The organism is Pseudomonas sp. AAC, assembly GCF_000725445.1.
In the GTDB taxonomy this organism is placed as follows: Bacteria; Pseudomonadota; Gammaproteobacteria; order Pseudomonadales; family Pseudomonadaceae; genus Pseudomonas; species Pseudomonas citronellolis.
The window spans coordinates 520999-576659 of record NZ_KL647098.1 but is presented as its reverse complement, the minus strand read 5'-3'; the positions used below and the strand labels follow the sequence as shown (position 1 = coordinate 576659).

The window sequence follows — 55661 nt, the reverse complement described above, 5'->3', positions numbered from 1 at the left end:
ATGGCCGCGCCGATGCGGCCGATGTTGTAGGCGCCGCCCACGGCGGTGCCGCGGTAGCGGGCGGCGAAGCTTTCGGTCATGTAGGTGGCGTTGACGCCGTAGGGGATGCCGTAGAGGAAGCCGAACACCACCAGCATCCAGAGAATGGCCTCGGGGCTGTGGTAGAGCACGATCACCGGCAGGAACACCGCGGTGCCCAGGGCGCCGAAGGCGAACACCTTGCGCCGGCCCAGCCAGTCCGAGGCGACGCCGGCCAGGACCTTGCCGAGGATCATCGCCGCGTAGGTGCCCACCAGGTAGGCGGTCATGGACTTGAAGTTCATGCCCATCTCGGTTTCCAGGTAGGACGGCAGCCAGTTGTTCACGCCGTAGTAGCCGAACTGCAGGAAGCCCGCGGTCAGCGACCAGAAGATGAACATGCTGCGGGCGCGGCGGTCGCCGAAGATCATGCGGAACGCGCCGGCGGATTTCTTCTCGACGACTTCCTCCTGGCCCAGGGCCTTGCGGCGCTTGCGCTCGGCCTGGGCTTCCACCCAGGCGGCCGGTTCCGGCACCAGGCGGCGCATGGCCACGGCCAGCACCACCGGGATGATCGCGACGTAGAACAGGTAGCGCCAGCCGTAGCTCGGCAGGATCCAGCCGGCCAGCAGGGTGGCGACGATGTAGCCCACCGACCAGCCCGCCTGCAGGGTGCCCAGCACCGTGGTGCGGTATTTGGTGGGCACGTATTCGGCCATCAGGGTGTTGCAGGCGACGTAGAGCGCGCCAAGGCCCAGGGAGGCGACGAAACGCGCCGCGGCGAACTGCCAGTAGCTGTGGGTCAGGCCCAGCGCGGCGGTGCCGACGGAGAACAGCACGATGGTCCAGACCACGGTGCGCACCCGGCCGAAGCGGTCGCACGCCCAGCCGCCGTAGATGCCGCCGATGGCCATGCCGGCCAGGGTGAAGCTGCCCAGGCTGCCGGCCTGGACGTTACTCAGGCCGAACTCGGCCTTCAGGCTGGTGAGGCTGTAGGACAGCAGCATGAGGTCGGCGCCATCGATCAGCAGGCCGATGAAGCAGAACAGGAACACGATCACCCAGGTCTTGCTCTGGGTGGTCGCTTGGGAAGTCGAAGCAGTGGTTTCCATGGGCGAACTACCTGTTGTATTTATTCGTGGGCCGGCGCTTGCGGCCCATCGGTAAGCCTGCGGGTCGCCGCCCGGCGGGGCAGGGCGGCGAGGGCGTCGTTCAGTGCGTGGCTTCGCGGATCATGTTGCGGGCGATGACCACCTGCTGGATCTGCGTGGTGCCTTCGTAGATGCGGAACAGCCGCACGTCGCGGTAGAAGCGCTCGATGGCGTACTCACTGACGTAGCCGGCGCCGCCGTGGATCTGCACGCAGCGGTCGGCGACGCGGCCGCACATCTCGGTGGCGAACATCTTGGCGCAGGAGGCCTCGGTGCTGACGTTGCGGCCCTCGTCGCGCTTGCGCGCGGCGTCCAGCACCATGCAGCGGGCGGCGTAGATTTCCGCCTTGCTGTCGGCGAGCATCGCCTGGATCAACTGGAACTCGGCAATCGGCTTGCCGAACTGCTTGCGCTCCAGGGCGTAGCGCAGGGCGTCGTCGAGCATGCGTTCGGCGGCGCCGACGCTCAGCGCGGCGATGTGCAGGCGGCCCTTGTCGAGCACCTTCATGGCGGTCTTGAAGCCCACGCCCTCGACGCCGCCGATCAGTTGGCTGGCCGGCACGCGCACGTTGTCGAAGATGACGTCGCTGGTGTGCGCGCCCTTCTGGCCCATCTTGTGGTCCGGCTTGCCCAGGGAGATGCCCGGGGTGCCGCGCTCGACGATGAAGGCGCTGATGCCGCCGGCGCCCTTGATCTCCGGGTTGGTGCGCGCCATCACGGTGTAGATGCCGGCATGCGGGGCATTGGTGATGAAGCGCTTGGTGCCGTTGAGCACGTAGTGGTCGCCGTCGCGCACCGCGCTGGTCTTCAGCGAGGCGGCGTCGGAGCCGGAGTCCGGCTCCGTCAGGCAGAACGAGCTGAGCAGTTCGCCGCTGGCGAGCCTGGGCAGGTAGTGGCTTTTCTGTTCGGGCGTGCCGTCGATCAGGATGCCGATGGAGCCGATGCCGTTGTTGGTGCCGATGTAGGAGCGGAAGGCGGGGGAGGTGCGGCCGAGTTCGAAGGTGATGTTCACCTCTTCTTCCATGGTCACGCCCAGGCCGCCGAATTCCTCGGGAATGGTCAGGCCGAACAGACCCATCTCGCGCATCTGCTCGACGATGTCCTGGGGAATGGCGTCGGTTTCCGCGACTTCGTTCTCGCGCGGTATCAGCACCTCGTCGACGAACTGGTGGATGGAATCCAGAAGTATCTGCAGCGTCTCTGCGTCTCGGATCATGTGCTCTCCTCAAGGGCCCGCCGGGCGGGCCTGTCTGGCAGGGCACCGTCACCCGGGCATCAGCGAGCGGCGGCACCTATGTTGTTGACCATGTTGATCAGGCGGGGCCCGATGTCGTCCGCGAGCTTCTCGCGGGTCAGCTGGAAGCTCGGTCCGCCGCAGTTGAAGGCCAGCAGCCCGTACTGCGGATGTACCAAGGGCACGGCGACGGAGTTGACGTCGCGGTGCCATTCACCGATCGACAGGCAGTAGCCGTAGTCGGTGAAGTCCCTGAAGGCGCGGTCCAGGCCCTTGCGGATGGCCGGCCAGTGTTGCGGTTCGCGCTCGCGGATGTGGTCGAGCAGGAACTCCCGTTCGTTCTCCGGCATCGCCGCCAGGCAGGCGCGGCCCACCGAACTCACCGCCAGCGGCAGGTAACTGCCGATCTGCCGGCGCATCGTCATGTTCCCCTGGCCCTGGACCACGTCCAGGTACACCATCTGCAGGCGGTCGCGGGCGGCCATGGCCACCGCCGCCTGGGCGTGGTTGGCCAGCTCCTCCATCAGCGGGTGGGCCACCGCGCGGATCGACAGGTTCGACAGCATCGCGTAGCCAAAGCCCAGCACGCCGACGTCCAGCTGGTACTTGCCCGAGTGCACCTCGCGCTTGAGGCAGCCCAGGCGCATCAGGGTGTTGGTCAGGCGCGTCACGGTCGGCTTGGGCAGGCCGGTCTTGCGCGCCAGGTCCTGGTTGCTCAGCACGTTTTCCCGTGGGTTGAAGCAGCGCAGGATTTCCAGGCCGCGAGCCAGGGCCGTGACGAACTGACCGCTGTTTTCCTCCTCGCTCAGCGCCGTGGCGGGGTCGAACATCCCCCGTTCCAACAGGCCGATCTCACCTTCGTTTTTCGTCGGCGCAGCCGAATCCAGCTCCGTCTTGTTGCGGCGCATGGTAGAACCCCTTTTCCGAGAAAATCAATAAAATAAAATTCAGTTTCGTCAGACGAAATTATAGAGGGTTTTCCAGTCTGCGTAAAATTGTCGCTGATATATTTACTAACTGATTGTTTTTAAAAGTAAAAATAACTGATCAGAACGGATGTCGTTTACAGCGTCGATCGAGGCTCACTATGATGAATCGTAAATACGGAATGTAGTTTCGTCAGACGAAACAATACTGAGGCAAGCACGATCATGAGCAACCAGCACCCCAGCGTGGTCCACCGAACGATCCAGGCCGATGGCGTGGCGGTGGTCCGCATCGACCGCCCCGAAGCCCGCAACGCCCTCAATGCCGCCGTGCGCCAGCAACTGGCCGAGCACTTCCGCGCGCTGGCCGACGACAGCCGGGTGCGGGCCATCGTCCTGACCGGGGGAGAGCAGTGCTTCGTGGCGGGCGCGGACATCCGCGAGTTCGCCCAGGCCAGCCCCATCGAGATGTACCGCCGGCACACCGAGCTGCTCTGGGATGCCATCGGCCGCTGCCCCAAGCCGGTGATCGCGGCGGTGAACGGCTTCGCCTTGGGCGGCGGCTGCGAGCTGGCGATGCACTGCGACATCATCGTCGCCGGCGAGTCGGCGCGCTTCGGCCAGCCGGAGGTGAAGCTCGGCCTGATGCCCGGCGCCGGCGGCACCCAGCGGCTGATCCGCGCGGTGGGCAAGTTCCAGGCGATGCGCATGGCCCTGACCGGCTGCCTGGTCAAGGCGCCGGAAGCCCTGGCGATGGGCATGGTCAGCGAGGTGGTCGGCGATGCGCAGACCTTGCCGCGCGCCCTGGAACTGGCCGCCGAGATCGCCGCGCTGCCGCCGCTGGCCGTGGCGCAGATCAAGGAGGTGATGCTCGCCGGCGCCGACCTGCCGCTGGACAGCGCGCTGACTCTGGAGCGCAAGGCCTTCCAGCTGCTGTTCGACTCCAGGGACCAGAAGGAGGGCGCCGCCGCCTTCCTCGAAAAACGCCAAGCCAGCTTCCAAGGGGAATGACCCATGACGCGTGATATCCAACGCATGGCCATCGTCGGCACCGGCGTGATGGGCAGCGGCATCGCCCAGATCGCCGCCCAGGCCGGCATCCAGGTGAAACTCTTCGACGCCCGCGAGGGCGCGGCGCAGGCCGCGCGCGACAACCTCGGGCGCACCCTCGGCAAGCTGGCGGAGAAGGGCAAGATCAGTGCCGGGGAAGCTGACGCCGCCCTGGCCCGCCTGCTGGTCGCCGGCTCCCTGGCCGAGCTGGCCGATTCCGAACTGGTGGTCGAGGCCATCGTCGAACGCCTGGACGCCAAGCAGGCGCTGCTGGCCGAGCTGGAAGCGGTGGTCGCCGCCGACTGCATCCTGGCGACCAACACCTCGTCGCTGTCGGTCACCAGCATCGCCCGCGGCTGCCGGCACCCCGAGCGGGTGGCGGGCTTCCACTTCTTCAACCCGGTGCCGCTGATGAAGGTGGTCGAGGTGATCGATGGCCTGGCCAGCGACTCGCAGGTGGGCGACCGCCTGCAGGCGCTGGCCGCGCGCATGGGCCACCGCGGCATCCGCGCCAAGGACACCCCCGGCTTCATCATCAACCACGCCGGGCGCGCCTACAGCACCGAGGCGCTGCAGATGCTCAAGGAAGGCATCGCCGAGCCGGCCGACATCGACCGCATCCTGCGCGAGGGCCTGGGCTTCCGCATGGGGCCGCTGGAGCTGTTCGACCTGACTGCGCTGGACGTCTCGCACCCGGTGATCGAATCCATCTACAACCAGTTCTACCAGGAGCCGCGCTACCGGCCGGCGGCGCTCACCCGGCAGATGCTCGAGGCCGGTTTCGTGGGGCGCAAGGTGGGACGTGGCTTCTACCGTTACGAAGACGGCAGGATGATCGATCCGCCGGCACCGCAACCGGTGCCGAGCGTGGCCGTGTTGCCGCCGGTATGGATCGGCGCCGAGTCCGACGAAGACCGCGAGTCGCTCGGCGCGTTGCTGGAGAAGCTGGGCGCTACCCTGGAGCAGGGCGAACAGCCGAGCAGCGAGGCCCTTTGCCTGCTGGCCCCCTACGGCATGGACGCGACCAGCGCCTGCCTGCGTTTCGGCAGCGACCCGGCGCGCACCCTGTGCATCGACCTGCTGCTCGACCTGCAGCGCCACCGCTGCCTGATGCAGAACCCGGCTACCGCCCCGGCCATGCGCGATGCCGCCCATGCGCTGCTGGCCGCCGATGGCGTCGGCGTCAGCCTGATCAACGACAGCGTCGGCTTCGTCGCCCAGCGCGTGCTGGCGCTGATCGTCAACCTGGCCGGCGACATCGTCCAGCAGCGCATCGCCAGCGTCGACGACCTGGACGAAGGCGTGCGCCGCGGCCTGGGCTACCCGCAGGGGCCGCTGGCCTGGGGCGACGCCGTCGGCCCCGCGCGGCTGCTGACGATACTGGAACGCATGACCGACCTGACCGGCGATGCCCGCTACCGCCCCGGCCCGTGGCTGCGCCGCCGCGCCGCGCTGGGCCTGTCGCTGCGCCATGCCGAGCCTGCGCTGGGCTGAGGCCCGGCGCTCACCCGATCCAAGGAGACTTCCATGCTCAATGCCTTTATCTATGCCGGCCTGCGCACCCCCTTCGGCCGCCATGCCGGGGCCCTGGCGCCGGTGCGCCCGGACGACCTGGCGGCCCACGTCATCCGTGAACTGCTCGCCCGCCACGGCGTGCCGGGCGATGCCATCGAGGACGTGATCCTCGGCAATACCAACCAGGCCGGCGAGGACAGCCGCAACGTCGCCCGCCATGCCGCGCTGCTGGCCGGGCTGCCGGTAACGGTGCCGGGCCAGACGGTGAACCGCCTGTGCGCCAGCGGCCTGGCCGCGGTCATCGACGCCGCCCGCGCCGTGACCTGCGGCGAGGGCGAGCTGTTCGTCGCCGGCGGCGTCGAGAGCATGTCCCGCGCGCCCTTCGTCATGGCCAAGGCCGAGGCCGCCTACAGCCGCGACCTGGCGGTGTTCGACAGCACCATAGGCGCGCGCTTCCCCAATCCGAAGATCGTCGCCGGGTTCGGCAACGACAGCATGCCGCAGACCGGCGATAACGTGGCCCGCGAATACGGCATCAGCCGCGAGCAGGCCGACCGCTTCGCCGCGGCGTCCCAGGCGCGCTACGAGGCGGCCCGCCAGGCCGGCTTCTTCGCCGGCGAGATCGCCCCGGTGAGCGTGCCCACCGGGCGCAAGACGCCGCCGAAGGTGATCGAGCAGGACGAGCACCCGCGCCCGGACTCCGACGAAGCCGCGCTGGCGCGCCTGAAGCCGCTGTTCGAGGGCGGCGTGGTCACCGCCGGCAACGCCTCGGGGGTGAACGATGGCGCGGCGGCGCTGTTGATCGGCTCCGCAGAGGCTGGCGAGCGCCATGGGCTCGCGCCGATGGCGCGAATCCTCTCCGCCGCGGCGGTGGGCGTGGAGCCACGGATCATGGGCGTCGGCCCGGTCGAGGCGATCAACAAGGCGCTGGCGCGCGCCGGCCTGGGCCTCGCCGACATGGACATCATCGAGATCAACGAGGCCTTCGCCGCCCAGGTGCTGGGCTGCCTGAGCGGCCTGGGCGTCGCCTTCGACGATCCGCGGGTCAACCCCAACGGCGGCGCCATCGCCGTCGGCCACCCGCTGGGGGCTTCCGGCGCGCGGCTGGCGCTGAGCGCGGCGCGACAACTGCAGCGCAGTGGTCAACGCTATGCGGTGGTCAGCCTGTGCATCGGCGTGGGCCAGGGGCTCGCCATGGTTATCGAGCGCGTGTGAGCGCGCCAGTGAGGAGATGAAGATGGGCGCTTTGAGCGGATACCGCGTACTCGACCTCAGCCGTGTCCTGGCCGGCCCCTGGTGCGGCCAGATCCTGGCCGACCTGGGCGCGGAGGTGATCAAGATCGAACGGCCCGGCGCGGGCGACGACACCCGCGGCTGGGGCCCGCCCTACATGCAGGCCGCGGACGGCTCGGACAGCCCCGAGGCGTCGTACTACCAGTCGACCAACCGCAACAAGCTGTCGGTGGCGCTGAACCTGGCCAGCCCCGAGGGCCAGGCGCTGGTGCGCGCGCTGGCCGGCGAATGCGACGTGCTGATCGAGAACTACAAGGCCGGCTCGCTGGCCAAGTACGGGCTGGACTACGAAAGCCTGTCCAAGCTCAACCCGCGCCTGGTCTATTGCTCCATCACCGGCTTCGGCCAGACCGGGCCGCGCGCGGAAGAGCCCGGCTACGACTTCATCATCCAGGGCATGGGCGGGCTGATGAGCATCACCGGCGAGAAGGACGGGGTGCCCGGCGCCGGCCCGCAGAAGGTCGGCGTGGCGGTGTCCGACGTGATGACCGGGCTGTACTCGGTGGTCGCCATCCAGGCCGCGCTGCTGGCGCGGGAGAAGACCGGCCGCGGCCAGCACTGCGACATGGCCCTGCTGGACGTGCAGGTGGCCATGCTCGGCAACCAGAGCCAGAACTACCTCGCCACCGGGCGCTCGCCGGGGCGGCAGGGCAACGCCCACGTCAACATCGTGCCGTACCAGGTGTTCTCCGGCAGCGACAGGGACTTCATCATCGCCTGCGGCAACGACAGCCAGTTCGTCGCCCTGTGCGAGGCCATCGGCCTGCCGGAACTGCCCAAGGACCCGCGCTTCGCCCGCAACGCCGACCGCGTGCGCAACCGCGAGGCCATCGTCGGCCAGCTGGCCGAGCACTTCCGCAAGGACAGCGCCGACAACTGGGTGGCCCGTATCCACGCGGTCAAGGTGCCGGTCGGCGTGATCAACGACATCGGCCGCGCCCTGGACGAGCCGCAGGTGCTGGCGCGCGACATGCTGGTGGAGATTCCCCACGCCCTCAACCCCGGCTTCAGGATGGTCGGCAGCCCGCTCAAGCTGTCCGAGACGCCGGTGCAGTACCAGCGCCCGGCGCCCATGCTCGGCGAGCACACCGACGAGGTGCTCAAGCGCCGCCTGGGGCTGGACGAGGCCCGCCTGGCGGAGCTCAAGGCCAAGGGCGTGATCGAGCAGCTCGGCGAGTGAAGCGTTCGCGAGCAAGCTCCGTAGGATGGGTATCGCTTCGCTCAACCCATCCTACGAAGAGCCCTTCGGCGCGGTCGGTACGACAGGTGGGCTCGGAGGCGGACGCATCGTAGGAGCGAGCTTGCTCGCGAACCCACCCCAATTGCGGGCGGTGCTGCCGAGGTCTAGCCCGGCGCGTCGCCAAACCAAGGTCAAGCGGCGGATAACCGCGAACGGTTATTCGCCCTACGCACCTGCAACAAGAGGAGAGTCGAATGAAGGTAGTGGTCGCGGTAAAGCGCGTGGTCGATTACAACGTGAAGGTCCGGGTGAAAGCGGACAACTCCGGCGTCGATCTCGCCAACGTGAAGATGTCCATGAACCCCTTCTGCGAAATCGCCGTGGAAGAGGCCGTGCGCCTGAAGGAAAAGGGCGTCGCCAGTGAGATCGTGGTGGTCTCGGTCGGCCCGAATGCCGCCCAGGAACAACTGCGCACCGCCCTGGCCCTGGGCGCCGACCGCGCCCTGTTGGTCGAGTCGAACGACGAGCTGAACTCCCTGGCCGTCGCCAAGCTGCTCAAGGCCGTGGTCGACAAGGAGCAGCCGCAGTTGGTCATCCTCGGCAAGCAGGCCATCGACAGCGACAACAACCAGACCGGCCAGATGCTGGCCGCGCTGACCGGCTACGCCCAGGGCACCTTCGCCTCCAAGGTCGAGGTCGACGGCGCTCAGGTCAAGGTCACCCGCGAAATCGACGGCGGCCTGCAGACCGTGGCGCTGAACCTGCCGGCGATCGTCACCACCGACCTGCGCCTGAACGAGCCGCGCTACGCGTCGCTGCCGAACATCATGAAGGCGAAGAAGAAGCCGCTGGAGGTGATCACCCCGGACGCTCTCGGCGTGTCCACCGGCTCCACCGTCAAGACCCTCAAGGTCGAGGCGCCGGCGGCCCGCAGCGCCGGCATCAAGGTCAAGTCCGTGGCCGAGCTGGTCGAGAAACTGAAGAACGAAGCGAAGGTGATCTGATGGCTGTCCTGGTTGTTGCAGAACATTCGAATGGCGCGCTGGCTGCGGCGACGCTGAACACCGTCACCGCTGCGCAGAAAGTGGGTGGCGATATTGTCGTGCTGGTCGCCGGCCAGAACGTCGGCGCCGTGGCCGAAGCCGCCGCCAAGATCGCGGGCGTTGCCAGGGTGCTGGTCGCCGACGACGCCGCCTACGCCCACCAACTGCCGGAGAACATCGCGCCGCTGGTGGTTTCCATCGCCCAGAACTTCACCCACCTGCTGGCCCCGGCCACCACCAACGGCAAGAACTACCTGCCGCGCGTCGCCGCGCTGCTGGATGTCGACCAGATTTCCGAGATCGTCGAGGTGCTCGGCGCCGACACCTTCAAGCGCCCGATCTACGCCGGCAACGCCATCGCCACCGTGCAGTCCTCGGCGCCGATCAAGGTCATCAGCGTACGCACCACCGGCTTCGATGCGGCGAGTGCCGAAGGCGGCAGTGCCAGCATCGAGGCGCTGGGCGAGGTCTTCGATGCCCGCAGCTCGACTTTCATTGGCGAAGAGCTGGCCAAGTCCGACCGCCCGGAGCTGACCGCCGCGAAGATCGTGGTCTCCGGTGGCCGCGGCATGGGCAACGGCGACAACTTCAAGCTGCTCTATGCTCTGGCCGATAAGCTCGGCGCCGCCGTCGGCGCTTCCCGCGCCGCGGTCGACGCCGGTTTCGTGCCGAACGACATGCAGGTCGGCCAGACCGGCAAGATAGTCGCGCCGCAGCTCTACATCGCGGTGGGTATCTCCGGCGCCATCCAGCACCTGGCGGGCATGAAGGACTCGAAAGTCATCGTGGCCATCAACAAGGACGAAGAGGCGCCGATCTTCCAGGTCGCCGACTACGGCCTGGTGGGCGATCTGTTCGAGATCGTCCCGGCGCTGGAAAAGGCCGTCTGAGCCCCAGTCCACCCCTTGCCGGGCCGGACTCCGCCGGCCCGGCGTTTCGCCAACACCCTGCAAAGAAACAACAACAATGACTATTCGTCGACTCCCTGTGCTGGTCTCCGGACTGGCGCTGCTGCCCCCGTTCGCCCATGCCGAGTTCCTGGCCGACAGCAAGGCCAGCCTGGAAATGCGCAACTTCTACTTCAACCGCGACTACCGCCAGAGCGGCGCCAAACAGTCCTACTCGGAGGAGTGGGCGCAGGGCTTCCTGCTGCGCTACGAGTCCGGCTACACCGACGGCACCGTTGGCGTGGGCATCGATGCCCTCGGCCTGCTGGGCCTCAAGCTCGATTCCAGCCCCGACCGCTCCGGCTCCGGGCTGCTGCCGTATTCCGCCAGCAGCGGGCGCGCCGCCGACGACTACAGCGACCTCGGCCTGACCGCCAAGCTGCGCGTCTCCCGCAGCACCCTGAAAGTCGGCACCCTGCTGCCCAAGTTGCCGGTGGTGCAGTACAACGACACCCGCCTGCTGCCCCAGACCTTCCAGGGCGCGCTGGTGGAGTCCAAGGAACTCGACGACCTCGACCTGCAGGCCGGCCAACTGCGCCAGGTCAAGCAGCGCGACTCGTCCAACGCCGAGGACCTCAGCGTCACCCGCGGCAACAAGCGCAACATCAATGCCGGCAGCCACCTCAGCAGCGACCGCTTCAACCTGGCCGGCGGCACCTACCGCTGGAGCGAGCGCCTGAGCACCAGCTACCACTACGCCAATCTCGAAGACCTCTACCGCCAGCACTACCTGGGCCTGGTGCACGTGCTGCCGATCGCCGCCGGCCAGTCGCTGAAGTCCGACATCCGCTGGGCGCGCTCCACCGACGACGGCGGCAGCAACGTCGACAACCGCGCGCTCAACGCGATGTTCACCTACAGGCTCGACAACCACGCCTTCGGCCTGGGCTACCAGCGCATGTCCGGCGACACCGGCTTCGCCTACCTGACCGGCACCGATCCGTACCTGGTCAACTACGTGCAGATCGGCGACTTCGCCAACAAGGACGAACGCTCCTGGCAACTGCGCTACGACTACAACTTCGCCGCCCTCGGCCTGCCCGGCCTGAGCCTGATGACGCGCTACCTGCGCGGCGACAACGTCGACCTGCTCAACGGTCAGGGCGACGGCAAGGAGTGGGAGCGCGACACCGACATCGGCTACGTGGTGCAGGACGGGGCGCTGAAGAACCTCGGCTTCAAGGTGCGCAACAGCACCTTCCGCAGCAGCTTCGGCAACGACCTGGACGAAACGCGGCTGATCGTCAGCTACACCTTGCCGCTCTGGTAGGGCAGGGCCGGGGAAAGGGGAGCGCCCCTGGCGCTCCCTCTTCTGCGCCGGGCTGGCCTATCGGCAATCTACGCCGTGAGCCTGGAAGTGGACAGCCCTGGTCTTCTCGTCCTTGCCGCGCAGGTTTGCGGATTTACTTCAGGAATTCTTGATACAAATCATTCTCAATGGCGTCGTTTGGTCCCTAAATGCGAGCTCGCGATTCCTCATCTGTCGAGCCAAGGAGAAGACCATGCGAATCAACCGCGCCGTTCCCGTGATACTGGCGCTCGCCGCCCCGTTCGCGGCGGCCAAGGAGTACCCCATCGGCGCGCCGCAGGCCTGCGGCGGGATGGAGATCGGCGCGGTGTACCTGCAGCCGATCGAGATGGACCCGCCCGGGATGATGCGCGCCGCCGCGCAGTCCGACGTGCACCTTGAGGCCGACATCGCCGCCACCGCCGACAACCCCAACGGCTTCCAGGAAGGCAGCTGGATTCCCTACCTGCGGGTGGCCTACGAGCTGCGCAAGGACGGCAGCGACCAGGTCCTCAAGGGTAATTTCCACGGCATGGTGGCCAGCGACGGCCCGCACTACGGCGATAACCTCAAGCTGCTCGGGCCGGGCAAGTACCACCTGACCTACACCATCCTGCCGCCGTCGGAGACCTCCATGTTCGGCCGCCACGTCGACAAGGAAACCGGCGTGGCGCCCTGGTTCGAGACCTGCAAGGTGGAATACGACTTCACCTACGCCGGCATCGGCAAGAAAGGCGGCTATTGATGCGCGGGCCGCACCCGTTGCGGGTGCGGCGTTACCTTCCCCGAGAGTCGCGAGGCCGTCATGTTGCGCTCGTTCTTCTGCCTGCTGGCACTGTCGTTCGCCGTTGCCGCGCAGGCGGCGCCGCTCCCCACCTATGAGCTGACCATCAGCGATGGCCACTTCACCCCCCAGACCCTGGAAGTGCCCGCCGGGCAGCGCTTCAAGGTCGTGGTGCGCAACGCCGGCAGCGGGCCGGCCGAGTTCGAGAGCACGCCGCTGCGGGTGGAGAAGGTGCTCTCGCCGGGCGTCACCTCGTTCGTGGTGATCCACCCCCTGCGTCCCGGCCGCTATCCCTTCTTCGACGAATTCCACATGGACCTGCCGCAAGGCGAGATCGTGGCGCACTGAGCGGGAGCCAAGCATGCTGCAATCCTTGTTCATCGTCTGGCGGGAGAGCGTCGAGGCGCTGCTGGTCGTCGGCATCCTGCATGCCTGGCTCTGCCATCGCCCGGAGCCCGCGCGCGGCCTGCGCATGCTCTGGAGCGGGGTAGGGCTGGGCGTCGTGCTGGCCTGCTCGCTGGCCGCGCTGTTCATGCTCGCCGGGGAGTGGCTGGCGGGGCCCTCCGGCGAATGGTTCCAGGCTGCCATGGTGCTCTGCGCCAGCCTGCTGATCCTGCAGATGGTGGTGTGGATGCACCGCCATGGGCGCGACATGAAGCGCCAGCTGGAGCGGGACGCCGAGCGCAGCATCGCCGAGGATGGCGGCTGGGGCGTGCTGCTGCTGGCGATGCTGGCGGTGGCCCGCGAAGGCAGCGAGACGGTGGTGTTCCTCTACGGCATCGGCGCGCAGCAGGGGGCGGACTGGAGCTGGTTCGCCCTGGGCGGCGTGCTCGGCTTCCTGCTGGCGCTGGCCACCTACGCCGCGCTGCAGTGGTCCTCGCGGATACTCACCTGGCGGCGCTTCTTCCGCGTCAGCGAAGTCCTCCTGCTGCTGCTCGGCGGCGCCCTGCTGATGGCGGCGCTGGACCGGGTGGCGGGGCAGGTCATGGCGCTGGACCTGCCCGAATGGTGCTACGGGCTGTTCGGCGATCCGCTCTGGGACACCTCCGCCTGGCTCAGTGACGGCCACGGCCTGGGGGCCGCCCTGGCCGGCTTCGCCGGATACCGCGCCGCGCCCTCGCTGCTGGCGGTGCTGCTGTTGCCGGCCTACTGGGCGCTGGCGAGCTACCTGTGCCGACGCGGCGAGCGCCGCGTCGAGGCCCGGCTGGCATGAAGGGCGCGCCTTCCCTCTTGTTGGCCCGGTCGTTGGCCCGGCTGGGGGACGGCATGCGCTGGCATGCCGGGCTGATCCGCGCCCTGCAATGGGCCGTGGTGCTGTTCTACGCGGTGCTGCTGATCGTCCCGGCCTGCCTGGACCTGCCGCCGGCCCAGGCGCGCATGCTGGACAACCTGGCGGTGTTCGCGCAGTTCGTGTTCTGGGGCATCTGGTGGCCCTTCGTGCTGCTGTCGATGCTGCTGTTCGGGCGGCTCTGGTGCGGGCTGTTCTGCCCCGAGGGCGCACTCAGCGAATGGGCGAGCCGGCACGGCCGCGGGCGTGGCGTGCCGCGCTGGATGCGCTGGGGCGGCTGGCCGTTCCTGGCCTTCTGCCTGACCACCCTGTACGGGCAACTGGTCAGCGTCTACGACTACGCGCTGCCGGCGCTGCTGATCCTCGGCGGCTCGACCCTTGCGGCGATGCTGGTGGGCTTCCTCTACGGGCGCGGCAAGCGCGTCTGGTGCCGCTACCTGTGCCCGGTCAGCGGAGTGTTCAACCTGCTCGCGCGGCTGGCGCCGGTGCACTTCCGCGTCGACGAGGCGCGCTGGCTGGCCAATGCCGGGCCGCACCTGCCGACGCCCAACTGCGCCCCGCTGATCGACATCCGCCGCATGAGCGGCTGCGCCGACTGCCATTCCTGCGGCCGCTGCAGCGGCCAGCGCGGCGCCGTGGCCCTGAGCCCGCGCTGGCCGAACGAGGAAATCGTCGTCCACGGCCAGCGCACGGAAAGCCCCTGGCCGGCGCGCCTGCTGCTGTTCGGGGTGATCGGCCTGGCCATGGGCGCCTTCAACTGGACGCTCAGCCCCTGGTTCATCGCACTCAAGCAGACGAGCGCGGAGTGGCTGGTGGAGCGGGGCATCCTCTGGCCGCTGGAAGCCAACGCGCCCTGGTGGGTGCTGACGCATTACCCGCAGAACAACGACCTCTTCACCTGGCTCGACGGCGGCGTACTGGTCTTCTACGTGCTGGCCTGGGCGCTGCTCATGGGCACCTGGCTGACGGCGCTGCTGCGCCTGGCCGGCAGGGTGTCGGGGAAAGGGCGGGGGCTGCACGGGCACCTGGCCCAGGCGCTGATTCCCCTGGGCGGCTGCGGGCTGTTCCTCGGGCTTTCGGCCACCACCGTGAAACTGCTGCGCTACGAAGGGCTGGCCCTCGGCTGGGTGCAGCCGGCGCGGGCCCTGCTGCTGGCGGGCGCCTGCGCCTGGACGCTGTGGCTGGGCTGGCGGATCCTCCGCCGCCGCGGCGTCGCGCCCCTGCGCCAGCCAGCCGCGCTGGCCTGCCTGGCGCTGGCCTGCGTGCCGGTGCTGGGTGGCTGGTGGTTGATGTTCTGGGGTTGGAGCTGAGGCGGCGAGGCCAATCTATTCAGAGGCTCGTAAGAACTTCCATTCGACCGAAAATAAAAGAGTTCTTCACTTATAAAATGCTAAGTATTTCCCGTTCGCCAATATAGCCGCTGCGCGTAAAAACACCCTCGCCAAATAGTATATTAATCCGCAATCCATAAGGGCTGCAGAGGCTCTTGATGTTCTGCTGGTTCATGTTCCGCCTTCGCCTGAAACCATTCTGCAATATTCAAAAAACAAGAATCGGCCCCGGTTTGGGGACAAGGTCTTCGCCGGTGGCGGAGAACTTTGTGGGAACCGAATTAATTGGGTGGCAGTTGCCGCCTTTATCGGATTTCAGGAGATTCTTGATGCGTAGTATTTCTGCACTGGGCGGGATGGGGATTTGTGCCGGGGCATTGCTCGTTGTGAGTGTTCCGGCGCAGGCGGGGGTCGATGCCAGGCTGTTGGAAATGCTCAAGGCCAATGGCTCGATCAGCGCCGCCCAGTACACCGAACTCACGGCCGAGCTGGACAAGGAGAACCAGGCCGCCGCGGAGCAGGCCAAGGCGAAGAAGGAGCAGATGAGCGCTTTCGAGCAGAGCATCGCCTGGGCCGCCAGGACCCAGGTGAAGGGCGACGTCCGCGTGCGCCAGGAAACCGTGCATGCGCAGAACAGCGGCAGCAAGGGCGACCAGAACCGCCAGCGCATCCGCGCGCGGGTCGGCTTCTACAGCCAGATCAACCCGCAGGTGGACACCGGCATCCGCATCGCCACCGGCAGTGGCGACGACGCCCGTTCGACCAACCAGAGCATGGACAACTACTTCGACAAGAAGCAGCTGTGGCTGGACCAGGCCTACATCGACTTCCACCCCACCGCGGTGAAGAACCTGCACCTGATCGGCGGCAAGATGAACCAGCCGTGGGTCAGCGAAGGCGACGTCATCTGGGACGGCGACATCAACCCCGAAGGCTTCGCCGCCACCTACAAATACCCGCTGGGCGGCAGCGTCGAGCTGTTCGGCAGCGCCGGCTACTTCAACCTGAAGGACAACGTCGACGGCGAAGGCTACGCCTTCCAGCATGACCTGCGCCTGTACAGCGGCCAGTTCGGCGCCCGCTTCGCGCCCATCGACGGCATCAAGGCGACCCTCGGGGCAAGCCTTTACGCCTACGACAACGACACCGACAGCACTTGCGGCTCGGCCACCACGATGCCGTGCCAGCTTTCCGCCAACGGCAACACCACCAGGGACTTCCGCCTCTACGAAGGCTTCGGCCAACTGGACTTCGGCAACCTGCCGGTCCCGCTTTCGCTGTACGGCCAGTACGTGGTCAACCAGGCGACCGATAGCAACGAAGATACTGCCTGGCTGACCGGCGCGAAGACCAAGGTGGGTGACTTCAGCTTCGACTACAACTATCGCGACGTGCAGCGTAATGCGGTGGTCGGGGCATTTACCGATTCGGACTTCGCCAATGGTTACACCGCGTCTCGTGGTCACAAGTTCAAGGTTGCCTACGACATCGACAAGAACTTCGCCCTGGGTGCCACTTATTTCATGGCCAGGTCGGATGCCGCCAGTGGTTCGCGTAAAGATGCGGATATCGATACGCTGCAATTGGATCTGGAAGCCAAGTTCTAGTTTTGCTGCGGATTAAAGACTTTTATAAGTGTCAGTCGATACTGTGTGTTCCATATATCGAGGGTCGCCCGTTGACTTCATTCAAACCGCCTTGAGTTCGTGAATGCCGGCTTCGGCCGTCCGATTCATTCCCCTTGGCCGCCACGACGACCCCATGCGTCGTGGCGGCTTTTTCATGGGGGATCGGAGAGCTTTGCGTAGGAGCAACTGTCTTGCGCCGAGGTGCTCTTCGTAGGATGGTTGAGCTTGCGAAACCCATGCGGTTGCGGTGATGGGTATCGCTTCGCTCAACGCCATCCTACGAAAAGCCGTGCTTCCTGGACCCGTAGGCCCCTGCCCGCGATTCCGCGCGCAGGGCGCGCTCCTACATGGGCACGGTGCCGGGGCAGCCCGTAGCGGATCTCATCCGCGAATCGCGCTTGCGAATGGTGCGTGCCTGCGGCTTTGGGGGAGAGGGGCTCTTGGGCCTGTCACCAATGTTCCGGCCCGCAGCCGAAAATCGCGGACAAGGTCCGCTCCTACAACAGTACGTTACCCGGGAGCGCTGTAGCCCCGCTTCACGCCGAGTGGTCCAGAGCTTTGTGTAGGAGCGGGCCCTGCCCGCGATTTCGCGCGCAGGGCGCGCTCCTACATGGGCATGGTGCCGGGGCGGCTTGTCTTACCCGCCATGCGAGGCGCTTTTCGTAGGATGGCGTTGAGCGAAGCGATACCCATCACCATGGCCCGATGGGTATCGCAAGCTCAACCCATCCTACGACGGCCGGAACGCCGGAGTCGGGGCCAACGGCGGATAACGCCCCGGGGCGTTATGCGCCCTACGCTGCGATGGGGGAGCGCCCGAGGGTGGGATAACTCGCCGGCGTCCATGTCCGGCCCCCTCGGGCGCTCGGTTTCACTATGTTTGCGCCGGAGGCCGGAAACGAATGACCTGGGTCAAGGCTTCCGGACTGTTTCCATGCGCGACGACCGCGCCGTTCAACTGTTGTTCAGGTTTGGCCTGGCGCTTTCGAAGTGAGCCGGCCTCAACTCGTCCGCGCGTAGAGCAGCAGGCCATAGCCCAGCAGCATCAGCGGCCAGGCCACGGCCGGCCCGAACAGCAGCGCCCAGAGCCGGCCGCGCGGTTCGAAGCCCACGCCGTGGACGAAGCCGCCGCTCACGCCGAGCATCACCAGCATCAGCAGGCCGTGGCTGTAGCCGCCGTTGGCGTCGAGCATCAGCGCCGGGTGGATCAGCAGCACCAGCGCCAGCGGCGCCGCCAGCAGCAACGACAGCGCGCGGCTCCAGCGGCGGCGCAGGGCGCGTTCAGGACTGGCGGCGGTCATCGCTGTCCAGGTCCTGGGTGGTTTCCAGCCAGAGGGCGTTGATGATGCCGAAGCTGCAGGCCAGCAGCACGCCGAGAATCCAGGTGAAGTACCACATGCTTGTCGCTCCTCAGTAGAGTCCGTGGGGGTTGGCGTCGATGTGCCCGCGGTTCAGCCGGCCCCACATGCGCACGTAGCCCCAGAGCGTGTAGCAAAGGATCAGCGGCACGAAGATGCAGGCCACGGCGAACATGATGCCGAGGGTCTTGTGGCTGGACACCGCGTCCCACAGCGTCAGGCTGGCCGCCGGGTTCTCGCTGGAGGGGAAGACGAAGGGGAACAGGGCGAAGCCGGCGGTGCAGATAGTGCCGACGATGGCCAGGGCGCTGCCGAGGAAGGCCAGGCCGCCCCTGTTGCCGCTGGCGCTGGCCAGGGCGAGCAGCCCGCCGAGGATGCCCAGCGCCGGGGCCAGCATGGTCAGCGGTTGCTTGTGGTAGTTGGCCAGCCAGCCGGCGTTGTCCAGCGTCACCTGCTTGTGCAGCGGGTTGAGCACGGCGTTGCCGTCCACCGCCGAGGCCAGGCTGAAGCCGTGCATGCCCAGGCTGAGCCACAGCCCGGCGCCGATGAAGGCCGCCAGGTACACCAGCGCGCACAGTTGCGCGGCGCGGCGCGAGCGTTCGGCCAGTTCGCCGTCGGTGCGCAGCATCAGCCAGGCGCCGCCGTGCAGGCAGAGCATGCTCAGGCTGACCACCCCGGCGAGCAGGGCGAAGGGGTTGAGCAGGGCAAAGAACGAGCCGCTGTAGGTCGGCCGCATCATTTCGTCGAGGTTGAACGGCAGGCCCAGGAACAGGTTGCCGAAGGCCACGCCGAACACCAGCGCCGGGACGCAGCCGCCGACGAACAGCGCCCAGTCCCAGGCCGCGCGCCAGCGCGGGTTCTCCAGCTTGCTGCGGTAGTCGAAGCCCACCGGCCGGCAGAACAGCGCGAACAGCACCAGCAGCATGGCCCAGTAGAGCCCGGAGAAGGCGGTGGCGTAGACCATCGGCCAGGCGGCGAAGAGCGCGCCGCCGGCGGTGATGAACCACACCTGGTTGCCGTCCCAGTGCGGGGCGATGGTGTTGATCGCCACGCGGCGCTCGTGGTCGTCCCGGGCGACGAAGGGCAGCAGCGCCATGGCGCCCATGTCGAAGCCGTCGGTGAGGGCGAAGCCGATCAGCAGCACGCCGATCAGCACCCACCAGGTGATCTTCAGGGTTTCGTAGTCCATGGCGGGCTCCTCAGGCAATGGCCGGGCGCTGCGCGGCGCCCTGCTCGAAGTGGTAGCGGCCGGTGTGCAGGCTCGACGGGCCGAGGCGGGCGAACTTGATCATCAGGTACAGCTCCACCACCAGCAGCAGGCTGTAGAAGGCCACCAGCGCGATCAGCGAGCCCCACAGGTCGTGGGTGCCCAGGCTGGAGGCGGACAGGTGCACCGGCAGCACCTCGCCGATGGACCAGGGCTGGCGGCCGTGCTCGGCGACGTACCAGCCGGTCTGCGCGGCGATCCAGGGCAGCGGCAGGCTCAGCAGCGCCCACTTCAGCAGCCAGGGCTTGCGCTCCTCGTTCTTGCGCGCCGAGGCCCAGAAGGCGCAGGCGAACAGGGCGAGCATGAGGAAGCCGCAGGCGACCATGGCGCGGAAGCTGAAGAACAGCGTGAGCACGTCGGGGATGGTGTCCAGGGTGGCCAGGCGGATCTGCTCTTCGCTGGCGTCCACCACCTTGTCGGTGTACTTCTTCAGCAGCAGGCCGTAGCCCAGGTCCTGCTTCACATCATCGAAGGCGGCGAGGGTGGCCGCGGAGGTGTCGCCGCCGCGCAACTGTTCCAGCAGCGCGTAGGCCTGCATGCCGTTGCGGATGCGCGCCTCGTGCTGCACCAGCAGGTCCTTGATGCCGGTGACCTCCTTGTCCAGCGAGCGGGTGGCGATGATGCCCAGCGCATAGGGAATCCTGATCGCGTAATGGGTGCGCATCTGCTCCTGGTCGGGGATGCCGAACAGGGTGAAGCCGGCCGGCGCCTGCTCGGTGTTCCACTCGGCCTCGATGGCGGCCAGCTTGGTCTTCTGCACGTCGCCGATCTCGTAGCCGGACTCGTCGCCGAGGATGATCACCGAGAGGATCGAGGCCAGGCCGAAGGCCGAGGCGATGGCGAAGGAGCGGCGGGCGAAGCCCTGGTCGCGGCCCTTGAGCAGGTAGTAGCTGGAGATGGCCAGGACGAAGATCGCCCCGGTGACGTAGCCGGCGGCCACGGTGTGGACGAACTTGACCTGGGCCACCGGGTTGAACAGCAGCGCGCCGAAATCGGTCAGCTCCATGCGCATGGTCTGGAAGTTGAATTCCGCACCCACCGGGTTCTGCATCCAGCCATTGGCGATCAGGATCCACAGCGCCGAGAGGTTCGAGCCCAGCGCCACCAGCCAGGTCACGCTCAGGTGCTGGACCTTGGACAGGCGATCCCAGCCGAAGAAGAACAGGCCGATGAAGGTGGATTCGAGGAAGAACGCCATCAGCCCCTCGATGGCCAGGGGCGCGCCGAAGATGTCGCCGACGTAGTGGGAGTAGTAGGCCCAGTTGGTGCCGAACTGGAACTCCATGGTCAGCCCGGTGGTGACGCCGAGGGCGAAGTTGATGCCGAACAGCTTGCCCCAGAACTGCGTCATGTCCTTGTACACCTGCTTGCCGGTCATCACGTAGACCGACTCCATGATCGCCAGCAGGAAGGCGAGGCCCAGCGTCAGGGGCACGAACAGGAAGTGGTACATCGCCGTCATGGCGAACTGCAGGCGTGACAGGTCGACTACGGCTTCGGAAATCATCACGGGGACTCCTTGGCGGGGGATGAGGTGGGGGTGGATACGGGGTCGGGGGTGCCCAGCAGGTGCGCGCTGACCTGCCGTTCGCCCTCGGCGGGAAGGGTGGGGTGGTCGAACCAGATGGCCTTGATGGCCAGGAGCAGCACCAGCTTGATCAGCAGGATGGCCGCCAGTTCCTTCACCAGCTTCGGGTAGCGGATTGACGCACTCACTTGTGCACCTCCGGAGCGACTGCTGTAATACCCCATAGGGTATGTTGGAAATGCCCTTCCAATGAGATGGCAGATTGACGCAGCGGGCGCACGGACCCTCGTCCGGAGCCCGACCCGGCAAGCCGGCCGCTCATCTTCACCGCGCTGGATGGCCAGCGCGGGACCTGACCAAGGAGATCGTCATGAAAGCGAATGTCGGGACCATCGATCGCGTTGTGCGCATCGTCGTGGGGCTGCTGCTGATCGGGCTGAGCCTCGCCGGCGTGATCGGCTGGTGGGGGTGGATCGGCGTGGTGCCGCTGGCCACCGGCATCTTCCGTTTCTGCCCGGCCTATCCGCTGCTGGGCATCAGCACCTGCGGGAGCTGCAAGCGCTCCTGAGGCCGGGCGCGGGCCATGCCCGGCGGCTGCCCCGCCGCCGGGCTGGCTGTGCCCGCCGAACAACGCTACCCTCACGCCCGGGCGCCGGGTTGCCGTGGATGGGAACCCCATGGAGCCTTCACCTCGGGATGCGCGTTGGAAGGTACACGTGAGCAGAAAAAGCGATATCACCCCCCAGGAAGCGATGCTCAACCGCCTGGCCCGGGTCGAGGGCCAGATCCGCGGGTTGCAGGCCATGATCCGCCGGGGCGAGGAGTGCGAGACCATCGCGCTGCAGTTCCGCGCGGCGCGCAAGGCCCTGGAAAAGGCCTACCAGGAACTGCTCGCCTGCCTGCTGGAAGAGGCGTTCGAGGACCAGGAGCAGGACGCGGCGCAGACGCTGCAGCGGGTCCGGGCGATCTTCACCAAGTACACCTGAGCGGTGCGCAGCCCGGCCGTTCATATGACGCCCAGCGCCCCCAGGCTGCGGTAGAGCATGTACAGCGCGGTGGCGCCGATCATCGCCGCCGACACCAGGTTCAGGGTGCCCTGGCTGCGCGACAGGCGCGTCGCCAGCCAGGCGCCGCACATCCCGCCGGCCACCCCGCCGCCGATGAACACCACCGCCAGCGGCCAGTCCACCAGGCCCGAGCGCGCGTAGTTGAGCGCGGTGGTCAGGCCGAAGGCGGTCACCGCCACCAGCGAACTGCCCACGGCGAAGAGGATCGGCATGCGCGTGGCGGCCATCAGGCCGGGCACGATGAGGAAGCCGCCGCCGATGCCGAAGAACCCCGACAGGGCCCCGGCCAGGCCGCCGAATGCCGCCAGCCGCGGGGCGTTGCCGCGGCCCAGGGCCACCGCGGCGTCGCCTTCGCTGTCGCGCCCGCGCAGCATCAGCGCCGCCACCACCAGCATCAGCAGGGCGAACAGCGCCAGCAGCTTCTGGCCGTCGAAGGCCTTGCCCAGGGACGAGCCGAAGAAGGCGCCGACCACCCCGACCAGGGCGAACAGTGAGGCGCAGGGCCACTTCACGTTGCCGCGGCGGGCATGGTTGAGCAGGTTGGCGGCGGCGTTGGCGGCCACCGCCAGGGCGCTGGTGCCGATGGCGACGTGGGGGTTGTCGACGCCGACCAGGTAGACCATCAGCGGCACGGCGAGGATCGAGCCGCCCCCGCCGACCAGGCCGAGGGTGAAGCCCACCAGCGATCCGGCGGCGGCGCCGAGCAGGTACTGCAACAGGCTGAGGGTCGGCATCGCGGCTTCCTCAGGCGGACTGTCCGGCGCGGCGCCGGCCGGGCGCGCAGAGCCACTCGCGGCCCTTGAGCATGGCGTTCCAGTAGATGCCCGGCAGCGCCTCGGACTTCAGGTGCCAGGCCAGGCGCGACGGCTTGCGGCCATCGAGCAGCCAGCGCGGGAAGGTGGGCAGCAGCTTGCCGCCGTAGCCGAACTCGGCGAGCACGATCTTGCCGCGCTCCACGGTCAGCGGGCAGGAGCCGTAGCCGTCGTAGGCCGCGGTCAGGGGCAGGCCGTCGAGGCAGGCGAGGGCGTTGTGCGCCACCACCGGGGCCTGCTTGCGCGCCGCCGCGGCGGTCTTGGCGTTGGGCGCGGCGCTGGCGTCGCCGAGGGCGAAGACGTTGGCGAAGCGCGCATGGCGCAAGGTCACCGGGTCGACGTCGATCCAGCCGCCGTCGCCGGCCAGCGGGCTGCTGCGGATGAAGTCCGGAGCGGTCTGCGGCGGGCACACGTGGAGCATGTCGAACTCGCGCACTTCCTCGTGGCGCTGGCCGTCGGCGTCGGTGCGGGCGAAGGTGGCGGTGCGCGCCGGGCCGTCGACGGCCGCCAGGGTCGAGCCGAAGTTGAGCTGGGCGCGGTAGCGCTCGACGTACTCCATCAATGCCGGCACGTAGTCCGCCACGCCGAACAGCGCGGCGCCGGCTGTGTGGAACTGGATATCGATGCCCTCCAGGCGGCCGCCGCGCAGCCAGTGGTCGGCGGACAGGTACATGGCCTTCTGCGGCGCGCCGGCGCACTTGATCGGCATCGGTGGCTGGGTGAAGAGCGCGCGGCCACGGTGCAGGCCGCGCACCAGCTGCCAGGTGTAGGGCGCCAAGTCGAAGCGGTAGTTGGAGGTCACGCCGTTGCGCCCCAGGGTGTCGGCCAGGCCGGGGATGGCGTTCCAGTCCAGCTTCAGGCCGGGGGCCAGGACCAGCACGCGGTACTTCAGGCTGGCGCCGTTGGCCAGGATCACGCGGTCGTCCTGGGGCGCGAAGGCCGCCGCGGCGGAGCGTTCCCAGGCCACGCAGTTGGGGATCAGCGCCGCCATCGGGCGCACCGTGCGGTCCTGGGTGAAGACGCCGGCGCCGACCATGGTCCAGCCCGGCTGGTAGTAGTGCTCAGTGGCCGGCTCGACCATGCAGATGCTCAGGTTCTGGCGGCGCTTGAGCAGGCTGGCGCAGGTGGCCAGGCCGGCGGCGCCGGCGCCGATCACCACCAGGTCATAGGTGGGCTCGCCACGCCCCGGGCGGGGGCTGGCGGCGGCCTGCAGGCGCGGGCGCAGCTGGCCGAGATCAAAGCCGGCCCGGGCGGCGCGGGCGAGTATGTCGTCCAGGGGCCGTTGCCCGGCCTGGGACAGCGCCCAGAGGGTGGCCGAGCGGGTGCCGGTGCGGCAGTAGGCGAGCACCGGGCCGGGCAGCTGCTCCAGGGCGGCGGCGAAGGCGTGGACGTCGGCGTCGCCGATGGCGCCGCTGATCACCGGCAGGTAGGCGAACTCCAGGCCCTGGGCGGCGGCGGCCGCGGCCATGGCCTGGCTGCCCGGCTGGTCGTCGGCCTCGCCGTCGGGGCGGTTGCAGACCAGGCTGCGGATGCCGGCGGCGGCCAGGGCGGGAAGGTCTTCGGGGTTCAGTTGCGGGGCGACGCAAAGGCCATCGTCCAGGGGCAGACGTTGCATGGCGGGTTCCTCTTCTTCTTTCGGCGGCGCAAGGCAAGGGGAGGGCGGCGGGACAGCGGCCGTCATGGCCCGCCGTCGGCGGCTCAGAGCAGGTTCAGCGGCAGCTTGAGGTAGCGCACGCCGTTGTCTTCCGGCTCCGGCAGGTGGCCGCCGCGCATGTTCACCTGCACCGAGGGCAGCATCAGGCGCGGCATCGGCAGGGTGGCGTCGCGGGCGTCGCGCATGGCGACGAACGCGGCCTCGCTCACGCCGTCGTGGACGTGGATGTTGCCGGCGCGCTGCGCGCCGATGCTGGTTTCCCAGGCGTAGTGGTCGCGGCTGGGGGCCTTGTAGTCGTGGCAGAGGAACACCCGTGCCCGCTGCGGCAGGTCGAGCAGCCGGCGGATGGAGCGGAACAGCGTGGCGCTGTCGCCGCCGGGGAAGTCGCAGCGCGCGGTGCCGTAGTCGGGCATGAACAGGGTGTCGCCGGGGAACACCGCATCGCCGATCACGTAGGCCATACAGGCCGGGGTATGCCCGGGCACGTGCAGGGCGATGGCCTGCAGGTTGCCGATGCGGAAACTTTCGCCATCCGCGAAAAGATGGTCGAACTGGCTGCCGTCGCGGGCGAAGGCGCTGCCGGCGTTGAAGATCTTGCCGAAGGTCTGCTGCACCCGGGTGATCCGCTCGCCGATCGCCAGGCGCCCGCCCAGGCGCTCCTGCAGCAGCGGCGCGGCGGACAGGTGGTCGGCATGGGCGTGGGTCTCCAGCAGCCAGGACACCCGCAGGTCGTTGGCCTGGACGAACTCCACCAGGGCCTGGGCCGACTCCTGGTGGGTGCGGCCGCTGGCCTGGTCGAAGTCGAGCACGCTGTCGATGATGGCGCAGGCGTTGCTGGTGGGGTCGCGCACCACATGGCTGACGGTGAAGGTGGCTTCGTCGAAGAACGAGGTGACCTGCGGGGCGGGGGCGCGGCCGCTGGTGGCGTCGTCGATCAGTGCGCTGGCGGCGGCCAGGGCGGCATCGGCGTGGAGGGCGGACATGGGGGACGTCTCCTGCGACATTGATCTGAATCATGCTTACACTATTTCTTTAATAGTGCAATTATGAAAACGTCGAAGTGTCGCCGTCGACGCTACCGGGCCGGGGCGGTAGCATGACGGGCCTGTTCAGCCGAGGATCTGGATCACCGTGGAAGCCAATGCCTGTTCCGCTCCCTCCATGCCGCCGCTGCGCCAGAACGACCGTGCGCCGGAGTTCCGCGCCCGCACCACCCGCGGCGACGTCGCCCTGAGCGACTACCGCGGCCGCTGGCTGCTGCTGTTCTCCCACCCGGCGGACTTCACCCCGGTGTGCACCAGCGAATTCATCGCCTTCGCCCGCGCCAAGCCGCGCTTCGACGCACTGGGCTGCGAGCTGCTGGCGCTGTCGGTGGACGGCCTCTACTCGCACCTGGCGTGGATACGCGACATCCGCGAGCGCTTCGGCGTGGCCATCGACTTCCCGATCATCGAGGACCCCTCCATGGCCATCGCCCGCGGCTACGGCATGGTCGGCCCCGACGCGGTGGACAGCTCGACCACCCGGGTCAGCTACGTGATCGACCCGGAGGGCATCATCCGCGCGCTGAGCTGGTACCCGATGAACGTCGGCCGTTCGGTGGAGGAGCTGTTGCGCCTGGTCGCCGCGCTGCAGGCCACCGACCAGTACGCCGCTTCCACGCCGGAGGGCTGGCAGCCCGGCGGCGCGCTGCTGGAGCCGGTGGCCCTGGATGCCCATGAGGCGCTGCAGGTCGAGCCCGGCCCGGACGAAACCTGGTACTACCGCTGGAAGAAACCATGAAAGCGCCGGCCGACGAGGGCCTGGAAGCCCTGAAGGAACGCGCCAACGACGCCGCCGAACTGCTGCGCCTGCTGGCCAACCCGACGCGCCTGCTGCTGCTCTGCCAGATCGCCCGTGGCGAATGCTCCGTGGCCGAGTTGGAACGCGACCTCGGCCTGCGCCAGCCCGGCCTGTCGCAGCAACTGGCGGAACTGCGGCAGAACCAGTTGGTGAAGACTCGCCGCGAATCCCGCTCGATCTACTACAGCCTGGCCGACGCCCGCGTGCAGGTGCTGCTGGAAGCGCTGCACGAGGCGCTGTGCGGCGATCCGCAGCTGCAACAGGCGGCCCGGCTCCCCGCCAGGGCGGCGCCGGCGCCCGGGGAGAGCGCGCGCTTCGCCCGTATCGAGCGTTAGGCCTGCCGCCTACCGCCGCGCGCAGCGGCGGTCACTCCTTCTGGCTACATCCCCGCCTGCCGGCTGATTTCCGTCTTGCACACCTCCAGCGCTTCGCGGAAGTAGGCCTCGCGAGCCTGGAAGCGCGTACTGGGCGCCACCACCGACACCGCGTGCGGCCCCATGAAAGTGGGGATCAGGATGCTGAGGGCGCTGATGCCCGGCGTGTGTTCCTCGACGTCCCGGGCCATGCCGCTGCGGCGGATGGTCGGCATTTCCGCGAGCAGCGCCGGCAGGTCGCGGGTGTGAGGGGTCAGCCTGGCCGGGGAGGGGCCCAGCCACTGGGCGATGCTGTCGTCGTCCAGGGTGGACAGCAGCACCTTGCCGTCGGCCGTGGCATGCATGGGCAGGGAGTGCCCCATGGGGATCACCACGCGCAACTCGGTCTCGGCGATCACGCGGTCGATCACGTGGGTCTGGCGGGCGCGGATGCAGGACAGCGCCACGGTTTCCTGCAGGGCGTCGCAGAGTCGTTCCAGGGAGTGCCGGGCCACCGAGATGATGTCGCTGTGGGCCTGGTGGATCAGTTGCCCCAGCGCCGGGCCCAGGCGGTAGCCCGTGCCGGGGCGGATCGCCTCCACCAGCGCCTCGGCTTCCAGCGCGCCGATGATGCGCTGCACCGTCGAACGCGGCAGCCCGACGGCCTGGGCGATGGCCGCCAGGCTCAGGCCCTGGGGCTGCGCGCCCAGCGCGCGCATGATGGCGCTGGCCCGGGCGATCACCTGGATGCCGCCGCCGCGCGACTCTTCCGGCATGTCTTTCTCTTCGCTCATCTCGTTCCTCGAAGCTCTGCATCGCCGCATGCGCCGTGGCGACCGGCGGAGTGTACAGCCTTGCCGCGCACTCGGCAGGAGCTGTGAATTCAGTTGTACCATATTGCGATACAGATAATCGTATTGTGGTACACTGCCGCCTCGCCCGATCCGACCCCGCCGTTGGCGGAAGTCCTCCGCGCGGCCATTCGGGCATTGGCGGCATGTCCAAGGAGAAACCATGAAAGTCAGAGCTTTGCGGAGCCTCGGGGCCCTGTTGTCGACGGCGCTGGTGCTGGCGGCGTGCGAAAAGACCGAGCAGAAGGTGGAGGCTGCGGCCCCCGAGGTGGGCGTGGTCGAACTCAAGGCGCAGGACGTCCTGCTCAGCGGCGACCTGCCCGGGCGCACCGCGCCCTACCGCGTGGCCGAAGTGCGGCCGCAGGTCAGCGGGATCATCCAGAAGCGCCTGTTCGCCGAAGGCAGCGTGGTGAAGAAGGGCCAGCAGCTCTACCAGATCGACCCGGCGCTGTACCAGGCCGCGGTGGACAAGGCCCAGGCCACCCGCGACAGCGCGCGCAACCTGGCGCAGCGCTACCAGCGCCTGCTGGAGACCCGCGCCATCAGCCGCCAGCAGTTCGATGATGCGCAAGCGGCCTGGAAGCAGGCCGAGGCCGAGCTGAAGACCGCCCGCATCAACCTGGAGTACACCCGCGTGCTGGCGCCCATCGGCGGGCGCATCAGCCGTTCCAACGTCACCGAGGGCGCGCTGGTGAACGCCGGCCAGGCCCAGGAGCTGGCCTCGATCAACCAGCTCGACCCCATCTACGTCGACGTCAACCAGGCCGCCACCGACATGCTGCGGCTGCGCCGCGAGCTGGATTCCGGGCAACTGAGCATGGCCGGCCCGGGCCAGGTGCAGGTGCACCTGAGCCTGGAGGACGGCTCGCGCTACCCGCTGCCCGGGGTGCTGAAGTTCTCCGAGGTGACGGTGGAACCGAGCACCGGCGCGGTGACCCTGCGCGCGGTGTTCCCTAATCCGGACGGTCTCCTGCTGCCGGGCATGTTCGTCCACGGCTCCCTGGCCGAGGGCATGCGCCGCCAGGCGCTGCTGGTGCCGCAGCAGGGCATCAGTCGCGACCTCAAGGGCGAGGCCACCGCCTGGGTGGTGGGCGAGGGCGACAAGGCCGAGCTGCGCCAGGTGCGGGTGTCGCGCACCCTGGGCAACCAGTGGCTGGTGGAGTCGGGCCTGGCCGCCGGCGAGCGCGTCGTCACCGAGGGCGTGCAGCGCGTGCGCCCCGGCGCCGTGCTCAAGCCGGTGGCGGCGAACAACGTCGCGCCCGTGCAGACCCTCGCCAGCTCCCACGAATAGAACTGCCCCGGCCTAGCCGCAATCTTCCGGTAATTCCCAATGGCATCCTTCTTCATCAACCGGCCGATCTTCGCCTGGGTGATCGCGATCGTGATCATGCTGGCGGGTGGGCTTTCCATCCTCAAGCTGCCGGTCAACCAGTACCCGAACATCGCCGCGCCGGCGATCATCACCACCGTCACCTATCCCGGCGCCTCGGCGCAGACGGTGCAGGACACCGTGGTGCAACCCATCGAGCAGCAGCTGAACAACCTCGACGGGCTGCGCTACATCTCCTCGGAGAGCAACGCCGACGGCAGCACCAACATCATCGTCACCTTCGACCAGGGCACCGACCCGGACATCGCCCAGGTACAGGTGCAGAACAAGCTGCAGCTGGCCACCCCGCTGCTGCCCGAAGAGGTGCAGAAGCAGGGGCTGCGGGTGGCCAAGTACCAGATCAACTTCATGCTCATCGTCGGCCTGTATTCCGAGGACGGCAGCATGGACGACTTCGACATCGGCAACTACATCGCCTCCAACCTCAAGGACCCGATCACCCGCACCAAGGGCGTCGGCGACTTCCTGCTGCTGGGCGCGCAGTACGCCATGCGCATCTGGGTCGACCCGCAGAAGCTGCTCAGCTACCAGCTGACGCCGCAGGACGTGATCGACGCGGTGCGCGCGGAGAACGTGCAGGTATCCTCCGGCGCCCTCGGCGGCCTGCCGACGCACCAGGGCGTGCAGCTGAACGCCACCGTGCTGGGCATGTCGCGGATGACCACCGCGGCGCAGTTCCGCGAGATCCTCCTGAAGGTCAACCCGGACGGCTCCCAGGTGCGCCTGAAGGACGTGGCCGAGGTCGGCCTGGGCTCGGAGAACTTCTCCATCTCCGGCACCTACAACGGCAAGCCGGCGGCGGCCATCGCCCTGCGCCTGGCCACCGGGGCCAACCTGCTGGACACCGTCAAGCGCGTGCACGAGACCGTGGCCGAGCTGGAGCCCTATTTCCCCAAGGGCCTGAAGGTGGTCTACCCATACGACACCTCGCCGGTGGTCGGCGCGTCCATCCATGAAGTGGTCAAGACGCTGTTCGAAGGCATCCTCCTGGTGTTCCTGGTGATGTACCTGTTCATGCAGAACCTGCGCGCCACGCTGATCCCCACCCTGGCGGTGCCGGTGGTGCTGCTGGGGACCTTCGGCGTGCTGGCGGCCTGCGGCTTCACCATCAACACCCTGACCATGTTCGGCATGGTCCTGGCCATCGGCCTGCTGGTGGACGACGCCATCGTGGTGGTGGAAAACGTCGAGCGGGTGATGGTGGAGGAGGGGCTCTCGCCCCGGGAGGCCACGCGCAAGTCCATGGGACAGATCCAGGGCGCCCTGGTGGGCATCGCCATGGTGCTTTCGGCGGTGTTCGTGCCCATGGCCTTCTTCGGCGGCGCCACCGGCATCATCTACCGGCAGTTCTCGGTCACCATCGTCTCGGCCATGGCCCTGTCGGTGCTGGTGGCGATGATCTTCACCCCGGCGCTGTGCGCCACCCTGCTCAAACCGGTGCATGGCCACCACGAGAAGAAGGGCTTCTTCGGCTGGTTCAACCGCAGCTTCGACCGCGGCGCCGAGCGCTACAAGACCGGCGTGGACGCCATCGCCCGGCGCAAGGGGCTGTTCCTGGGCATCTATGGGCTGATCGTGGTCGCGCTGGTGTGGCTGTTCCCGCAGATTCCCAGCGCCTTCCTGCCCGACGAGGACCAGGGCAACATGGTGGTGCAGGTGCAGATGCCGAGCAACGCCAGCGCCGGCCGTACCCAGGTGGTGCTGGACGAGATCCGCGACTACCTGCTGCACGACGAGGCCGGGCTGATCGACTCCGCGTACACGGTGAACGGCTTCAACTTCGCCGGCCGCGGGCAGAACTCCGGGATGCTCTTCATCGGCCTGAAGCCGTGGGGTGAGCGTAGCGGCCGCGACGACACCAGCATCTTCGCCCTGGCCCAGCGCCTGCAGGCGCGGATCGCGCAGATCAAGGACGGCACCGCCATCGCCATCGTGCCGCCGGCGATTCTGGAGATGGGCAACGCCACCGGCTTCGACCTGTTCCTCCAGGACCGCGTCGGCCTGGGCCACGAGAAGCTCATGCAGGCCCGCGACAGGTTCCTCGAACTGGCCGCCGCCGACCCGGTGCTGAAGAACGTGCGGCCCAACGGCATGAACGACGAGCCGCAGTACCAGGTGGTGATCGACAAGGAAAAGGCCCGCGCGCTGCAGGTCAGCATCAGCGACATCAACGCCACCATGAGCACCGCCTGGGGCTCGGCCTATGTCAACGACTTCGTCGACCGCGGACGGGTGAAGAAGGTCTACGTGCAGGGCGCCATCGACTCGCGCATCTCGCCCGAGGACTTCGCCAAGTGGTACGTGCGCAACGCCCGTGGCGAGATGGTCAAGTTCTCCGCCTTCGCCTCCGGCTACTGGACCTACGGCTCGCCCAAGCTGGAACGCTACAACGGCGTGCCGGCGGTGGAAATCCAGGGCGAGCCGGCCCCCGGCTACAGTTCCGGCGACGCCATGCAGGCGGTGGCGCGCATCGTCGCCCAACTGCCCGACGGCATCGGCCTGCAGTTCACCGGCATCTCCTACGAGGAACGCCTGTCCGGCTCCCAGGCGCCGGCGCTGTACGCCATCTCGGTGCTGATCGTGTTCCTCTGCCTGGCGGCTCTCTACGAAAGCTGGACGGTGCCCCTGGCGGTGATCATGGTGGTGCCGCTGGGCGTCATCGGCGCGGTGCTGGCCACCCTCGGCCGCGGCCTGGCCAACGACGTGTTCTTCCAGGTCGGCCTGCTGACCACCGTGGGCCTGTCGGCGAAGAACGCCATCCTCATCGTCGAGTTCGCCAAGGCGCTGCACGAGCAGGGCATGCCGCTGCTGAAGGCGGCTTCGGAGGCCGCGCGCCTGCGCCTGCGGCCGATCATCATGACCTCGCTGGCCTTCGTCCTCGGTGTGCTGCCGCTGGCCATCTCCCACGGGCCGGGCTCCGGCAGCCAGCACTCGATCGGCACCGGGGTGGTCGGCGGCATGCTCACCGCGACCTTCCTGGCGGTGTTCTTCGTGCCGATGTTCTACGTGCTGATCACCCGCCTGTTCAGCCGCAAGGCGAAACCACTCGACGCCCAGCAGGGAGAACACGCATGAATCAGCTGAAATGGCGGGCGATGCTCAGCGTCGCCCTGGCGGTGGGCGCGCTCGGCGGCTGCTCGCTGATCCCCGACTACCAGCGCCCGGAAAGCCCGGTCGCGCAGGATTGGGCCGCGCCCCGGGCCGGCGCGGCGCAGGCGCTGCTGCCCTGGCAGGGCTTCTTCAAGGACGAACAGCTCAAGGCCCTGGTCGCCGATGCCCTGGAAAACAACCGCGACCTGCGCGTGGCCGTGCTGAACATCGAGAAGGCGCGGGCGCAGTACCGCATCAGCCGCGCCGACCTGTTGCCCTCGGTGGATGCCGGCATCTCCGGCAACGGCCAGCGCACCCCGGCTGACCTGTCCAGCAGCGGCCGCACGGAGACCACCCACCGCTACGACGCCGGGGTGGGCATCGCCTCCTATGAACTGGACTTCTTCGGCCGGGTACGCAGCCTCAACGAACAGGCGCTGCAGACCTACCTGCAGACGGTGGAGGCGCAGCGCAGCGCGCGCATCGCCCTGGTCGCCGAGGTAGCCACGGCCTACTACCAGTTGCAGGCGGACCTGCAGTCCCTGGCCATCGCCCGGCAGACCCTGGAAAGCCAGCGGCAGAGCTACGCCACCATCCGCAGCAGCTACGCCGCGGAAGTCGCCACCGAGCTGGACCTGAGCCAGGCGGAAAGCACGGTGCGGGCCGCCGAGGCCAGCCAGGCGCAGTACCGGCGCCTGGTGGCGCAGGACCGCAACGCCCTGGTGCTGCTGGTGGGCAGGCCGCTGGATGCGCAGCGGCTGCGCCAGGCGGCGCCGCAGGCGCTGGCGCTGGACGAGGCGCTGCCGGTGGGCCTGCCCTCGCAGGTGCTCACCCAGCGCCCGGACATCCTCGCCGCCGAGCACGCGCTCAAGGCCGCCAACGCCAACATAGGCGCGGCGCGCGCGGCCTTCTTCCCGCGCATCGGCCTGACCGCCTCGGCCGGTTCGGCCAGCGCCGAGCTCGGCCAGCTGTTCGCCGGCGGGCAGGGTGCCTGGAGCTTCGTGCCGTCGATCAGCCTGCCGATCTTCGACGGCGGCCGCAACCGGGCCAACCTCGACGTGGCCAAGGTCCAGGCCTCCATCGAAGTGGCCAACTACCAGAAGGCCATCCAGGTGGCCTTCCGCGAGGTGGCCGACGGCCTGGCCGCGCGCGGCACCCTGCAGGAGCAGGTGCGCGCCCAGGCGCTGCTGGTGAAGGCCAACGCCCACTCCTACGACCTGGCCCGGGCCCGCTACGAGCAGGGCGTGGACACCTACCTCAACTCCCTGGACGCGCAGCGCAGCCTGTTCGCCGCGCAGCAGGAACTGGTGGCCACCGAACTGGCCCGCCAGCAGAACCTGGTGGCGCTGTACAAGGCCCTCGGCGGGGGCGACAGATGAGGGCCGCGGCGCGCGCCGCCGGGGAGTAGGGCCATGGACCTCTTGCAAGGCATGCAGGCCTTCGTGCGGGTGGTGGAGAGCGGCAGCTTCAGCCAGGCCGCCCGCGCCCTCGACATGTCGCCGTCGAAGGTCTCGCGGCTGATCGCAGGCCTGGAGGAGCAGCTGCGCGCGCGCCTGCTGCAACGCACCACCCGCAGCGTGGCGGTGACCGAGGCCGGCCAGCGCTACTTCAAGCGCTGCAAGGGCATCCTCGGCGAGATCGACGACGCCGCCGCCGAGGCCGCCGGCTCGCTGTCGCGGGCCAGCGGGCGGCTGCGCCTGCACGCGGTGACCGAGTTCGGCCTGGAGCACCTGACACCGCTGATCGCCGCGTACCGCGAGCGCTACCCGGAGGTGTCCATCGACCTGTCGCTGACCCAGGACACCCCGGCGCTGCTGGAGGAGGGCCTGGACGTGCTGGTCACCCTGTCCCGCGGGCTGCCCGACTCGGCCTTCGTCGCCCAGCGCCTGGGGCGGGTGTTCAGCGTGCTCTGCGCCGCGCCCGGGTACCTGCACCGCCACGGGGTGCCGAGGAGCCCGGAAGACCTGCGCGAACACCGTTGCCTGATGCTGGCCGACCCGCTGTTTCCCGATGGCTGGTACTTCAGCGAGCAGGCCGAGGAGGCGCCTTTCGCCTTCGAGGACGTGCTGCGCGTCAACCTCCCCGAGGCGGCCTGCCTGGCCGCCGCCTCGGGCATGGGCGTGTGCCTGCTGCCGGGCTTCGTCGCCGCCCGCGCGTTGCGCGAAGGGCGGCTGCTGCGGGTCCTGCCACAGCTGCGCCTGCACGGCCGCGACGTCTTCGCCCTGTATTCCTCGCGGCGCTTCCTCGACGCCAAGATCCGCACCTGGGTCGAGTTCCTCAAGGCGCAACTGCCACAGGCCTTCGCCAGCGACCTGGCGGTGCTCGACGACCCGCGCTACTGGGCCCGCCCGCGGCCGCGCCTGGCCGGGTGCGGCGGCGACGCTCAGGCCCCGTTGCGACGATAGGCGAGGAATTCGCGGCCCTCGCGCGAGTTGAGGTTCAGCGACCATACCGGGCGCGGCAGGTCCAGCGCGCCTGAGCCCCAGTCCTGCAGGTAGGTCAGCGAGAAGTCCACGCCGCGCCGGCAGGTGGCCGCGTCGTAGCCGAGGCTGGCCATGGCCATGTGCACGCAGGCGTCGACGTACTCGTTGACCTTCTCCACCCCCTGCAGGATGGTCTGGATGCACAGGGCCGAGGCGCCCATGAGGAAGTCGGTGGCGGCGTCGAGGCGCTCGAAGTGCAGTTCGCCGGCGGCGCGCCCGCTCTCCAGGTCGCGGCCCATGTACTCGGCCACCAGGGCGTGGTGCGGCCAGACGTCGACGCGGGTGACGAAGCCGGCCCACTTGCGGTCCAGCAGGGCGCGCACCAGGAACACCCGGAAACCCACCGAGATGCGCTTCCACGGCTCCTGGAGGATGTCGTAGAGCGGCAGGATGTCGGTGGTCATCTGGTTGCTCAGGTCCTGGCCGAGGGCGACCAGCACCTGGTCCAGGGAGTCGAAGTAGCGGTAGAAAGTGCCGCGCGAGACCTTGGCCTCGCGGATCACGTCGTCGATCACCGGCGTGGCCGAGCCGGGCTCGGCGAATACCCGCATCGCCGCGTCGAGCAGGCGCGTGCGCATCAGCAGGCGTTTCTTCTCCGCCATCTTCGGGCGGTGGTCGGGGTTGGCCCGTCCGCGGGGGGAGGGCTGTTGGTCGTCGGACACGGACTTCATCTCCGGGAGTGACAAAATGTCATTGTTAAAAACTATGCCGATAGTCGGGCGAATAAATTTATTTGATCGCACCCCTTGTACGAGCGGGGCGTCTGTCCTACATTGCTGACCAATGTCGGAATGACAAGTATGTTCAGTCTATAACGTATTCGTCGCTCTGGCGCTTTCGTCATAAAAACAACAGGAGACGAAAAATGATCCGTAACGCCTTGCCACCCCGCCTGTCCCGCCCGCTTCCTCCGCCGCCGCGCCGCAAGCGTCCGCGCGCCTGATATTTCCCGCATCCCTAGCCACTCCGGGTAACCGTATGCCTTCGGGGCCGCCAAGGTCCTGAGCGCCGACGCCTGCCCGCGAGGAATCCGTTGCCGTCCACTGCGCCCTGGCGCCACGGCCGGCGGGATTCGTTCGCCCAGAACAAATGAATGACATTTTAGTCATTGTGACATACAAGGTCGAAGCCATGAAAGAAGCGATGAAAGTGTCCGACGTAAGCGTGCTGCCGCTGGCCGAGCAGCGTCCCTCCCTGCAGGAGCTGGTCAAGCGCGCCGAAGCGCTGCAGCCGCTGCTGCGCAAGAACGCCGCGGAGTCGGAGAGGAATCGCCGCGCCGCCGAGGAGAACATCCAGGCCATGCGCGACGCCGGGCTGTTCCGGCTGATGGTGCCCAAGCGTTTCGGCGGCCACGAAGGCACCCTGCGCTCGCACCTGGAAGTGTCCGCGGCGCTCGCCGAAGGCTGCGGCGGCACCGCCTGGGTGGCCGCGCTGACCAACGTCTGCGCCTGGTTCACCAGCCTGTTCAGCGAGCGCGCGCAGAACGAAGTGTTCGGCGCCAACCCCGACGCCCGCGTGTCCGGCGTGTTCAATGCCTCGCCCAACACCCGCCGCGTCGAGGGTGGCCTGATCGTCTCCGGCAAGTGGTACTTCTCCTCCGGCAGCCTGCACGCCGACTGGGCCGCCGTGGGCGCCGAGGAGCGCGACGCCAACGGCGCGCTGGTGGCCCAGTACCTGGCGCTGATCCCGCGCGAACAGTTCTGCATCGAAGACACCTGGTTCACCACCGGCATGCGCGCCTCGGGCAGCAACTGCATCGTCGCCGAGGAGGTGTTCGTGCCCGACCACCGCCTGCTGAACATGGGCGCGGCCATCGAGGGCGACTACCCCACCGAATTCAAGGACGAGGCCAGCTACCGCCCGCTGTTCGTGCCCTTCGCCGCGCTGATCCTCAACGGCCCGCAGCTGGGCCTGGGCCGCGCCGCGCTGAAGTACGTGATCGACAACGCGCCGCGCCGCGCCATCGCCTACACCTCGTTCGAGAAGCAGACCGACTCGGTGCTGTTCCAGGCCCAGGTCGCCGAGGCTGCGCTGAAGATCGACAGCGCCGAGCTGCGCGCCTTCCGCGCCGTCGACGAGATCGACGCCGCCGCGCGCGAGGGCCGCAAGCTCGACGCCACCACCCGCGCGCGCATCCGCGCCGATGTCGGCCTGGTCAACAGCCACATCACCGACGCCATCAACATCCTGCTCACTGCCCACGGCGCCGGCAGCTTCGCCGAGAGCAGCCCGATGCAGCGCTGGTGGCGCGACTCCAACACCGCCGCGCGGCACGCCGTGGCCCTGCCGAGCATTGGCCTGGAGCTGTACGGCAAGGCGCTGCTGGGCTTGGAAAACACCGTCACCCCGCTGATCTGACCGGGAGGGCAACCCCATGGACCCCAAACTCCTGCGTACGGTGATGGGCCAGTTCGCCACCGGCGTCACCGTGATCACCTACCTCGCCGACGGCGAGCCGGCCGGCATGACCGCCAACGCCTTCATGTCGGTGTCGCTGGAGCCGCCGCTGATCCTCGTCTCGGTGCGCAACGCCTCGCGTTTCAACCAGTGGGTGAAGGAGGGCGTGCGCTACGGCGTGAACTTCCTCGCCGAGACCCAGCGCCCGCTGAGCGCGCACTTCGGCGGGCGCCCGGAGGAGGGGCTGGAGCTGCCGTTCTGCCGGCACCAGGACACCCCGCTGCTGGACGGCAGCCTGGTGCAGCTGGTGGCGCGCACGGTGGATGTGCACCCGGCCGGCGACCACCAGCTGTACATCGGCGAGGTGGAGCACCTGCGCATCGGCGAGCAGCGCAAGCCGCTGCTGTTCTACAGCGGCCGCTACCACCAGATGCACGCCCGCTCGCCGGGCGCCGAGTGGAACGGTTGCCGCGAAGGCTGGTAGGCCCGCGCACCGACGATTGACCGCGCGAACGCCACGGCGCCCCCGGCAGGGGGCGCCCGGGGGCGGCTCGCGCCTGCGAAACCCTGATCGAGCGAAGAACCATGACAGCCAGGATCACCGAATCACCCCGCGAGCGCGCCGAACAGGACAGCGACCGCCAGGAAACCCACGAATGGCTCGACGCCCTGGAGGCCGTGGCGCGCAGCGCCGGCGGCGAGCGCGTCGACTTCCTCCTGCAGCGCCTGGCCGAGCATGCCAGCCACCTGGGCGTGCGCCCCTCGGCGCACCCCTATTCGCTGTACCAGAACAGCATCCCCCTGGAGCAGCAGCCGGCCTTCCCCGGCGACCTGGCCATGGAGGAGCGCATCACCTCGATCATCCGCTGGAACGCCCTGGCCATGGTGGCGCGGGCCAACAAGGCCTACGGCGAGCTGGGCGGCCACATCGCCAGCTACGCCTCGGCGGCGGAGATCTTCGAGGTCGGCTTCAACCACTTCTTCCGCGCCGACAGCGCCGCCGGCAAGGGCGACCTGGTGTACTTCCAGCCGCACTCGGCGCCCGGCGTCTACGCCCGCGCCTTCCTCGAAGGGCGCCTGGGCGAGGAACAGCTGCAGCGCTACCGCCAGGAAGTGGACGGCGGCGGCCTGTGTTCCTACCCGCACCCCTGGCTGATGCCGGACTTCTGGCAGTTCCCCACCGGCTCCATGGGCATCGGCCCGATCAGCGCCATCTACCAGGCGCGCTTCCTCCGCTACCTGGAGCACCGCGGCATCGCCGACACCGCCCAGCGCCATGTCTGGGGCGTGTTCGGCGACGGCGAGATGGACGAGCCGGAATCCCTCGCCGCGCTGTCCCTGGCCGCCCGCGAGAAGCTCGACAACCTGACCTTCGTGATCAACTGCAACCTGCAGCGCCTGGACGGCCCGGTGCGCGGCAACGGGCAGATCATCCAGGAACTGGAAGCGCTGTTCAGCGGCGCCGGCTGGAACGTGATCAAGGTGATCTGGGGCTCGGACTGGGACGCGCTGTTCGCCCGCGACCGCAACCACGTGCTGCTGCGCCGCTTCGCCCACACCGTGGACGGCCAGTACCAGACCCTCGGCGCCAACGACGGCAACTACAACCGCGCGCACTTCTTCGACCTCGACCCGGAACTGCAGGCGCTGGTCTCGCACATGAGCCCCGAGGAGATCGACGGCCTGCGCCGCGGCGGCCACGACTTCCGCAAGCTGCACGCCGCCTTCGCCGCCGCCAAGGCGCACGACGGCCGGCCGACGGTGATCCTGGCCAAGACCAAGAAGGGCTTCGGCATGGGCCAGGCCGGCGAGTCGCGCAACACCTCGCACCAGCAGAAGAAACTCGACATCGACGCGCTCAAGGCCTTCCGCGACCGCTTCGCCCTGCCGCTGGACGACGCCGCCCTGGAAGAAATGCGCTTCTACAAGCCGGCCGAGGACAGCGCCGAGCTGCGCTACCTGCGCGAGCGCCGCGAGGCCCTGGGCGGCTACCTGCCGCGCCGCGTCGGCCAGGCCGAACCCCTGGCGCTGCCGGCGCTGGAGAGCTACGCGCAGTTCGCCCTGCAACCGGACGAGCGCGAAAGCTCGACCACCACCGCGGTGGTGCGGCTGTTCTCCAACCTGCTCAAGGACAAGCAACTGGGCCCGCGCATCGTGCCGATCGTCGCCGACGAGGCGCGCACCTTCGGCATGGCCAACCTGTTCCGCCAGATCGGCATCTACTCGCCGGCCGGCCAGCTCTACGAGCCGGAAGACGCCGGGGCGATGCTCTACTACAAGGAAGCGCGCGACGGCCAGCTGCTGGAAGAGGGCATCACCGAGGCCGGGGCGATCTCCTCCTGGGTCGCGGCGGCCACCTCCTACAGCGTCAACGGCGTGGCCATGCTGCCGTTCTACATCTACTACTCGATGTTCGGCTTCCAGCGCATCGGCGACCTCATCTGGGCCGCCGCCGACCAGCGCGCCCGCGGCTTCCTGATCGGCGCCACGGCCGGGCGCACCACCCTGGCCGGCGAGGGCCTGCAGCACCAGGACGGCACCAGCCAGCTGATCGCCTCCACCGTGCCCAACTGCCGCGCCTACGACCCGGCCTTCGCCAGCGAGGCGGCGGTGATCATCGACCACGGCGGCCGGCGCATGCTCCAGGAGCAGCACGACGAGTTCTACTACCTGACGGTGACCAACGAGAACTACGTGCAGGCGCCGCTGGACGCCGCGCAACACGCCGACGTGATCAAGGGCATGCGCCTGTTCGGCAGCCGTGGCGAGGGCAAGCCAGCGGTCCGCCTGCTCGGCTCCGGGGCCATCCTGCGCGAGGTCATCGGCGCCGCCGAACTGCTCGCCGAAGAGTGGGGCGTGGCCAGCGAGATCTGGAGCGTCACCAGCTTCTCCGAACTGGCCCGCGAGGCCCGCGAGGTCGAGCGCGAGCAACTGTTCGGCGACGACAGCGAGGCGCGCAGCCACCTGCAAACCTGCCTGCCCGGCGCAGTGCCGGTGGTGGCCGCCAGCGACTACGTGCGCGGCTACGCGCAGCTGATCGCGCCCTACCTGCGGGCGCCGTACACCGCCCTGGGCACCGACGGCTTCGGCCGCAGCGACACCCGCCCGGCGCTGCGCCGCTTCTTCGAGCTGGACCGCCAGCACATCGCCCTGGCGGCGCTGGCCGGCATCGACCGCGACAAGCATGCCCAGGCCCGCGCGCGCTACGCCATCGACGGCGCCGCCGGCGCCCCCTGGAACCGTTGAGGAGTGAACGCCATGCAACAACTGATGGTTCCCGATATCGGTGACTTCAAGGACCTGCCGGTGGTGGAGGTGCTGATCAAGGCCGGCGATGTGGTCGCCGTGGAACAGCCGCTGATCGTCCTCGAATCCGACAAGGCGGTGATGGACGTGCCCAGCACCCTGTCCTGCACCATTCACGAAGTGCTGATCAAGCCGGGCGACAAGGTCTCCCGGGGCAGCGTGATCGCCCATATCGAACCGGCCGGGGAGGGCGCCACCGCGCCTGTGGTCGCCGAAGCTGCGCCTGCGATTCCCGAGGCCGCGCCCGTCGTGGCGAAAGCCGAACCGGTGGCCGCCGCTCCCGCGCCCGGCGTGCAAGCTGCGCCGGCGCCCGCCGCTGAAGAAGTCCGCAAACCGCAACTGGCCCTGGCCGGCCCGGCGGTGCGCAAGCTGGCCCGCGAACTGGCGGTGGACCTCGACCAGGTGCCGGCCAGCGGCCCCAACGGCCGGGTGCTGCGCGAGGACGTGCTGGCCTTCGTCAAGGCCCAGCGCGAGCAACCGATGGCCGCCGCCAAACTCGGCGGCGGGCTCGACCTGCTGCCCTGGCCGCAGGTGGACTTCGCCCAGTTCGGCCACGTCGAGCGCCGCACGCTGTCGCGCATCAAGCGCATCTCGGCGGCCAACCTGCACCGCAACTGGGTGAGCATCCCCCACGTCACCAACCACAGCCAGGCCGACGTCACCGAGCTGGAAGCGCTGCGCGTGCAGCTCAACGGCGAGGCGCGCGAAGGGCAGGCCAAGGTCACCCTGCTGGCCTTCCTGATCAAGGCCTGCGTGGCGGCGCTGCAACGCTTCCCGCAGTTCAACGTGAGCCTGGAGGGCGACGAAGTGGTGCAGAAGCACTACTTCCACATCGGCTTCGCCGCCGACACCCCCAACGGCCTGGTGGTGCCGGTGATCCGCGATGCCGAGCGCAAGGGCATCGCCGCGCTGGCACAGGAAATGGCCGAGCTCTCGCAACTGGCCCGCGCCGGCAAGCTGAGCCCGGCGCAGATGCAGGGCGGCTGTTTCTCCATCTCGTCCCTGGGCGGCATCGGCGGCGGCCACTTCACCCCGATCATCAACGCGCCGGAAGTGGCGATCCTCGGCGTCGGCCGCGCCGAGCTGCAACCGCGCTGGAACGGCAGCGCCTTCGAACCGCGCCTGCAACTGCCGCTGTCGCTGTCCTGGGACCACCGCGCGGTGGACGGCGCCGAGGCCGGGCGCTTCCTCGCCTACCTGGCGACCCTGCTCGGCGACTTCCGCCGGGTGCTGGTCTGAGTACGACAACAAGGAGAACCGAGATGACTGCTTCCCAAGCCACGCCCGCCGAACGCATCGTGCCGATGAAAATGGCCCACCTGGTGTTCCGCTGCGCCGACCGCAAGGCCATGGTCGACTGGTACCGCAAGCTGTTCCAGGCCGAACTGGTGTTCGAGGACGACATCCTCACCTTCATCACCTACGACGACGAGCACCACCGCCTGGCCTTCTTCAACATGCCGCACCTGCCGCCGAAGTCCGACGAGGTCACCGGCGTGCACCACATCGCCTACAGCTACGCCAGCATCGCCGACCTGCTCAACACCTACCTGCGCCTGAAGGAAGAGGGCATCCGCCCCTACTGGTGCATCAACCACGGGCCGACCACCTCGCTGTACTTCCGCGACCCGGAAGGCAACGACATCGAGCTGCAGGTGGACAACTTCGTCGAGGCCGCCGACGCCGCGGCCTTCTTCCACAGCGAAACCTTCGCCAACGACCCCATCGGCCTGGAGTTCGACCCCGACGCCATGGTCGAGCTGTGGCGCAGCGGCGCCAGCGACGCCGAGCTCTGCCGGCTGGGCACCGCCGCCACCGGCACCCGCACCGTACTGGGATAAGGAAACGACCATGAAACTCTGCACCTTCAAGACCCCCGGCGGCCTGGTGGGCGTCGGCATCGTCAGCGGCGAGGGCATCATCCGCGTCGCCGACCACCTGTCCGCCGCGCCGCGCGACATGGCCGGGCTGATCGGCGAATGGCAGCTCTGGCAGGAGCCGCTGCAGCGCTTGGCGCAGCTGCAGAAGGCGGACTTCGCCCTCGATGAGGTGACTCTCCTGGCCCCGGTGCCGCGCCCGGGCAAGATCCTCGGCATCGGCCTGAACTACGCCGACCACGTCGCCGAGTCGGGCATGGCCACGCCGGCCGACCAGCTGTGGTTCGCCATGATGAACACCGCGGCCAACGGCCCCTACGCGCCCATCGACCTGCCGCGGGTGTCGGAGCAGCTGGACTACGAGGCCGAGATGGTCTTCGTGATCGGCAAGCGCTGCCGCCACGTCAGCCGCGAGCAGGCGCGCGAAGCGATCTTCGGCTACTGCGTGGGCAACGACGTCAGCGTGCGCGACTGGCAACTGCGCACCTCGCAGTTCGTGCTCGGCAAGTCGTTCGACGGCCACGCGCCCTTCGGCCCCTGGCTGGTCACCCCGGACGAGCTGGGCAACCCGCACGAACTGGGCATCCGCTGCTTCATCAACGACGAGAAGCGCCAGGACTCCAACACCCGCGAGCTGATCTTCGACTGCTACCAGCAGGTGGAGCACCTGTCCAAGGTGATGACCCTGGAGCCGGGCGACGTGATCTTCAGCGGCACCCCCGGCGGCGTCGGCGTGGGCTTCAAGCCGCCGCGCTGGCTGCGCGAGGGCGACCGGGTACGGGTGGAGATCGACGGCCTGGGCGCCATCGAGAATATCGTCCGCGCCGAGCGCGCGGCAGGAGACGGCCATGCACGCTGAAGCCATCCAGCAGGAAATCCTGCGTCTAGAGAGCGAGCGCTGCCGCGCCCTGGTGCAGCGCGACCTGCAAACCCTGGCGGCGCTGATGGACGACGCCCTGGTGCACGTCCACGCCACCGGCAAGGTGGACGACAAGGAGCAGTACCTGGAAATGGTCGCCAGGCACATCGACTTCCTCAGCGTCGAGCGCAGCGACATGCGCGTGCGCGTGTTCGGCGACACCGCCATCGCCAGCGGCCGCCTGGAGCAGGCCATCGTCCTGCGCGAGAGCGGCGAGGAGCGGCTGATGAAGGCCTACACCACCCAGGTGTGGCTGCGCGGGGAGGACGGCTGGCGCCAGTGCGCCTTCCAGGCCACCAACCTCTGACGGAGACCGATGCAAGTTCGCGGGCCGGCGACGGCCCGCGCCGGCAGGGACGCCGGAACCCACCCCACTGACAGAACAACAACAAGAGTCCACTTCCATGAACAACATCCGGGTGAAAGCGCTGGGTGCGGTGCTGGCCGCCTTCGCGATAATCGATTGCCACGCCGAGCCGGCCGGCGAGCCCGCCGAAGGCACGCTGTTCCGCAGCCTGTTCGGCGACGGCCTGCAACGCGACTACGGCATCACCACCTCCTTCCTGCTCGACATCGGCTACTCCCGCAACAACCGCTCCACCCACGACGAGCGCCGCGACGGCCTCAGCAACCTCCCCATCACCGGTTTTTCCGACGAAGGCTTCGAGCTGGGCAGCCTGCACCTGTTCGTCGACAAGCCGCTGAAGGCCAACTTCATCCCGCGCATCACCCCGCTGCCGGGCCCGGCTCCCGAGCAGGCGGATTTCGGTTTCACCTTCGAAGCCCTGTACGGGCGCAACGCCCAGTTCTCCCGGGCCTTCGGCTGGGACATGCACTGGGACGTCAATTCGCCCGGCGACGACGACACCGAGAAGGCCCGGCGCGACAGGCAGAACTTCGTCTCCATGCCCAACCTGGCCGCTACCGCCTACCTGCCCTATGGGCAGGGCTTCACCGTCATGGCGGGCATCTTCGGCCCGGCCTTCGGCTACGAGATTCCGCCGAACATCCGCCTGGCCCGCAACCCCTTCGCCAGCCGGACCTACGCCTTCGTCAGCAACCTGGTGACGGTCAGCGGCGTGATGCTGGGCACCCGCCTGCTCGACAGTCCGCATGGGCTGCTGGGGGTGGAACTCGGCGTGGCCCAGGGCTGGAGCAACCTGCGCGACAACAACGACGACAAGGCGCTGTTCGGTGCGCTGCGCTGGCGCACGCCCGACATGCAGACCTGGGTCGACTACGAGTTCATGCTGGGCAACCAGCAGAACGACAGCGTCAAGGACGTCCAGGCGCCGACCTCGCGGCTGATCTCCCCGGACGGCCAGCTCCGGCAGCAGCATTCGCTGAACGGCTGGCACCGCTTCGACGAGCGCTGGTCGATGGGCGCGGAGCTGGTCTACGGCCGCCAGGACGGCGACGGCAAGCCATCGACCGTGGACATCATCACCGGGCCGGGCTTCGATGGCGCCCATTGGTGGGGCGTCAACGCGGTGGTCACCTACCAGGTCAGGCCCGACCTGTCGTTCTCGGTGCGCGGCGAGCATTTCAGCGACCCGGACGGCTTCACGCTGTTCCCCACCACCACCGCCCGCGGGGACTTCAACGCCATCACCAGCGGCTTCCGCTACGAAGTCAGCAAGAACCTCTCGCTGCGCCCGGAGCTGCGCTATGACTGGTTCGACGCCCGCGAACACGATCGCCCGTTCGGCAACGGCCGGGACCGCGACCAGTTGACGGCGATGGTGGAAGCGCTCCTGTACTTCTGACGATCAATGAAAAAAGCCCTGGCAGCCCAAGCTGCCAGGGCTTTTCTGCCGGCCCGGGACCTATGCGCGGGCGGCGCAGCGCCTGGCGAACGCCAGTTGCTGCAACTGGAAGGCCTCGCCCGAGCGGTGGAAATCGATGCAGTGGCCGGCGTCCCTGAACAGCGCCGCATCCATCTCCGGGCAGTTGACGAAGGCATCGGCGAAACGCTGGATGGTCGCCTCGTCCACCGGCCACAGCTGTTCGAACTCGGGCTGCCGGTAGTGCACCGGCACCTTGACCTGCGCAGCCAGCCGGCCGACCTGCTTCGGCCAGTGCATGCCGATGTCGATCAGTTCGCTGCGCGGGGCAGGGGCGCTCGCTCCGTAGCTGGCCTGCGGCATGACGCCTTGCTCGTAGGTGCCCGACGGGCCGAAGAAGAACCCGTCCATCGCCTCCGGCGGCACGCTGACCAGGGCCTGTTCCGCGGGCACCTGGTTCCACTTGTCCTTGGAGGCCGGCACCGGGTCGAGCCCGACGCCGGAGATGGCGATGCCCAGCAGCGGCCAGGACGGTTGGCGCGCGGCGATGGCGATGGTGATGGCCCCGCCGATCGAGTGGCCGACCAGGACGATGCCGCAGGCCTTGTGCGAATAGCTGTGCCACAGGCCATGGATGGCCGAGTCGAGAATCTCCGCGTTGTCCATGATGCTTGGCGCGTTGGCGGCGTAGTCCGCGCTCAGGCCGTAGCCCGGACGGTCGATGGCGAAGATCGGCAGCTGTTGCGCCTGCGCCCGGTCCAGCAGCGAATAGCCCGCCACGTCGAAGTAGCGGGAGGAATAGGTGCCGCCGTGGATGGCGATGATCAGCGGATGCCGGTCCGGGCTTTCGGCCTCCGGTATCCGTCCGCGGCCGGACAGCGTGACGCCCAGCCCGCGGAAGACATAGTCCTGCTTGCACATGGTTTTTCGCTCCTCTTCTTGTTGTTGTGGTTTTCCGATCCTTTGGCGCCGGGCGAAGGCTAGGCGGCGAGCCAGGCCTGGGCCGCCTGCCGCATGGAGCGTTCCAGCTCGCTGCCGCGGGTGGCGAAGGTCCGGCCCAGCGGGAAGCCGCTTTTCTCCAGCAGGTAGGCCAGGGGCGCATACTCGCGCGGATAGCGCTCCAGCACCTGCGCCTCGACCGCCACCGGCCCGCGCGGGAAGCTGAAGCCGCCCATGTCGTAGATGCTCTGGCGCTTGAGCAGCTTCCACTGGCCGTCGCGTTTTTCCGCCAGGTCGTAGAAGCGGTTGTGCACGCTGCAGCCCAGGCCCAGGCGCACGTTCTCGGCGACTATCACCGCGTTGGTCTCGACGATGGCGCGTTCGCCGTTCATCTCCACCACCGGGGTGCCGATCAGGTGCTTGGTGCGCAGGTCGGAGGCGCCCATGCGCCGCGAGCCTTCGATGAAGTCGGAGAAGGGGCCTTCGAACCAGGTGACCTCGATCACCCCGTCCGGGTGGAACAGCCCGGCCAGGCGCTCCCATTGGCCGAGGTCGCGGTGGATCCAGCCGGTGATCAGGTCGGTGATCTGCAGACGGTCTTCCAGGTAACTGTGCATGGCGTGTTCTCTTGCTTGTGGGAAATCGCTTCAGCATCTTCCCGCGCGGTAGCGAACTCAAATAGATTGATCTGAACGATCAATCACTAATTATGAAGGATATGCCCATGGACCTGCGTCACCTGCGCTACTTCCTCGCCGTCGCCGAGGAAGGCCATTTCGGCCGCGCCGCCCAGCGCCTGCACATCGTGCAGTCGGCGCTGAGCATGCAGATACGCGCCCTGGAAGAGGAACTCGGCGGCCCGCTGTTCGTGCGCACCAGCCGCCGGGTGGAACTGACCGAGGCCGGGCGGATGCTGCGTGGCGAGGCCGAACGCACCCTGGCCCAGGCTGAACACGCCCAGCGCACGGTGCAGCGGGCGCTGCGCGGGGAGATGGGCACGGTGCGCATCGGCTTCGCCGGCAACGCCGTGTTCAGCGGCCGGCTGATGGCGGACGTGCGGGCCTTCCACGCCGTCTACCCGGAGGCCGAGGTGGTGCTGCGCGAACTGGCGCCGCACCTGCAGGTCGAGGCGATCCAGGCCGGCCAGCTGGATATCGGCTACGCCCCCAGCCACGGCGGGCAGATCGTCGACGACTCGCTGTGCTTCGAGCGCATCGGCACCTGGCCGCTGCTGGTGGCCATGCCCGACAGCCATCCGCTGGTCGATGCCCAGCCGCTGCAGGTGTCGATGCTCGGCGCGGAACCGCTGATCGTCTATGCCGCCCACGGCGCCGACGAGAACATGCTCGGCGGCCTGCGCCGGGCGCTGGGGCGCGAGCCCAAGGTGCACCGCACCAGCAGCACCCTCAGCGTGCTGGCGCTGGTGGCCGCCGGCATGGGCGTGGCGCTGGTGCCCGAGCCGCTGCTGCAGGTGCACATCCCGGGGGTGGCCTACCGCCGGCTCGGCGGCATGGAACCGCAGGCCGACCTGCTGCTGGTCAGCCGCAACGAGGAAACCGGCGGCGCCGTGCGCGCCTTCCTGGGCATCGCCCGCCAGGGGCTGGCCGGCGAGTGAGTCCGGGGCCGGTTAGCCCTTCAACGCCTCATGGGCCAGCACGCTGCGGGTGGTGGTCTCGTAGTGCTGCGCCAGCAGCGCGCAGGCCTTGTCCACGTCGCGCGCCAGGGCGGCGTCGAGCAGTTCGCGGTGTTCGCCGGGGACGTCGCGGCTGGCGCTGTCGTTGTAGTGCACCGAGAGCATGCGGTAGCGCGCGGTCTGGTCGCGCAGCATGTGCGACAGGCGCCGCAGCCAGGGCGAGCGGCAGTTGGCGATCAGCGCCTCGTGGAAGGCCTCGTGGGCGTTCTCCCATTCCGGCTTCATCAGCCGTTCCGGGCCTTCGACGATGGGCAGGCGGTCCAGGCGGTGGTGGGCGGCGATCAGCCGGCTTTCCCACTCCAGGTCGCCGTTGCGGATGGACTCGGCCAGGGCCTGGCATTCGATGAGCAGGCGGGTGTGGGTGATGTCGCGGATTTCCTCCGCGGAGATGCGCCCGACGCTGAAACCCTTCTGGTCCTCGGCGCTGACGAAACCACTGGCGGCCAGGCGCGACAGCGCCTCGCGCAGGGGGATGACGCCGGCGTCGTAGTGCTCGGCCAGCTCCTTCAGGCGCAGGCGGCTGCCCGGCGCCAGGCGGCCGTTGATGATGTCTTCGCGGACCCTGGCCTCCAGTTGCGAGGCCATGGTGCGCTTTTCCGAGACTTCGGGCTGCTGTGCCCAGCGTTCGGCTCGGTTCATGGGCTTTACCACGGGTGATGACGGATGAGGCAGATGATACACATGGCGGCCTTTTATCGATAATTCTGAAAAAATATATTTTATCGTTGACGGCATATTTTCCTCGGATTAGCTTAGGGCCCATACCGCACTGCCTGGCGGTCGTCACGAACCACAACAAGAGGTCAGCTCCATGCGCTACGTTCGCTTCACTCACCAAGGCCGCCCGGTACTGGGCGTGCGTACTGCCGAAGGCGTCCGGGTCCTCGGCGAGGAAACCCTGGAGTCGCTGCTGGAGCGCGGCGTGGACCTGGCCACCTACGGCGCCGAGGCGCAGGGGCCGCTGGTGCAGATCGGCGAGCAGGACTACCTGCCGCTGATGAAGAAGCCCGGCAAGATCGTCTGCGTTGGCCTGAACTACGCCGACCACACCAAGGAATCGCCCTACGCCCAGCCGGACTACCCGACGCTGTTCCCGCGCTTCAACAGCAGCCTGATCGCCCACAACCAGCCGCTGGTGCGCCCGCGCATCTCCGACACCCTGGACTACGAGGGCGAGATGGCCGTGGTGCTCAAGAGCGGCGGCCGGCACATTGCCAAGGAGCAGGCGCTGCAGCACGTGGCCGGCTACGCGCTGTTCAACGAGGGCTCGGTGCGCGAGTACCAGTTCAAGTCGCCGCAGTGGACCGTGGGCAAGAACTTCGACGACACCGGCGCCTTCGGCCCGGACCTTGTGACCGCCGACGAACTGCCGGCCGGCGGCAAGGGCCTGCTGCTGCAGACCCGCGTCAACGGCAAGGTGGTGCAATCGGCCAACACCGAGGACATGCTGTTCGACGTGGCCACCATCATCTCCACCCTCAGCGAGGCGGTGACCCTCGAAGCGGGCGACGTGATCGTCAGCGGCACCCCGGCCGGCGTCGGCTTCGGCATGGACCCGAAGGTCTACCTGAAGGCCGGCGACGTGGTGGAAGTGTCCATCGAAGGCATCGGCACCCTGGTCAACCCGGTGGTGGACGAAGCCTGACCCCGGGCATTCCCGGCCAGATCGAAGCCTCCCGCTCCGAGGCTTCGACGACAAGAACAACAAACGGAGGCGATCATGACTGTCACTCCCCGCAGTGTGCATTCGATCGATCATTACGCGCTGTTCGTGCCCTCGCTGGCCGAGGCGCGGACCTTCTTCGCCAGCTTCGGCCTGGAAGTCGGCGAAACCGCGGATGCCCTGGAACTGCGCGCCGCCGACGGCCACCGCTGGGCGCGGATGCTGCAGGGCCCGCGCAAGAGCCTGGCCTACCTGAGCTTCAACTGCTTCGCCGAGGACTACGAGGCCCTGCGCCAGCAGGCCGAGGTCGCCGGCGCGCGCTTCGAGGCCGGCGACGGCGAGGGTTTCTGGTTCCGCGACCCCGACGGCAACCTGCTGCAGGTCAGGGTCGGCGCCAAGCACATGCCCGACAGCAAGCACGCCGCGGCGCCGGTACGGCCCGCCGTGCGCGGCGTCGGCACCCGCGACGAAGTGGCCCGGGTACGCCCGCGGCGGCTGTCCCACGTGCTGCTGTTCAGCCCCGACGTGCCCCAGGCCGTCACCTTCTACGAGCGGGCCCTGGGCCTGCGGCTGTCCGACCATTCCCAGGACATCATCGCCTTCACCCACGCCCCGCACGGCTGCGACCACCACCTGGTGGCCTTCTGCAAGAGCGGCGCCAAGGGCTTCCACCACGCCGCCTGGGAGGTCGACGGCGTCGACGAGGTCGGCAACGGCGCCGAGCAGATGGCCAACGCCGGCTACCGCGAGGGCTGGGGCACCGGGCGGCACTGCCTGGGCTCCAACTACTTCCACTACGTCCGCGACCCCTGGGGCTCGTTCTGCGAGTACTCGGCGGACATGGACTTCATCGACGCCGGCAGCCAGTGGCCGGCCGGCGACTTCCCGCCCGAGAACTCGCTGTACCTCTGGGGCCCCAGCGTCCCCGAGTACTTCGTCGTCAACACCGAGACGGACAGCGCGCCGGCCAAAAGCTAGCGCCCCCAGCGACGCAGGCCGCTCCCCGGTCCCTAGCACTTTCCTGCCGCGCAGGGAGGCGGGGAGCGGCTTGCCCAAAACCCACCCGGTTTCAGGTCAGCACAGATGAACGAAAACAAGATCCATGACGTGGCCATCGTCGGCTACGGCCCGGTCGGCCAGACCCTCGCCATCCTCCTCGGCAACCTGGGCTACAGCGTCGCCGTGTACGAGCGCTGGCAGTCCCTCTACCCGCTGCCGCGCGCGGTGTTCCACGACCACGAGATCCGCCGCGTATTCCGCATGATGGGCCTGGAAGAGGAGCTGCAGGAGATTTCCCAGCCCTCGGCCTGCTACCAGTGGTTCAACGCCGACTGGAAGGTGCTGGTGGAAATCGACTGGTCGGCCGAGTCGATCAGCGACGGCCCCTTCGGCTACCTGTTCAACCAGCCGGGCCTGGAGGCCATCCTCGACCGCCGGGCCAAGGCCATCGCCAACGTCGAGGTCCACCAGGGCTGGGAAGTGCTGGGGCTGAGCCAGGACGCGCAGGGTTGCGAGCTGCGCATGCAACGCACCCAGCGCGGCGACGCGGCGCAGGCCACCGAGCAGTGCAGCGTGCGCGCCCGCTACGTGATCGGCGCCGACGGCGCCAACAGCGTGGTGCGCCGCGAATGTGGCATCGACTGGCAGGACCTGGGCTTCCAGGAAGACTGGCTGGTGGTCGACCTGCAGCCCAAGCCCGGCGTCGAGCTGGATGTGCCGGACATCGGCCAGTGGTGCAACCCGGCGCGGCCGACCACCATGGTCCCCGGCGGCCCCGGCTACCGCCGCTGGGAATTCATGCGCCTGCCCCACGAGAGCATCGAGGACCTGCAGAGCACCGAGAAGGTCTGGGAACTGCTGGCGCCCTGGGTCACCCCGGACACCGCCAGCCTGGTGCGCCACGCCGTCTACCAGTTCCGCTCGCGCATCGCCCAGACCTGGCGCCACGGCCGCGTGCTGCTGGCCGGCGACGCCGCGCACCTGATGCCGCCGTTCATGGGCCAGGGCATGTGCTCGGGCATCCGCGATGCCTGGAACCTGTCCTGGCGCCTGGACCTGATCTTCCGCGGCATCTGCTCGGAGCAGCTGCTGGACAGCTACACCCTGGAGCGCAAGCCGCAGATCCGCGCGGTGATCGACGCCTCGGTGGAAATGGGCAAGGTGGTCTGCGTGGCCGACCCGCAGAAGGCCGCCGAGCGCGATGCCGCCTTCCTTTCCGGCCAGGTGCCGCCGCTGCCGCCGTTCCCCGGCCTGGTCGACGGCGTGGTGCACAAGGACGAACGCAACGGCCGCGCCCTGGGCCCGGCCGGCTGCCTGGGCGTACACGGCGAGATCGAGCGCGACGAGCGCCGCCAGCGCTACGACGACGCCTTCGGCCGCGGTTTCCACCTGGTGAGCATCGGCGACGACCCGCTGGCCGGGCTGGACGAGGCGCACAAGGCGCTGCTCGAACAGCTGGAAGTGAAGGCCGTGCGCCTGAGCGAGGATGGCGCGCCAGGCACCTGCCGCGACCTGTCCGGCAAGTACCACCAGTTCCTCCGCGCCGCCGGGCTGCAGGCGGTGCTGGTGCGCCCGGACTTCTACATCTACGGCGGCATCGGCCACGCCAGCGAACTGCCGCAACTGCTCGACGCGCTGCGCCGCGACCTGGCGCTGCAGCAGGGCCAGGGCGGCGCGCTGCGCGAGGCGCGGCGGCCGCTCGCCGCCCAGGTCTAGGTCCCTTCTGCCGCGGGGCACTCCCCCGCGGCACCCCTCTGAAAACAACAACAAGAGACAGAAGCATGCTCAACATCAAGGTGAAAACGCTTGGTACGGTCCTGGCCGCCCTGGCGATCGTCGAATGCCATGCCGCCGAGGCGCCGGCGCCGGGGGAGGGCGCTCTGTTCAAGGGCCTCTTCGGCGACAGCCTGGAGCGCGACTACGGCATTACGGTTTCCGGCCTGCTGGACATCGCCTACGCGCGCAACAACCGCTCCACCCACGACGAACGCGAGGACGGCCTGAGCAACCTGCCGCTCACCGGCATGTCCGACGAGGGCCTGGAGTGGGGCAGCCTGCACCTGTTCGTCGACAAGGCGCTCAAGGGCACCTTCGTGCCGCGCATCACCCCGTTGCCGGGGCCCAAGCCGGAGGACTTCGCCTTCGGTTTCACCTTCGAGGCCAACTACGGGCGCAACGCCCAGTTCGCCCGGACCTTCGGCTGGGACATGCACTGGAACATGAACGAGGACGACGCCGCCAAGGCGCAGAAGGACAAGGACCGCTTCCTCGCCATCCCCAACATCGCCGCCACCGCCTACGTGCCCTACGGCCCGGGCTTCAACTTCATGGCCGGGGTGTTCGGCCCGGCAATGGGCTACGAGATCCCGCCGAACATCCGCCAGGCGCGCAACCCCTTCGCCAGCAAGACCTACGCCTTCGTCAGCGAGCCGGGCACCGTCTCCGGGGTGCTGGTCGGCACCCGCCTGCTCAACGACGACAGCGGCATCCTCGGCCTGGAGCTGGGCGTGGTGCAGGGCTGGAACAACCTGCGCGACAACAACGACGGCAAGTCGCTGATGGGCGCCCTGCGCTGGCGCGCGCCGGACATGAACACCTGGCTCGACTACGAGTTCATCGTCGGCGACGAGCAGAACGACAGCTTCTCCGACGTGCAGGCGCCGACCGCGCGGCTGGTCGCCGACAGCGGCCAGCTCAAGCAGCAGCACTCGCTCAACGGCTGGCACAGGTTCGACGAGCGCTGGTCCATGGGCGCCGAGCTGGTCTACGGCCACCAGGCCGGCGACGGCAAGGCCTCCACCGTGGACGTGGTGAACGGCCCCGGCTTCGACGGCGCCCGCTGGTGGGGCGCCAATGCGGTAGTCACCTACCAGTACCGCCCGGACCTGTCCTTCTCCCTGCGCGGCGAGCATTTCAGCGACCCGGACGGCTTCATCCTGTTCCCCACCAGCACCGCCCGCGGCGACTACAACGCCCTCACCACCGGCCTGCGCTGGGACGTGACCGGCAACCTCTCGCTGCGCCCGGAGCTGCGCTACGACTGGTTCGACCCCCGCGACCACGACCGCCCCTACGGCAACGGCCGCGACCGCTCGCAACTCTCCACCATGGTCGAAGCGCTGTTCTACTTCTGACCGCCCGCCAACGTCCCGAGTACCCATGCCATGCACAACAACGACAACAAGTGGAATGCGCGCTACGAATACACGGCCGTGGCCATGCTCGCCCTGGGCTTCGGCCTGGTCGGCCTGGACCGCTTCATCATCCTGCCGCTGTTCCCGGTGATGATGAGCGAGCTGCACCTGGACTATCAGGACCTGGGCAACATCTCGGCGGTCCTCGCCATCGCCTGGGGGATTTCCTCGATCTTCATGGGCCGGCTGTCCGACCGCATCGGCCGGCGCAAGGTGCTGATCCCCGCGGTGCTGCTGTTCTCCCTGCTGGCCGGGCTGTCCGGGCTGGCCAACGGCGTCGCCGCGCTGCTGCTGATCCGCGCGGTGATGGGCGTCTCCGAGGGCGCCTTCACGCCCACCGCCATCGCCGCCACCGCGGAGTCCTCGCACCCGTCGCGGCGCGGGCTGAACATCGGCATCCAGCAGGCCTTCTTCCCGATCCTCGGCCTGGGCCTGGCGCCGATCCTCGCCACCCAGCTGCTGCTGGTGCTGCCGTCCTGGCGCTGGGTGTTCGTGGTGGTCTCGCTGCCCGGCTTCCTGCTCGCCTGGTTCATGTACCGCCGCCTGCGCGAGACCCGCGCGCCGGCGGCCGCCGAGGCGCCCCAGGAGCAGGGCCGCTGGCTGGACGCGCTGCGCTACCGCAACGTGCCGCTGAACATCCTCGGCATGTTCTGCATGCTCACCAGCCTGTTCGTGCTCAGCGTGATGATGCCCAACTACCTCACCGACTACCTGCACCTGGGCGTGCAGCAGATGGGCTTCGTCATGTCCGCCATCGGCCTGGGCGGCTTCATCGGCCAGCTGGTGCTGCCGGGGCTTTCCGACCGCCTGGGACGCAAGCCGGTGGTGCTGGGCAGCTTCGTCGCCACCGGCGCCTGCATCTGGCTGCTGATGCACACCGGGGCCGAGCCGCTGACGCTGTTCGCGCTGCTGTTCCTCACCACCTTCTTCAACTTCAGCATGATCTGCATGACCGTCGGCCCGCTCACCGGCGAGTCGGTGCCGCTGCCCCTGGTGTCCACCGCCACCGGGCTGGTGGTGGGCATCGGCGAGGTGTTCGGCGGCGGCGTGGCGCCGGCCCTGGCCGGCTACATCGCCCAGCACCATGGCATCCAGTACACCCTCTACCTGGCCCTGGGCGGCGTGGCGCTCGGCCTTGCCGCCGCCAGCCTGCTGCGCGAGACCGCGCCGCTGCGGCGCAAGGCGCCGGTCGGGCAGGCCGGAGACGTGGCCTGAAACCGCTGGCCGTTACCGCCGACAGGATGTCGGCAGGGCGGAGCCGGGCCCACCGTCCCGGCTTCGTCCGCGTCATGCGCGGGATGCGCATGCCATCGCCGGCGCCACCCGCGCCGGTCGATGTTCCTTCCCTCGCGCAGGGCCTGGGCGGCGCCGGTCACGAGCCGGCGCCGCCCGGTGCCACCTGATGTAGTATCGGCATTCCCACGCCCGCGACGACGAACCCTTCATGATCGACATCCACAACGTCACCGCCTTCCAGCAGCAGACCCGCGTGCTCGACGGCTTTTCCCTGCACATCGGCGATGGCGAGAAGGTCGCCATCCTCGGCCCCAACGGCGCCGGCAAGAGCACCCTGCTCAAGCTGATCAGCCGCGAGCTGTACCCGGTGGAGCGCGAGGGCAGCCACCTGCGGCTGTTCGGCAGCGACACCGTCAACCTCTGGGACCTGCGCAGCCGCATCGGCTTCATCTCCCAGGACCTGCAGGACGACTACACGCCCTACACCCAGGCCCTGGACGTGGTGGTCTCCGGCTTCTTCGGCTCGATCGGCGCCCACGGCCACCTGCAGCCCAGCGACGAGCAACTGGAGCAGGCCCGCGCGCTGCTGGCGGTGGTGGAGATGGCCGGCCACGAGCGGACCATGTTCCAGCGCCTGTCCACCGGGCAGAAGCGCCGCCTGCTGCTGGCCCGCGCGCTGGTCCACCGGCCGCGCGCGCTGATCCTCGACGAGCCGGCCAACGGCCTGGACATGGGCGCCAGCCTGGGCATGCTCAAGCTGCTGCGGCGCTTCTGCGGCGAGGCGCACGCCATGATCATCACCACCCACCACATCGACGAGGTCATCCCCGAGATCGAGCGCGTGGTGCTGCTGGACAAGGGCCGCGTCGTCGCCGACGGGCCCAAGGCCGAGGTGCTGACCAGCGCCCGGCTGTCCGACCTCTACCAGACCGAGCTGCGCATCGACGAGCAGGACGGCTGGTACCGCTGCTGGCACGCCTGAAGCCGGCATCCCGATTCCCCTGAACCTTCGGAGTAGAAAGCCAATGAAAGCCGCCATCGTCCATGCCTTCGACCAGCCGCCGCGCTACGGCGAGTTCGAGGCGCAGCCAGCCGCCGCCGGCGAGGTGCTGGTGCGCGTGCGCGCCGCCGCCCTCAGCCAACTGGTGCGCGCCCAGGCCAGCGGCAAGCACTACAGCAGCCCCCGGAGCCTGCCGGCGGTGCCCGGCGTCGATGGCGTGGGCCTGCTGGAAGACGGCACCCGCGTGTACTTCGCCTTCCCCCGCGCGCCCCACGGCGCCATG

53 protein-coding genes (2 of these 53 only partly in view) are annotated in these 55661 nt (G+C 68.6%); 36 read left to right on the top strand and 17 right to left on the bottom strand.

Annotated elements, in window-relative coordinates; all coding sequences use genetic code 11:
• The 3 genes from FG99_RS20140 to FG99_RS20130 all read right to left on the bottom strand — a co-directional run.
• Window positions 1-1130, bottom strand: partial view of an MFS transporter gene (locus FG99_RS20140; protein WP_009623190.1) — the 5' portion only. Its footprint begins 142 nt before the window's first position; only the first 1130 of its 1272 coding nucleotides appear in the window; its start codon is at window positions 1128-1130; its stop codon lies beyond the left edge, outside the window.
• A gap of 100 nt (window positions 1131-1230) precedes the next feature.
• Window positions 1231-2385, bottom strand: a complete 1155-nt coding sequence (locus tag FG99_RS20135) for an acyl-CoA dehydrogenase family protein (RefSeq protein WP_043272055.1) — start codon at window positions 2383-2385, stop codon at window positions 1231-1233.
• A 59-nt stretch (window positions 2386-2444) separates the two neighbouring features.
• A complete protein-coding gene (locus FG99_RS20130; RefSeq protein WP_043272054.1) occupies window positions 2445-3311 on the bottom strand; it encodes an IclR family transcriptional regulator in 867 nt (288 codons plus the stop codon).
• A gap of 243 nt (window positions 3312-3554) precedes the next feature.
• On the opposite strand from FG99_RS20130, the gene FG99_RS20125 reads away from it, so the two are divergent.
• The 11 genes from FG99_RS20125 (at window position 3555) to FG99_RS20075 (ending at window position 15027) form a co-directional block, all read left to right on the top strand.
• Window positions 3555-4340 carry an enoyl-CoA hydratase gene (locus FG99_RS20125; protein WP_009623183.1) on the top strand — a complete coding sequence of 262 codons (786 nt, stop codon included), beginning with the start codon at window positions 3555-3557 and terminating at the stop codon, window positions 4338-4340.
• A 3-nt stretch (window positions 4341-4343) separates the two neighbouring features.
• Entirely contained in the window at window positions 4344-5873 is a 1530-nt protein-coding gene (locus FG99_RS20120; protein ID WP_043272053.1) for a 3-hydroxyacyl-CoA dehydrogenase, read from the top strand.
• 33 nt (window positions 5874-5906) lie between these two features.
• Entirely contained in the window at window positions 5907-7109 is a 1203-nt protein-coding gene (locus FG99_RS20115; protein ID WP_043272052.1) for a 3-oxoadipyl-CoA thiolase, read from the top strand.
• Window positions 7110-7131: 22 nt separating this feature from the next.
• Window positions 7132-8367, top strand: coding sequence for a CaiB/BaiF CoA transferase family protein (locus tag FG99_RS20110; RefSeq protein ID WP_043272051.1), 1236 nt, complete (start codon window positions 7132-7134; stop codon window positions 8365-8367).
• 254 nt (window positions 8368-8621) lie between these two features.
• Window positions 8622-9371: an electron transfer flavoprotein subunit beta/FixA family protein gene (locus FG99_RS20105; protein WP_043272050.1), complete on the top strand. Its 750-nt coding sequence runs from the start codon at window positions 8622-8624 to the stop codon at window positions 9369-9371.
• Window positions 9371-10300, top strand: a complete 930-nt coding sequence (locus tag FG99_RS20100) for an electron transfer flavoprotein subunit alpha/FixB family protein (protein ID WP_043272049.1) — start codon at window positions 9371-9373, stop codon at window positions 10298-10300. Before FG99_RS20105 ends, FG99_RS20100 begins: the two co-directional genes overlap by 1 nt.
• 76 nt (window positions 10301-10376) lie before the next feature.
• Window positions 10377-11627 carry an OprD family porin gene (locus FG99_RS20095; protein ID WP_043272048.1) on the top strand — a complete coding sequence of 417 codons (1251 nt, stop codon included), beginning with the start codon at window positions 10377-10379 and terminating at the stop codon, window positions 11625-11627.
• Window positions 11628-11859: 232 nt separating this feature from the next.
• Complete coding sequence (locus tag FG99_RS20090; RefSeq protein ID WP_043272047.1) at window positions 11860-12390, top strand: iron transporter; 531 nt, start codon at window positions 11860-11862, stop codon at window positions 12388-12390.
• 60 nt (window positions 12391-12450) lie between these two features.
• On the top strand, window positions 12451-12777 hold the full coding sequence (locus FG99_RS20085) for a cupredoxin domain-containing protein (RefSeq protein ID WP_043272046.1): 327 nt from the start codon (window positions 12451-12453) through the stop codon (window positions 12775-12777).
• A 13-nt stretch (window positions 12778-12790) separates the two neighbouring features.
• Window positions 12791-13642, top strand: coding sequence for an FTR1 family iron permease (locus FG99_RS20080; RefSeq protein ID WP_043272045.1), 852 nt, complete (start codon window positions 12791-12793; stop codon window positions 13640-13642).
• Complete coding sequence (locus tag FG99_RS20075) at window positions 13639-15027, top strand: 4Fe-4S binding protein (RefSeq protein ID WP_043272044.1); 1389 nt, start codon at window positions 13639-13641, stop codon at window positions 15025-15027. Before FG99_RS20080 ends, FG99_RS20075 begins: the two co-directional genes overlap by 4 nt.
• A gap of 229 nt (window positions 15028-15256) precedes the next feature.
• On the opposite strand, the gene FG99_RS32520 is transcribed toward FG99_RS20075, so the two are convergent.
• Window positions 15257-15487 carry a hypothetical protein gene (locus FG99_RS32520; protein WP_168187718.1) on the bottom strand — a complete coding sequence of 77 codons (231 nt, stop codon included), beginning with the start codon at window positions 15485-15487 and terminating at the stop codon, window positions 15257-15259.
• On the opposite strand from FG99_RS32520, the gene FG99_RS20070 reads away from it, so the two are divergent.
• Entirely contained in the window at window positions 15378-16655 is a 1278-nt protein-coding gene (locus FG99_RS20070) for a putative porin (protein WP_043272043.1), read from the top strand. The two genes, FG99_RS32520 and FG99_RS20070, sit on opposite strands and share 110 nt — an antisense overlap.
• Window positions 16656-17677: 1022 nt before the next feature.
• Here the strand turns inward: FG99_RS20070 and FG99_RS20065 are convergent.
• From FG99_RS20065 to cydP, 5 genes are read right to left on the bottom strand one after another with little or no spacing between them, the layout of a single operon-like run.
• Window positions 17678-17977: a cyd operon YbgE family protein gene (locus tag FG99_RS20065; RefSeq protein WP_043272042.1), complete on the bottom strand. Its 300-nt coding sequence runs from the start codon at window positions 17975-17977 to the stop codon at window positions 17678-17680.
• The gene (gene cydX / locus FG99_RS31495; RefSeq protein WP_009623142.1) at window positions 17958-18074 is read right to left on the bottom strand and encodes a cytochrome bd-I oxidase subunit CydX; all 117 of its coding nucleotides are present in this window, start codon (window positions 18072-18074) and stop codon (window positions 17958-17960) included. The genes FG99_RS20065 and cydX overlap by 20 nt, the downstream gene beginning before the upstream one ends.
• 12 nt (window positions 18075-18086) lie before the next feature.
• A complete protein-coding gene (gene cydB / locus FG99_RS20055) occupies window positions 18087-19223 on the bottom strand; it encodes a cytochrome d ubiquinol oxidase subunit II (RefSeq protein ID WP_043272041.1) in 1137 nt (378 codons plus the stop codon).
• A gap of 10 nt (window positions 19224-19233) precedes the next feature.
• A complete protein-coding gene (locus FG99_RS20050; RefSeq protein ID WP_043272040.1) occupies window positions 19234-20808 on the bottom strand; it encodes a cytochrome ubiquinol oxidase subunit I in 1575 nt (524 codons plus the stop codon).
• The gene (gene cydP, locus FG99_RS20045) at window positions 20808-21017 is read right to left on the bottom strand and encodes a cytochrome oxidase putative small subunit CydP (protein ID WP_043272039.1); all 210 of its coding nucleotides are present in this window, start codon (window positions 21015-21017) and stop codon (window positions 20808-20810) included. The genes FG99_RS20050 and cydP overlap by 1 nt, the downstream gene beginning before the upstream one ends.
• A 182-nt stretch (window positions 21018-21199) precedes the next feature.
• Here cydP and FG99_RS20040 point away from each other — a divergent pair, with 182 nt between their 5' ends.
• Both FG99_RS20040 and FG99_RS20035 read left to right on the top strand, forming a co-directional pair.
• Window positions 21200-21397, top strand: a complete 198-nt coding sequence (locus tag FG99_RS20040) for a YgaP family membrane protein (RefSeq protein WP_043272038.1) — start codon at window positions 21200-21202, stop codon at window positions 21395-21397.
• Between the two features lie 184 nt (window positions 21398-21581).
• Window positions 21582-21815 (top strand): metal-sensing transcriptional repressor, encoded by a 234-nt coding sequence (locus tag FG99_RS20035; RefSeq protein WP_009623131.1) that lies wholly within the window; start codon window positions 21582-21584, stop codon window positions 21813-21815.
• 20 nt (window positions 21816-21835) lie between these two features.
• Here FG99_RS20035 and FG99_RS20030 read toward each other — a convergent pair whose 3' ends face one another.
• From FG99_RS20030 to FG99_RS20020, 3 genes are all read right to left on the bottom strand, one after another.
• Window positions 21836-22630 (bottom strand): sulfite exporter TauE/SafE family protein, encoded by a 795-nt coding sequence (locus tag FG99_RS20030; RefSeq protein WP_043272036.1) that lies wholly within the window; start codon window positions 22628-22630, stop codon window positions 21836-21838.
• Window positions 22631-22640: 10 nt separating this feature from the next.
• The gene (locus FG99_RS20025; protein ID WP_043272035.1) at window positions 22641-24323 is read right to left on the bottom strand and encodes a bifunctional protein tyrosine phosphatase family protein/NAD(P)/FAD-dependent oxidoreductase; all 1683 of its coding nucleotides are present in this window, start codon (window positions 24321-24323) and stop codon (window positions 22641-22643) included.
• Between the two features lie 83 nt (window positions 24324-24406).
• On the bottom strand, window positions 24407-25345 hold the full coding sequence (locus tag FG99_RS20020; RefSeq protein WP_043272034.1) for an MBL fold metallo-hydrolase: 939 nt from the start codon (window positions 25343-25345) through the stop codon (window positions 24407-24409).
• Window positions 25346-25493: 148 nt separating this feature from the next.
• Between FG99_RS20020 and FG99_RS20015 the strand changes: the two genes are divergently transcribed.
• Entirely contained in the window at window positions 25494-26144 is a 651-nt protein-coding gene (locus tag FG99_RS20015) for a peroxiredoxin (protein ID WP_043272033.1), read from the top strand.
• Window positions 26141-26539, top strand: coding sequence for an ArsR/SmtB family transcription factor (locus FG99_RS20010; RefSeq protein ID WP_043272032.1), 399 nt, complete (start codon window positions 26141-26143; stop codon window positions 26537-26539). Before FG99_RS20015 ends, FG99_RS20010 begins: the two co-directional genes overlap by 4 nt.
• Window positions 26540-26583: 44 nt before the next feature.
• Here FG99_RS20010 and FG99_RS20005 read toward each other — a convergent pair whose 3' ends face one another.
• On the bottom strand, window positions 26584-27351 hold the full coding sequence (locus FG99_RS20005) for an IclR family transcriptional regulator (RefSeq protein WP_009623121.1): 768 nt from the start codon (window positions 27349-27351) through the stop codon (window positions 26584-26586).
• A 220-nt stretch (window positions 27352-27571) separates the two neighbouring features.
• On the opposite strand from FG99_RS20005, the gene FG99_RS20000 reads away from it, so the two are divergent.
• The 4 genes from FG99_RS20000 to FG99_RS19985 are packed head-to-tail and all read left to right on the top strand — an operon-like array spanning window position 27572 to window position 34293.
• Entirely contained in the window at window positions 27572-28699 is a 1128-nt protein-coding gene (locus tag FG99_RS20000; protein WP_009623120.1) for an efflux RND transporter periplasmic adaptor subunit, read from the top strand.
• Between the two features lie 39 nt (window positions 28700-28738).
• Window positions 28739-31873, top strand: a complete 3135-nt coding sequence (locus FG99_RS19995) for an efflux RND transporter permease subunit (RefSeq protein ID WP_043272031.1) — start codon at window positions 28739-28741, stop codon at window positions 31871-31873.
• Window positions 31870-33267 carry an efflux transporter outer membrane subunit gene (locus FG99_RS19990; protein WP_043272030.1) on the top strand — a complete coding sequence of 466 codons (1398 nt, stop codon included), beginning with the start codon at window positions 31870-31872 and terminating at the stop codon, window positions 33265-33267. Before FG99_RS19995 ends, FG99_RS19990 begins: the two co-directional genes overlap by 4 nt.
• Before the next feature lie 33 nt (window positions 33268-33300).
• Window positions 33301-34293 (top strand): LysR family transcriptional regulator, encoded by a 993-nt coding sequence (locus tag FG99_RS19985; protein WP_051879093.1) that lies wholly within the window; start codon window positions 33301-33303, stop codon window positions 34291-34293.
• On the opposite strand, the gene FG99_RS19980 is transcribed toward FG99_RS19985, so the two are convergent.
• Window positions 34272-35042, bottom strand: coding sequence for a TetR/AcrR family transcriptional regulator (locus FG99_RS19980; protein WP_051879092.1), 771 nt, complete (start codon window positions 35040-35042; stop codon window positions 34272-34274). The genes FG99_RS19985 and FG99_RS19980 overlap by 22 nt on opposite strands.
• A 472-nt stretch (window positions 35043-35514) precedes the next feature.
• On the opposite strand from FG99_RS19980, the gene FG99_RS19975 reads away from it, so the two are divergent.
• The 8 genes from FG99_RS19975 (at window position 35515) to FG99_RS19940 (ending at window position 44636) form a co-directional block, all read left to right on the top strand.
• On the top strand, window positions 35515-36729 hold the full coding sequence (locus FG99_RS19975) for an acyl-CoA dehydrogenase family protein (protein WP_051879091.1): 1215 nt from the start codon (window positions 35515-35517) through the stop codon (window positions 36727-36729).
• A gap of 16 nt (window positions 36730-36745) precedes the next feature.
• A complete protein-coding gene (locus tag FG99_RS19970; protein ID WP_043272029.1) occupies window positions 36746-37252 on the top strand; it encodes a flavin reductase family protein in 507 nt (168 codons plus the stop codon).
• Between the two features lie 101 nt (window positions 37253-37353).
• Window positions 37354-40014 carry an alpha-ketoglutarate dehydrogenase gene (gene mdeB, locus FG99_RS19965; protein ID WP_043272028.1) on the top strand — a complete coding sequence of 887 codons (2661 nt, stop codon included), beginning with the start codon at window positions 37354-37356 and terminating at the stop codon, window positions 40012-40014.
• Window positions 40015-40026: 12 nt separating this feature from the next.
• On the top strand, window positions 40027-41313 hold the full coding sequence (gene aceF, locus FG99_RS19960) for a dihydrolipoyllysine-residue acetyltransferase (protein WP_051879089.1): 1287 nt from the start codon (window positions 40027-40029) through the stop codon (window positions 41311-41313).
• 23 nt (window positions 41314-41336) lie between these two features.
• Complete coding sequence (locus FG99_RS19955; protein WP_043272027.1) at window positions 41337-41915, top strand: VOC family protein; 579 nt, start codon at window positions 41337-41339, stop codon at window positions 41913-41915.
• Window positions 41916-41925: 10 nt separating this feature from the next.
• Window positions 41926-42810, top strand: coding sequence for a fumarylacetoacetate hydrolase family protein (locus tag FG99_RS19950; protein WP_043272026.1), 885 nt, complete (start codon window positions 41926-41928; stop codon window positions 42808-42810).
• The gene (locus tag FG99_RS19945; RefSeq protein WP_043272025.1) at window positions 42800-43177 is read left to right on the top strand and encodes a nuclear transport factor 2 family protein; all 378 of its coding nucleotides are present in this window, start codon (window positions 42800-42802) and stop codon (window positions 43175-43177) included. Before FG99_RS19950 ends, FG99_RS19945 begins: the two co-directional genes overlap by 11 nt.
• Before the next feature lie 97 nt (window positions 43178-43274).
• Entirely contained in the window at window positions 43275-44636 is a 1362-nt protein-coding gene (locus tag FG99_RS19940; protein ID WP_043272024.1) for an outer membrane beta-barrel protein, read from the top strand.
• Between the two features lie 60 nt (window positions 44637-44696).
• Here FG99_RS19940 and FG99_RS19935 read toward each other — a convergent pair whose 3' ends face one another.
• Entirely contained in the window at window positions 44697-45575 is an 879-nt protein-coding gene (locus tag FG99_RS19935; protein WP_043272023.1) for an alpha/beta hydrolase, read from the bottom strand.
• Window positions 45576-45634: 59 nt separating this feature from the next.
• Complete coding sequence (locus tag FG99_RS19930; protein WP_009623091.1) at window positions 45635-46210, bottom strand: nuclear transport factor 2 family protein; 576 nt, start codon at window positions 46208-46210, stop codon at window positions 45635-45637.
• 107 nt (window positions 46211-46317) lie between these two features.
• On the opposite strand from FG99_RS19930, the gene FG99_RS19925 reads away from it, so the two are divergent.
• Complete coding sequence (locus FG99_RS19925; RefSeq protein WP_009623090.1) at window positions 46318-47208, top strand: LysR substrate-binding domain-containing protein; 891 nt, start codon at window positions 46318-46320, stop codon at window positions 47206-47208.
• Between the two features lie 12 nt (window positions 47209-47220).
• Here the strand turns inward: FG99_RS19925 and FG99_RS19920 are convergent, their stop codons facing one another.
• Window positions 47221-47925, bottom strand: a complete 705-nt coding sequence (locus FG99_RS19920) for a GntR family transcriptional regulator (RefSeq protein ID WP_043272022.1) — start codon at window positions 47923-47925, stop codon at window positions 47221-47223.
• A gap of 172 nt (window positions 47926-48097) precedes the next feature.
• Here FG99_RS19920 and FG99_RS19915 point away from each other — a divergent pair, with 172 nt between their 5' ends.
• The 7 genes from FG99_RS19915 to FG99_RS19885 form a co-directional block, all read left to right on the top strand.
• Window positions 48098-48931 carry a fumarylacetoacetate hydrolase family protein gene (locus tag FG99_RS19915; RefSeq protein ID WP_043272021.1) on the top strand — a complete coding sequence of 278 codons (834 nt, stop codon included), beginning with the start codon at window positions 48098-48100 and terminating at the stop codon, window positions 48929-48931.
• Between the two features lie 75 nt (window positions 48932-49006).
• Entirely contained in the window at window positions 49007-49927 is a 921-nt protein-coding gene (locus FG99_RS19910) for a VOC family protein (protein WP_043272020.1), read from the top strand.
• Between the two features lie 105 nt (window positions 49928-50032).
• Window positions 50033-51664 carry a bifunctional 3-(3-hydroxy-phenyl)propionate/3-hydroxycinnamic acid hydroxylase MhpA gene (locus FG99_RS19905; protein WP_043272019.1) on the top strand — a complete coding sequence of 544 codons (1632 nt, stop codon included), beginning with the start codon at window positions 50033-50035 and terminating at the stop codon, window positions 51662-51664.
• 65 nt (window positions 51665-51729) lie between these two features.
• A complete protein-coding gene (locus FG99_RS19900; protein ID WP_043272018.1) occupies window positions 51730-53082 on the top strand; it encodes an outer membrane beta-barrel protein in 1353 nt (450 codons plus the stop codon).
• 30 nt (window positions 53083-53112) lie between these two features.
• Entirely contained in the window at window positions 53113-54357 is a 1245-nt protein-coding gene (locus tag FG99_RS19895; RefSeq protein WP_043272017.1) for an MFS transporter, read from the top strand.
• A gap of 229 nt (window positions 54358-54586) precedes the next feature.
• Window positions 54587-55360: an ABC transporter ATP-binding protein gene (locus FG99_RS19890; RefSeq protein WP_043272016.1), complete on the top strand. Its 774-nt coding sequence runs from the start codon at window positions 54587-54589 to the stop codon at window positions 55358-55360.
• Window positions 55361-55403: 43 nt separating this feature from the next.
• Window positions 55404-55661: the beginning of a quinone oxidoreductase family protein gene (locus tag FG99_RS19885; RefSeq protein WP_043272015.1), read on the top strand. It continues 702 nt past the right edge of the window; 258 of the gene's 960 nt are visible here — the first part of the coding sequence; it begins with the start codon at window positions 55404-55406; its stop codon lies beyond the right edge, outside the window.

Bases quoted from the DNA above. Each gene is read 5' to 3' on its own strand.
- FG99_RS20135 (WP_043272055.1), bottom strand. From the start codon at position 2,385: ATGATCCGAGACGCAGAGACGCTGCAGATACTTCTGGATTCCATCCAC.
- FG99_RS20130 (WP_043272054.1), bottom strand. From the start codon at position 3,311: ATGCGCCGCAACAAGACGGAGCTGGATTCGGCTGCGCCGACGAAAAAC.
- FG99_RS20125 (WP_009623183.1), top strand. From the start codon at position 3,555: ATGAGCAACCAGCACCCCAGCGTGGTCCACCGAACGATCCAGGCCGAT.
- FG99_RS20120 (WP_043272053.1), top strand. From the start codon at position 4,344: ATGACGCGTGATATCCAACGCATGGCCATCGTCGGCACCGGCGTGATG.
- FG99_RS20115 (WP_043272052.1), top strand. From the start codon at position 5,907: ATGCTCAATGCCTTTATCTATGCCGGCCTGCGCACCCCCTTCGGCCGC.
- FG99_RS20110 (WP_043272051.1), top strand. From the start codon at position 7,132: ATGGGCGCTTTGAGCGGATACCGCGTACTCGACCTCAGCCGTGTCCTG.
- FG99_RS20105 (WP_043272050.1), top strand. From the start codon at position 8,622: ATGAAGGTAGTGGTCGCGGTAAAGCGCGTGGTCGATTACAACGTGAAG.
- FG99_RS20100 (WP_043272049.1), top strand. From the start codon at position 9,371: ATGGCTGTCCTGGTTGTTGCAGAACATTCGAATGGCGCGCTGGCTGCG.
- FG99_RS20095 (WP_043272048.1), top strand. From the start codon at position 10,377: ATGACTATTCGTCGACTCCCTGTGCTGGTCTCCGGACTGGCGCTGCTG.
- FG99_RS20090 (WP_043272047.1), top strand. From the start codon at position 11,860: ATGCGAATCAACCGCGCCGTTCCCGTGATACTGGCGCTCGCCGCCCCG.
- FG99_RS20085 (WP_043272046.1), top strand. From the start codon at position 12,451: ATGTTGCGCTCGTTCTTCTGCCTGCTGGCACTGTCGTTCGCCGTTGCC.
- FG99_RS20080 (WP_043272045.1), top strand. From the start codon at position 12,791: ATGCTGCAATCCTTGTTCATCGTCTGGCGGGAGAGCGTCGAGGCGCTG.
- FG99_RS20075 (WP_043272044.1), top strand. From the start codon at position 13,639: ATGAAGGGCGCGCCTTCCCTCTTGTTGGCCCGGTCGTTGGCCCGGCTG.
- FG99_RS20070 (WP_043272043.1), top strand. From the start codon at position 15,378: ATGCGTAGTATTTCTGCACTGGGCGGGATGGGGATTTGTGCCGGGGCA.
- FG99_RS20065 (WP_043272042.1), bottom strand. From the start codon at position 17,977: ATGACCGCCGCCAGTCCTGAACGCGCCCTGCGCCGCCGCTGGAGCCGC.
- cydX (WP_009623142.1), bottom strand. From the start codon at position 18,074: ATGTGGTACTTCACCTGGATTCTCGGCGTGCTGCTGGCCTGCAGCTTC.
- cydB (WP_043272041.1), bottom strand. From the start codon at position 19,223: ATGGACTACGAAACCCTGAAGATCACCTGGTGGGTGCTGATCGGCGTG.
- FG99_RS20050 (WP_043272040.1), bottom strand. From the start codon at position 20,808: ATGATTTCCGAAGCCGTAGTCGACCTGTCACGCCTGCAGTTCGCCATG.
- FG99_RS20040 (WP_043272038.1), top strand. From the start codon at position 21,200: ATGAAAGCGAATGTCGGGACCATCGATCGCGTTGTGCGCATCGTCGTG.
- FG99_RS20035 (WP_009623131.1), top strand. From the start codon at position 21,582: ATGCTCAACCGCCTGGCCCGGGTCGAGGGCCAGATCCGCGGGTTGCAG.
- FG99_RS20030 (WP_043272036.1), bottom strand. From the start codon at position 22,630: ATGCCGACCCTCAGCCTGTTGCAGTACCTGCTCGGCGCCGCCGCCGGA.
- FG99_RS20025 (WP_043272035.1), bottom strand. From the start codon at position 24,323: ATGCAACGTCTGCCCCTGGACGATGGCCTTTGCGTCGCCCCGCAACTG.
- FG99_RS20020 (WP_043272034.1), bottom strand. From the start codon at position 25,345: ATGTCCGCCCTCCACGCCGATGCCGCCCTGGCCGCCGCCAGCGCACTG.
- FG99_RS20010 (WP_043272032.1), top strand. From the start codon at position 26,141: ATGAAAGCGCCGGCCGACGAGGGCCTGGAAGCCCTGAAGGAACGCGCC.
- FG99_RS20005 (WP_009623121.1), bottom strand. From the start codon at position 27,351: ATGAGCGAAGAGAAAGACATGCCGGAAGAGTCGCGCGGCGGCGGCATC.
- FG99_RS20000 (WP_009623120.1), top strand. From the start codon at position 27,572: ATGAAAGTCAGAGCTTTGCGGAGCCTCGGGGCCCTGTTGTCGACGGCG.
- FG99_RS19995 (WP_043272031.1), top strand. From the start codon at position 28,739: ATGGCATCCTTCTTCATCAACCGGCCGATCTTCGCCTGGGTGATCGCG.
- FG99_RS19990 (WP_043272030.1), top strand. From the start codon at position 31,870: ATGAATCAGCTGAAATGGCGGGCGATGCTCAGCGTCGCCCTGGCGGTG.
- FG99_RS19985 (WP_051879093.1), top strand. From the start codon at position 33,301: ATGGACCTCTTGCAAGGCATGCAGGCCTTCGTGCGGGTGGTGGAGAGC.
- FG99_RS19980 (WP_051879092.1), bottom strand. From the start codon at position 35,042: ATGAAGTCCGTGTCCGACGACCAACAGCCCTCCCCCCGCGGACGGGCC.
- FG99_RS19975 (WP_051879091.1), top strand. From the start codon at position 35,515: ATGAAAGTGTCCGACGTAAGCGTGCTGCCGCTGGCCGAGCAGCGTCCC.
- FG99_RS19970 (WP_043272029.1), top strand. From the start codon at position 36,746: ATGGACCCCAAACTCCTGCGTACGGTGATGGGCCAGTTCGCCACCGGC.
- mdeB (WP_043272028.1), top strand. From the start codon at position 37,354: ATGACAGCCAGGATCACCGAATCACCCCGCGAGCGCGCCGAACAGGAC.
- aceF (WP_051879089.1), top strand. From the start codon at position 40,027: ATGCAACAACTGATGGTTCCCGATATCGGTGACTTCAAGGACCTGCCG.
- FG99_RS19955 (WP_043272027.1), top strand. From the start codon at position 41,337: ATGACTGCTTCCCAAGCCACGCCCGCCGAACGCATCGTGCCGATGAAA.
- FG99_RS19950 (WP_043272026.1), top strand. From the start codon at position 41,926: ATGAAACTCTGCACCTTCAAGACCCCCGGCGGCCTGGTGGGCGTCGGC.
- FG99_RS19945 (WP_043272025.1), top strand. From the start codon at position 42,800: ATGCACGCTGAAGCCATCCAGCAGGAAATCCTGCGTCTAGAGAGCGAG.
- FG99_RS19940 (WP_043272024.1), top strand. From the start codon at position 43,275: ATGAACAACATCCGGGTGAAAGCGCTGGGTGCGGTGCTGGCCGCCTTC.
- FG99_RS19935 (WP_043272023.1), bottom strand. From the start codon at position 45,575: ATGTGCAAGCAGGACTATGTCTTCCGCGGGCTGGGCGTCACGCTGTCC.
- FG99_RS19930 (WP_009623091.1), bottom strand. From the start codon at position 46,210: ATGCACAGTTACCTGGAAGACCGTCTGCAGATCACCGACCTGATCACC.
- FG99_RS19925 (WP_009623090.1), top strand. From the start codon at position 46,318: ATGGACCTGCGTCACCTGCGCTACTTCCTCGCCGTCGCCGAGGAAGGC.
- FG99_RS19920 (WP_043272022.1), bottom strand. From the start codon at position 47,925: ATGAACCGAGCCGAACGCTGGGCACAGCAGCCCGAAGTCTCGGAAAAG.
- FG99_RS19915 (WP_043272021.1), top strand. From the start codon at position 48,098: ATGCGCTACGTTCGCTTCACTCACCAAGGCCGCCCGGTACTGGGCGTG.
- FG99_RS19910 (WP_043272020.1), top strand. From the start codon at position 49,007: ATGACTGTCACTCCCCGCAGTGTGCATTCGATCGATCATTACGCGCTG.
- FG99_RS19905 (WP_043272019.1), top strand. From the start codon at position 50,033: ATGAACGAAAACAAGATCCATGACGTGGCCATCGTCGGCTACGGCCCG.
- FG99_RS19900 (WP_043272018.1), top strand. From the start codon at position 51,730: ATGCTCAACATCAAGGTGAAAACGCTTGGTACGGTCCTGGCCGCCCTG.
- FG99_RS19895 (WP_043272017.1), top strand. From the start codon at position 53,113: ATGCACAACAACGACAACAAGTGGAATGCGCGCTACGAATACACGGCC.
- FG99_RS19890 (WP_043272016.1), top strand. From the start codon at position 54,587: ATGATCGACATCCACAACGTCACCGCCTTCCAGCAGCAGACCCGCGTG.